The following is a 55990-nucleotide window of genomic DNA, read 5'->3' on the forward strand; positions in this document are numbered from 1 at the left end:
TCGTCGTCCACTGTCCCACGGTAGCAAACTCCACGCAACTGTTCCCGCCGCCCACCTCGCGCCCCCCCACCCCCCCCGACGCCCGCCCCAGGGGGGGGGGGGGGGCCGCGGGCCCCCCCCCCCCCCCCCCTCTCCGCTCGTGCGGCTACTGCCCGGCGGCGGCCACGCCGACGGTCGCGTTCTCGTACGCCGTCGCGCGGTCGAACACCACCTCGCCGTCCACCCACACCTTGCGCGGCCGGAGGTCGTCGTCCCACCACACCAGGTCCGCCACGGCGCCGACCTCGAGCCGGCCCAGCGTCGGCTCGCCGATCGCGTCGGCCGGGACGACGGTCGCCGACGCCAGCGCGTCCGCCGGGTCCACCCCCACCGACACGATGTTGCGCACGGCCAGGTCCAGGGTCAGCGCGCTGCCCGCGATCGTGCCCTCCGGCGAACGCGGCACGCCGTCCTCCGTCAGCAGCACGTCCGCGCCGCCGAGCTGGTAGCGGCCGGGCGGCATGCCGGCGGCGGCCACGGCGTCCGTGACCAGCGCGACCCGGTGCCCGGCGGCGTTGAAGACCAGCCGGCAGACGTCCGGGCCGACGTGCGCCAGGTCCGCGATCAGCCCCAACGTGAACCGGTCGTCCACCAGCGCCACGCCCGGCACGCCCGGTTCGCGGTGGCCGAGCGGGCGCTGGGCGTTGAACAGGTGCGTGACCATGCGGGCGCCCGCCTCGGCGGCGGCCCTGGTCTGCTCGCCCGTCGCGTCGCTGTGCCCGACCGCGACCAGCACGCCCGCCGCCGCCAGCCTGCGCACGGCCTCCAGGCCGCCCGGCTGCTCCGGGGCGAGCGTCACCATGCGCAGCGCGTGCCGCAGCACCGCGTCGCCCAGCAGCAGGTCGATCTCGGCCGGGCCCGGCGGCACCATCAGCGCCGGGTCGTGCACGCCCGCGCGTTTCGGCGACAGGAACGGCCCTTCCAGGTGCACGCCGAGCGGCTTGGCGCCCGCGTGCGGCGGCAGGGTGGCCGACGCCGCCAGCACGGCGTGCGCCTGGCGGATGGCTACCGGCACCGGCGCGGTGATCAGGGTCGGCAGGAAACGGGTCACCCCCGTTCGCGGGAGCGCTCTCGCCACCTCCGACATGCCTTCGGGGTCCACCTCGGCGAAGTCGACCCCGACCGCCCCGTTGACCTGCACGTCCACCAGGCCCGGGGTGAGCAGGCCGTCGGTCAGCACCTCGGCGCCGTCGGGTGGTGAACCCGCGACGACCTCGACGATCCGGCCTGCCCTGAACCTCAGGCTGACGGGACCGGTGATGGTCCGACCGAGCAGTGCTCGCGGAGCTGCGACAACCGTGTCCAAGGTCCCTCCTCAAATGGTCCAGACCATTATGGCCGGAAGTGGCGGACGCCGTCACGTGTGGTTATAAGATAACCGAATAGAGTAGAGATGGGTGAATGTTTCGCCGCGCGGCGGGTTGGCCGCGCGGCGCTTCGGCGTGGCCCATACTTGGCGCCAGACATCCGAGGTCTAGCTGACGAGTCGAGGGCCGCCGTGGCAGTGACCGACGACGCCATCCTGCGCGTCAAGGAGATGATCGTCTCGGGCGAGCTGAGGCCGGGCGACCGACTGCCGCGCGAGGCGGACCTCGCCGAGCGGCTCGGGCTGTCGCGGAACTCCCTGCGTGAGGCGGTCAAGGCGTTGTCGCTGGTCAGGGTGCTGGACGTGCGGCAGGGTGACGGCACGTACGTGTCCAGCCTGCGTGCCGACGACCTGCTCGGCGCGTTGTCGTTCGTGCTCGACCTGCACCGCGGCGAGGACTCCGTGCTGGAGGTCCTGCAGGTGCGCCGCATCCTCGAACCGGCCGCCGCGGCGATGGCGGCGCAGCGGGTCGGGCCGGACGAGGTCGCCGCGCTGCGGGCGTTGTGCGACGCCGCCGAGTCCGCGCGGTCGGTGGAGGAGCTGGTCGAGCACGACCTGGAGTTCCACCGCGCCGTCGCGCAGGGCTCGGGCAACGCCTACCTGGCCCAGCTGCTGGACACCCTCGCCGGCCCGACCGTCCGCGTGCGCATCTGGCGCGGCATCACGCAGGGCGGCGCGGTGGACCGGACCGTCGCCGAGCACCGCGCCATCGTCGACGCCCTGGCCGCGCACCAGCCCGAACTGGCCCGTTCGTGGTCGACGGTGCACGTGGCGGGCGTTGAGCAGTGGCTGTCCGACCTGGCGTGACGCCCGCCGACCGTGTTCCGGGCGGTCAACTCGGCCGTTCCAAACGGAGGACACAGGCGACGCGAACGCAGGACACGCGGGTCAGGTGCGGTTGAAGTGGAACGGGCAGGTGGAGCCGCCCCGGGCGATCGTGGTCGGTCGGCGGAAGGCCACGCGGTGGCGGGCGGGGTCGATGGCGTCGATCCACGCGGCGTCGACGTCGCAGAACACCTCGCCCGGTTCGGGGCACGCCGGCGCCCGCGAGGACGCGCACGTAGAAGCAGCGGTGGACGTCGACGTGCGGTGTCCGTACCCGCGCACGCGCGGGACGGTCGGCACGCTCCAACCACCAACCTGGCGCTGACCAGGGTTTGCTCTTACGCGCCACAACGCACACCCGGGCCACCGTGCCGGAGAGGATCAGTGCGCCAGCAGGCCCTCGGCGCGCAGGTCGTCCCACACCGCGTCGGGCACCGGCGACGGGAAGACGGCGGCCCGCATCTCCGCCGCCGTCCGCACGCCCAGCAGCACCGACACCACCGCCGGGTGCCGGAACGGGAACGACACCGCCGCCTGCGGCAACGTCACGCCGTGCCGCGCGCAGACGGCGGCGATCCGCCGGGCGCGCTCCACCAACGACTCCGGCGCGGCCCGGTAGTCGTAGGTCGAGCCGACGTCGGGCCGGGCCAGCAGCCCGGAGTTGAACACCCCCGCCGCCACCACCGACACGCCACGCGAGGCGCACAGGTCCAGCAACTCCGCCCCGCCCTGCTCCAGCACGGTGTACCGCCCGGCCAGCAGCACCACGTCCAGGTCGGTCTCCCGGACGAACCGCGCGGGCATCTCCCACTGGTTCATCCCGACGCCGACGGCCCCGACGACGCCCTCCGACCGCAGCGCCAGCAACGCGGGCACGGCCTCCGACACCGCCTGCTCCCCGTGCGAGTCCGGGTCGTGCACGTACACCACGTCCACCCGGTCCAGCCCCAGCCGGTCCAAAGAGGACTCCAACGACCGCCGCACGCCGTCCGCGCTGAAGTCCCACCGCCGCCACGCCGTCGCGGGCACGGCGAACCCGTTCGCCATGTCGTCGCCGTCGCCGAACCCCGGCTCCAACACCCGGCCCACCTTCGTGGAGACGACGAACGACTCCCGCGGCCGGCCCGCCAGGAACGCGCCGATCCGCCGCTCCGACAAGCCCAGCCCGTAGTGCGGCGCGGTGTCGAAGTACCGGACACCGGCGTCCCAGGCGGCCTCCAACGCGCCGAACGCGTCCACATCGGACACTTCCGCGTACAGGTTGCCGATCGGACCGCCGCCGAACCCCAACCGCGACAGGGGGATCACTCCTGCACCTTCCCCGTGGCGAAGCGGGTCACCACCACAGGTGGCGTGTTCCCGGCGCCGACGCTGCGAGTGTTGCGACAGGAGGACATGCCGGCGCCGCCGGAGGACCCGAGGCACGTCGCCTTGGCCGAACGGTCCAAAGCGGACGTGACCGCAACGGTGTCCTGCGGCGCCATCACGATCGCCTTCGCGCCCTGGATGCCGAGACGCTTCATGGTCCCCTCAGTCCGTTCAGGGTTTCGGGCGCAACCGCAGACCGTGCATGCCGCCGTCGACCGCGAGGACGGTGCCGGCGGTGGAACCGGAGAGCGGACCGGCCAGGTAGGCGATGGCGCCCGCGACCTCGTCCGCCGAGACCAGCCGCCCGTGCGGCTGCCTGGCCTCCAGCGCGGCCCGCTCGGCGGCCGGGTCCGGCGCCGAGTCGAGCAGGCGGCCCACCCACGGGGTGTCCGCCGTGCCGGGGGCCACCGCGTTCACGCGGATGCCCTCGCGCACGTAGTCCGCGGCCATGGCCAGCGTCAACGCGTGTACCGCGCCCTTGCTCGCCGAGTACAGCGCGCGCTGCGGCAGACCGGCCCAGGCCGCGATGGAGCCGGTGTTCACGATCGCCGCGGACGGCGACTTCCGCAGGTGCGGCAGCGCGGCGCGGGCGACCCGGGCCATGCCGACCACGTTCACGTCCAGCACCCGGTGCCACTCGTCGTCCGGGTTCGCCGTCACGTCGCCCTGCGCGCCGACGCCCGCGTTGTTCACCACCACGTCGAGCCGGCCGAACCGCTCGACCACCTCGTCGATCGCGGCGCGCACCGACGCGTCGTCGGTGACGTCCACCCTGATCCCGTGCAACGGCGGGTCGACCTCCGGGACGAGGTCCAGCGCCACCGCGGTCGCGCCCCGGTCGGCCAGCAACCGCGCGGTGGCCAGGCCGATGCCCGACGCGCCGCCGGTCACCACCGCCACCAGCCCTGCGAACTCGCTCACCGCTCCTCCTGCAACTCGGTCCACACCGGACCGTCCGGGTACCGGTAGTCGGTCAGGGTCCGCTCCCGCAGCCGGGCCGAGAAGCCGGGCTCGGCGGGCGCGACGTACCGGCCGTCGCGCACCACGGCGGGATCGGTGAAGTGCTCGTGCAGGTGGTCGACCCACTCCAGGACGCGGCCGTCGGCGGTGCCGGAGACCGCCACGAAGTCGACCATCGCCAGGTGCCTGACCAGCTCGCACAGGCCGACGCCGCCCGCGTGCGGGCACACCGGCACGCCGAACTTCGCCGCCAGCAGCAGGATCGCGACGTTCTCGTTCACGCCGCCCACCCGGCACGCGTCGAGCTGCAGCACGGCGATCGCGTCGGCCTGGAGCAGCTGCTTGAACACCACCCGGTTCTGCACGTGCTCGCCGGTGGCGACCCTGATCGGGCTCAACGCCCTCGCGATCGCGCCGTGCGCCAGCACGTCGTCCGGCGAGGTGGGCTCCTCGATCCAGTACGGGTCGAACGGCGCCAGCTCGCGCATCCACGCGATGGCGGTGCCGACGTCCCACCGCTGGTTGGCGTCCACGGCGATGCGCACGTCCGGGCCGACGACCTCGCGGGCCAGCTTCATCCGCCGCACGTCGTCGTCCAGGCTGCCGCCGACCTTCAGCTTGATCATGTCGAAGCCGTCGGCCAACGCCTGCCGCGCCAGGCCCGCCAGCTTGTCGTCGGCGTACCCGAGCCAGCCCGGTGACGTCGTGTAGGCCGGGTAGCCGTCCCGGACCAGCGCTTCCGCCCGTTCGGCACGTCCGGGCTCCGCGCGCCGCAGGATGTCCAGCGCCTCGTCGGGCGTGAGCGCGTCGGACAGGTAGCGGAAGTCGACCAGGCCGACGATCTCCTCCGGCGTCATGCCCGACAGGAACCGCCACAGCGGCAGGCCCGCGCGCCGCGCCGCCAGGTCCCACGCGGCGTTGACCACCGCGCCGAGCGCCATGTGCGCGACGCCCTTCTCCGGGCCGAGCCACCGCAGCTGCGAGTCGCCGACCAGCTCCGCGGACAGCGCGGCCAGGTCGGCGGCGGTCTCCGGCACGGGCCGGCCGACCACGTGGTGCGCCAACGACCGGATCGCGGCGGCCTGCACGTCGTTGCCGCGGCCGATGGTGAACGCCAGCCCGTAGCCCTCCGGGCCGCCCGACGTGCGCAGCACGACGTAGGCGGCGGAGTAGTCCGGGTCGGGGTTCATCGCGTCCGACCCGTCCAGCTCCCGCGAGGTCGGGAACCGGATGTCCAGCACGTCCAGCGCGACGACCCGGTCCGCCCCCGTGGTCACCTCACGCCTGCCCGAGCGTCTGCCGCTGCCTGCCCAGCCCGTCGATCTCCAGCTCCACCACGTCGCCCGCCCGCAGGTACGGCTTGGGCTCAGGTTGGCCGAGCGCCACGCCCGCCGGCGTGCCGGTGTTGATGACGTCACCTGGTCGGAGGACGAGGAACCAGCTCAGGTAGCGGACCAGCTCGGCCACCGGGAAGATCATGTTCTTGGTGGACGAGTCCTGCCGCGGCACGCCGTTGACCCACAGCCGCATGCCGAGCGCCTGCGGGTCGCCGACCTCGGCCGCGGGCACGAGGAAGGGGCCGAGCGGGTTGAACGTCTCGCAGTTCTTGCCCTTGTCCCACTGCCCGCCGCGCTCGAGCTGGAACTCGCGCTCGCTGACGTCGTGGGACACCGCGTACCCGGCGACGCAGGTCAAGGCCTCTTCGGCGGACTCCAGGTACCGGGCCTCGCGGCCGATGACCACGGCCAGCTCGACCTCCCAGTCCGTCTTCGTCGACCGGCGCGGCACCAGCACCTCGTCGTTCGGGCCGACGATCGTGTCCGGTGTCTTGAGGAACACCACCGGCTCGGTCGGGAGCTGGGCGCCGGTCTCCTCCGCGTGGTCGCGGTAGTTGAGGCCGATGCAGACGATCTTGCCGACGCCCGCGACCGGCGACCCGATCCGCACGCCGTCCGCCACGATCGGGTGGAGTTCGCCGGCGGCGAGCGCGGCCCGCGCGCGGGCGATGCCGTCGTCGGCCAGGAAGGCGCCGGTCACGTCGTCGGTCACCGGGGTCAGGTCGTACGTGACGCCGTCGTCGGCACGGACGGCGGGTCGTTCGGAGCCCAGCGGTCCCAGGCGCAGCAACTGCACGGCAGGTCCTCCTCGAAAAGCCGGTCGACAGATCGGATGTATAGCGCTCTCCGACAGCTCCGTCTAGAGGACGTCCAGTTAGTGGTCCGATGAATCCCGGTTACGAAGGGTCGCGATGAAACTCCACCGCGCGGTGTGGGCGTCCACCGCCACCGCCGCACTGCTCGGCACGCTCCTCGTCGGCAGCGCCTCGGGAGCCGACCCCGCGGCCAGACCGCTGCCGCCGAACCGCGCCGACCACGCGAGCGGCGGGTCGTCCGAGCGGGTCGGCACGGCGCTCGCCCGCGCCACCGGGCCGGTCACCGCGTTCGTCGAGCTGACCACGACCCCGGCCACCAGGGCGTACGGCGACGAGAAGGCGCGCGGCGGGCCCGACCCCGCGGCGGCCGCACGAGCCGCCCGGCAGCACGCCGACGCGCAGGCCGACCGGGTGCTGACCGCGCTGCGGGGCCAGGACGCCACCACCCGGGAGATCGCCAAGACGCACAACGCGGTGCCGGGCGTGGTGGTCGCCGCCGACGCCGCGAGCCTGCGCGGGCTGACCGCGTTGCCCGAGGTCGAGTCCGTGCGGCTGACCGTGCCGAAGTCGGTCCGCAACGCGGGCGCGGTCGAGCTGACGCGCGCCGCGCGGGTGTGGCGGGACACCGGCCGGTACGGCGAGGGCCTGCGCATCGGCGTCATCGACACCGGCGTCGACTACACGCACGCCGACTTCGGCGGCCCCGGCACCACCGCCGCCCACGAGGCCGTCGACCCCACCGGGCCGTGGACGCCGACCGCCAAGGTCGTCGGGGGCCACGACTTCGCGGGCGACGCCTACGACTCGGCCAAGCCGGAGCAGGCGGTGCCGGCGCCCGACCCGAACCCCGTGGACTGCCAGGGCCACGGCACGCACGTCGCGGGCACCGCCGCCGGGTACGGCGAGAACGCCGACGGCACGCCGTTCACCGGCGACTACTCGGCGTTGACGCCCGAGGCGGTGGCAGGCATGCGGATCGGACCCGGGACCGCGCCGAAGGCCTCGCTGTACGCGTTGAAGGTGTTCGGCTGCACGGGCGCGACCGAGCTGGTCGGGCAGGCCCTCGACTGGTCGCTCGACCCGAACGGCGACGGCGACTTCGGCGACCGCCTCGACGTGGTCAACCTGTCGCTGGGCGGCGACTTCGCGGGCCAGGACGACCCGGACAGCCTGTTCGTGCGCAAGGTCGTGGAGCACGGCGTGGTGGTGGTCGCGGCGGCCGGCAACGGCGGCGACTTCTACGACGTCGGCGGCTCGCCCGCGAACACGCCCGAGGCGTTGGCGGTGGCCAACACGCGGGACGCGTTCGCGCTGCTCGACGGGGTCGAGGTGGGCGGCGCGAGCCAGGCGGGGCAGTACAGCAAGAGCTACGCCGGGTACGCCGCGCTGGACGTGACGCTGCCCGTCGTGCCGGTGTCCGACCCGGAGAACCTCGACGGCTGCGCGTCGATCGCCGAGGACCTGACCGGCAGGTTCGTGTGGCTGGAGTGGGACGAGGACGACGCGACGCGCGAGTGCGGCTCGGCCGCGCGGACCGACAACGCCGAGGCGGCGGGCGCGCGGGGCGTGCTGCTGCCCGCCACCAGCGAGCACTTCAAGGCCGCCATCGCGGGCAACGCGGGCATCCCGGCGTTCCAGTTCACGCGTGCGGCGACCGACGCCGTGCGGCCCGCGTTGGACGACGGGACGCTCCGGGTGCGGATGCTCGGCTCGCTGCGCAACGCCGTGCCGACGATGACGCCGACCCTGGCGGACACGATCACGCCGTCGTCCTCGCGCGGGTCGCGCGGGGCCGCGGCGGCCAAGCCGGACGTGGCCGCGCCCGGTGACACGATCGTGTCCGCGTCGGCAGGCACGGGGGCCGAGGCGGTGAGCATGGGCGGCACGTCCATGGCCGCGCCGCACGTGGCCGGCATCGCCGCACTGGTGCGCGAGGCGCGTCCGGAGTGGACGGTCGAGGAGGTCAAGGCCGCGATCATGAACACCGCGACCGGCGACGTGACCGACGGCGACGACCACACCACCGGCACGCCCGAGGCGCCGATGCGGGTCGGCGCGGGCCGGGTGGACGCGCTGGACGCGGTCGGCGTCGACCTGCTGGCCATGGTCGCGGACGACCCCGGCACCGTCGGCGTGTCGTTCGGGCCGGTCGAGGCGGCGGAGCCGCTGTCGGTGGGCAAGACGGTGGAGGTGGTGAACAAGTCGGCGTCGGTGCGCACGGCCCGGGTGACCTACCAGCCCGCGACCACCGTGCCCGGCGCGGCGTTCGAGGTCTGGCCGCCGGTGCTCGTCGTGCCGCCGGGCGGGACCGCGTCGGTCGACGTGACGCTGACCGTCACGCCCGGGGAGCTGCGGAAGGCGGCCGACCCGACGATCGAGAAGGTGCACGCGGACGTGGCGCGGCAGTTCCTGGCGGAGGCGTCCGGTCGGCTGCTCGTGCGGTCCGGCGACCGCACGCTCCGGGTGCCGGTGTACGCCGCGCCGAAACCGGTCGCGGACGTGGCGGCGGTCGACCGCGGTGACGGCGCGGTGGAGCTGGGCGGACGTGCGCTGGACCAGGGCGAGGGCGACGAGGCCTACCGGTCGTTGGTGAGCGCGTTCGCGCTGCACGGCTCCAGCCCCGAGCTGCCCGACTGCGCGGACGGGGTGCAGGCCGGGTGCGCGGTCAACGGGTCGGCCCGGGGCGGTGACCTGCGGTACGTCGGGGCGGGCGTCGGTGCCGGGATGCTCGCGTTCGGGGTCGTGACCTGGCGGAACTGGGTCACGCTCGGCATCGCCACCAGCCCGGGGATCCGGATCGACACCAACGGCGACGGCGCGCACGACTACACCGTGAGCGCGGTGAAGCCGAGCGTCGCCGAGGTCGTGACGGCGGACGTGTGGCTGGCGCGGACCGTGCGCGAGGCGGACGGCGCGGTGGTCGACGAGCAGCCGCTCAACGGCCAGTACGGCGACGTGGACACCAACCTCATGGACAGCGACGTGGTGGTGCTGCCGGTGGCGTTGACCGCGTTGGGCATCGACCCGGCGGCCGGCAGCGCACCGTTGACCTACACGGTCGTGACGTCCGGGCACTACCCGGCGCCGGGCAACGCGGACCTGCTCGTGGACCGGATCGACACGCCGATGGCGTTCGACCCGCTGCGGCCGGGGCTCGGCGTCGAGGGCGGGGTGTCGTTCGTGGCGGAGCCGGGCGCGGTGCTGCGGGTGCGGCGGGGCGAGTCGGCCGGGGGACTGCTGTTGCTGCACCACCACAACGCGTCCGGCCACCGCGCGCAGGTGCTCGCGGTCCGCTGACGCCCGTTCGGCCTGCTACGCAGAGCCAGGTCCGGCACAACCCGGTTGGGTGTGCCGGACCTCGTTCGTGCTGGGCATACTCGGGCGAATGGGTTTCGTAGTAGGTCTGGACGCGGGCGGCACGAGCACTCGGGCGTTGGTGCTCGACCTGGACGGCACCCGGTTGGGCGCCGGGATGGCCGGCGGCGCGAACCCCAACTCCCATCCGCCGGAGACGGCCGCCACGCACGTCCGGCAGGCGTTGACGGCGGCGTTGGAGGGGTTGGACCCGGCGAAGGTCGAGTCGGGCGTGCTCGGCATGGCCGGGTCGAGCAAGCTGCTCAGCGATCCGGCGGTGGCGGCGCTGTTCGAGGCGGCGTGGGCGGGCGCCGGGCTGCGGTGCCCGATGCGGGTGATCACGGACTGCGAGGCGGCGTTCGCGACGGGGTCGGCGTCGCCCGACGGGACCGTGCTGGTGGCGGGGACGGGGTCGATCGCGGCCCGGATCGAGCACCACGAGCTGGTGTCGACGGCCGGCGGGTACGGGTGGCTGCTGGGTGACGAGGGTTCGGCGTTCTGGCTGGGGCGTGAGGCGGTGCGGGCGACCCTGGTGGCGTTGGAGCGGGACGAGCCGGACGACCTGACCACCGCCGTGCTGGCCCGTGCCGACGTCCCCGACGTGCCGCGACGTGACCAGTGGCGGCGGTTGATCACGGTGGCGAACAACGCCGCGCCGATCGCCCTGGCGACCTACGCGCCCCTCGTGACGGCGCACGCCACGGCCCCGTCCGCCGACCGGATCATCACCGCCGCCGTGCGGACCCTGGCCGACCTGGCCGAGGCCGCCCGCCCCGCCGACGACCGCTCGCCGATCGTCCTGATGGGCAGCCTGGTCCACGCCCAGCCGCTGGGGTCGCGCCTCAAGCTCGAACTGACCACCCGCACCTCGGCGCCCGTCACCGCCGCCACCGAGGGCGCCGCCGGCGCGGCCTGGCTGGCCGCCGTGAAGGTCCTGGGCGACTCCGCCCCCCGCCCCGCCTGACCCGGTCAGGGGGACGGGGTGCGGGGGTGGCGCAGGCCCGGGTGGTCGGCGGGGAGGGTTCGGCGCAGGACCCACCAGCTCACGGCGATGCACGCCACCTGCAGCGGCCAGGTCAGGGCGGCGCGCATGATGCCCAGCAGGACCACCTCGCCGGCCAGCCACAGGGCGCCGAACACGAGCACGCGGAGGATGTACTGGCCCACCCACGGCCAGGACGCGTAGCGGTACGCGCGGAGCAGGTCGGGGTCCTGCCGCCAGCGGAACTTCTGGCCCGTGATCAGGCCGACCACCACGCCGAGGAGCGGCCAGCGCAGGACGATCGACGCCGACCAGACCAGGGCCGACGCCGCGTTGAGGAAGATCTGCACGAGGAAGAAGTCCTCGGCCCGGCCCGTTTGCAGGGCGACGTAGGCGGCCAGGACCACCAGCGCCACGGAGACCAGCAGCGCGCGCGGGCGACCGCCCCGGACGACCCGGACCAAGCCGACGACCACGCCGCACGCGACCGCCGCCAGGGCGCCGACGGCGATCGAGCTCCCGCCCAGCAGCCACCCCACGACGAACGCCAGCGGCGGCAGCGAGGCGTCCAGCGCCCCGCCCCGCCCGCCGAGCAGTGCGGCCAGCGACTCCTGACGCGTGTCGGTCATGACTCCAGGGTGCCTTAGGCCTACCTAACCCAGGTAACGGACCCGTCTCGGAACATTGACCCCCGTGAGCCCCGTCACTAGCGTCTCCACGAAATCGTCTGGAAAGTTACCAGACAGGACCGTCACGGACAGGAGACCCGATGCGAGCCGGGAGCCCGAGGCTGCTGCGCGAGATCAACGACCGCGCCGCCATCGAGGCGCTGCTCCGCAACGGCCCGCTGACCAGGGCGGAGCTGGAAGGGATCATCGGCCTGTCCAAGCCGGCCACCGCGCAGCTGCTCACCCGCCTCGAAGACGAGGGCACGGTCCTGCGCAACGGCCTGCGCGGCGGCGGACGCGGCCCGCGGGCGCAGCTCTGGACGGTCAACGGCGCGCTGGCCCACGTCGCCGCCGTCGACCTCACCCCGGACTCGGTCGACATCGCCATCGCCGACATCTCCGGCGCCACGCTCACCGAGCACCGCGCGCCCATGCCGAAGACCGACGTGCTGGAGGCGTTCCACAGCGCGGTCACGAAGGCCGCGACCCAGGCGGGCCTCACCACCGACGCCCTGCACCACGTGGTCGTGGGCAGCCCCGGCGCGGTCGACCCGGCCACCGGTCGCCTCAACTACGCGCCGCACATGCCGGGCTGGGGGAACAAGAACATCCCCGAGGAGCTCGAAGCCCTCCTCGACACCTCCGTCACGGTCGAGAACGACGTCAACCTCGTCGCGCTGGAGGAGATGATCGCCGGCCGCGCGGTCGGCGTGCGGAACTTCGTCCTGCTCTGGCCCGCGGACGCGGTGGGCGCGGCCGTCGTCGTCAACGGCGTGCTGCTGCGCGGCGCGACCGGCGGCGCGGGCGAGATCGACGCGATGCGGGTACCGGACCACGCGCACGCCGACACGGGCACCGAGCGCACCGGCAGCCGTTACGGCGACCTGCTCGACAGCCCCGGCATCGCCCGCCTGGCCCGCGCGCACGGCGTGTCCGCGCGCACCGGTCAGGCCGCCGTGGAGAAGGCGTTGAGCGAGGGACCGGCCGGCCGGGAGTTCCTGGTCGACCTGGCCCGCCGCGTCGCGACCGGCGTGGCGAACGTGATCGCCGTGCTCGACCCCGAACTGGTGCTGCTCTCCGGCGAGATCGCGCAGGCGGGCGGCACGACGCTCGCCGACCTCGTCGCCGCCGAGCTGCGCCGCCTGGTGGTGCCACGCACCCCCGTCAAGCTCGCCCTGGTGACCGGGAAACCGGTGCGCTCCGGCGCACTGCACTCCGCGCTGTCGGTCGTCAGGGAACAGGTGTTCGGTCTGCCCGCCGCCACGACCGAACCCTTCCGCGGTCCGAACCAGCAGGACGCGACCGCACCGAGCACGTCGACATGAAGGAGAGCACATGCGCAAGCTCCACCGCGCAGCGTTGTTGTGCGTGGCCGCGGCGGTGTCCCTGACCGCTTGTGCGGCGGGCTCCGGCGAGCAGGCCGAGGGGTCGGGACCGGCGGCGGCGCCCGGCAAGGACGACCGGTTCTCCCTCACGGTCTGGAGCAACTACTCCGGCCGCGAGCAGGCCGAGGTCACCAAGGCCCTGGAGAGCTTCAAGGAGAAGTTCCCGAACGCCGAGATCAAGCACGAGGGCAGCCAGGACGACGACAAGATCACCGCGGGCATCCGCGGCGGCAACCCGCCGGACGTGGCCCTGTCGTTCACCACCGACAACATCGGCCAGTTCTGCTCCAGCGGCTCGTTCCAGGACCTCGAGCCCTACCTCGGGCGTGACGACGTGGACCTCGGCCAAATCACGGACGCCGTGCGCTCCTACACCGAGTACAAGGGCACCCGCTGCGCCATGCCCCTGCTCAGCGACGTCTACGGGCTGTACTACAACAAGGACATGCTCGCCGAGGCGGGCATCACCGAGCCGCCCAGGACGACCGCGGAGCTGCTGGACTTCGCCAAGCGCACCACCAAGAGGGCGGCGGATGGCTCGATCGAGGTCGCGGGCTTCCTGCCGAGCATGCCGTTCTACGCCAACAACCCGCAGATCTGGGCGCCGCACTTCGGCGCGAAGTGGGAGGCGCCGGACGGGAAGTCGGGGCTCGCGAGCCCGGAGTGGGCGCAGATGCTCACGTTCCAGAAGGAGCTCGTGGACTTCTACGGCTACGACGCCCTGGAGAGGTTCCGCGCGGGGCTCGGCCAGCAGTACTCCGCCGACCACGCGTTCCACCAGCGCAAGATCGCGATGATGATCGACGGCGAGTACCGCACCGCGTTCCTGCAGGACCAGGCGCCCGACGTGCGGTTCGGCACCGCGCCGTTCCCGACGGGCAAGCCCGAGCTGTACGGCACGGGGTTCACCGCCGGCACGATCATGGGCATCCCGAAGGGCGCGAAGAACCCCGGCGCGGCGTGGGAGCTGATCAAGCACCTGTCGTTCGACACGGAGACGATCGTCGAGCTGGCCAACGGGATCAAGAACATCCCGAGCACGAAGGCCGCGCTGGCCGACCCGCGCCTGGAGGTGGACGAGAACTTCAAGACGTTCATCGACCTGGCGACCTCCGACAAGCTCCAGGGCAACCCGGTGACGCCCATCGGTGACGCGCACATCAAGGCGATCAGCGACTTCGCCACGTCCTGGCAGGCGGGCGGGGTGCCCGACCTGATGGCCGGGCTGGCGGAAGTCGACCAGCAGATCGACGACCGGATCGCGAAGAGCGGCAAGTAGGGATGACGGCCACGCTGGAGCGCGTGGACGAGGCGCGGACCGCCCCCGCCGCGGGGCGGTCCCGGGCCCGCGCCCGTCACCGCCTGACCGTGCTGGCGTTCCTGGCGCCCGCGATCCTCGGGTTCGCCCTGTTCTTCGGCTACCCGCTGGTCGCCACGATCGCGTTCTCGTTCACCGAGTACGACCTGATCAACCCGCCGGAGTGGATCGGCTGGGAGAACTACGCCTACATGTTCTCCGACAAGCTGTTCCGCACCGCCGTGCACAACACGTTGTGGTTCGTGGTGGTGCTGACCGTCGCACGCGTGGTGTTCGCGCTGGGCGTGGCGTCGGTGATCGCACGGCTGAAGACGGGCGTGGGGCTGGTGCGCACCCTGTGCTACCTGCCGTCGTTGGCGCCGCCGGTCGCGGCGACGTTGGTCTTCTTCCTGGTCATGCGGCCGAACGAAGGGCCCCTGGACTCCTTCCTGGGCTGGTTCGGGATCGAAGGGCCGCTGTGGTTCGCCGATCCGGCGTGGGCCAAGCCGGGGATCGCGGCGGTCGTGCTGTGGGTGTCCGGGGACCTGATGATCATCATCCTGGCCGCGATCCTGGACGTGCCCCAGGAGCAGCACGAGGCCGCCGAGCTGGACGGCGCGGGGCCGGTGCGCCGGTGGTGGCACGTCACGCTGCCGTCGATCTCGCCGGTGCTGGCGTTCGGGGTGGTGAACTCGATCATCCTGGCGTTGCAGCTGTTCACGCAGGCCGTGGTGGCGGGTTCGGCGGCGAGCGGGTCGGCGGACGTGACGGGGTCGACGAAGGTGCTCGGGTTCCCGGAGAACTCGACGTTGACGTTCCCGGTGTGGCTGTACACGCAGGGCTTCAGGTACTTCGACATGGGGTACGCGGCGGCGATGGCCACGGTGTTGTTCGTGGTCTCGTTCGCGGCGACGGCGTTGTTGGTGCAGCGGATGCGCAAGGCGTCCTACCAGGAGGAGTCGTGACGGCGGCCGTCGGCGCGCGCGGGCCGGTCGCGTGGCGCAAGGTGCTGGACTGGGTGGCGGTGCACAGCCTCGGCCTCGCCCTGGGGTTGATGTTCACGCTGCCGATCGTCTTCGTCTTCCTGACGGCGGTCATGTCGGACAGCCAGGCGTTCACCGAGGACCTGTGGCCCCGCGAGTGGCACTGGGGCAACTTCCTGGAGGTGTTCGAGCAGGCGCCGTTGCTGACCTACCTGGGCAACAGCCTGCTGTACTCGATGCTGGCCACGGTCGGGATGCTGGCCAGCTCGATCCCGGCCGCGTACGCGCTGGCCAAGCTGCGGTGGCGTGGCCGGAACGTGGTCTTCCTGCTGGTGGTCGGCGCGATGATGCTGCCGCCGCAGGTCGTGGCCGTGCCGCTGTACGACACGTGGTCGGGCCTCGGGTTGACGGGGACGCTGTGGCCGCTGATCGTGCCCTACTTCCTGTTCGACGCCTTCAGCATCTTCCTGCTGCGCCAGTTCATCCTGACGATCCCGCAGTCCTACGTGGACGCGGCGCGGGTGGACGGCTGCACGGAGTTCCAGGCGCTGGTGCGGGTCGTCGTGCCGATGGCGCGGCCGGGCATCGCGGCGACCGCGCTGTTCTGCTTCCTCTACACCTGGAACGACTACTTCGGACCGCTGCTCTACACGAGCGAGAAGCCGGACCAGTGGACGCTGTCGTTGGCGCTGTCGACCTTCAAGGGCATGCACCACGTGCAGTGGAACCTGGCGATGGCCGTCACGTTGCTGATCATGGTCCCAGCGGTGGTGCTGTTCGTGTTCGCGCAGCGCTCCTTCGTCAAGGGCATCACATTCACGGGGGTCAAGGGGTGAAGCTCACCGTTGTCGGTGGCGGGTCGACCTACACGCCGGAACTGGTCGACGGGATAGCGGGGCGGCGGACCAGCCTCGAAGTGGACGAGATCGTGCTCGTGGACCCGGACCTGGCGCGGCTGGAGGTGGTCGGGGCGTTCTCGCGGCGGTTGCTGGAGCACGCGGGCCACCCGGCGCGGGTGACGACGACCGACGACCTGGAGCGTGGTGCTGACGGGGCGTCGGCGGTGTTGTTGCAGCTCAGGGTGGGCGGACAGGCGGCACGTGCGTCCGACGAGACGTTCCCGCTGGTGTGCGACTGCGTCGGTCAGGAGACGACCGGCGCGGGCGGGCTGGCCAAGGCGCTGCGGACCGTGCCGGTGGTGCTGGACATCGCGCGGCGGGTGCGGGAGGTGGCGGGTGACGCGTGGATCGTGAACTTCACCAACCCGGTGGGGATCGTGACGCGGGCGTTGCTGGCCGAGGGGCACCGGGCGGTCGGGCTGTGCAACGTGGCGATCACGTTCCAGCGGTGGACGGCGGCGTTGCTGGGGGTCGAGCCGGACTCGGTGCGGCTGGAGCACGTCGGGCTCAACCACCTGAGCTGGGAGACGGGGGTGTTCGTCGACGGCGTCGACCGGCTGCCGGAGCTGCTGGCGGGGCACGCCGACGCGGTGGGCGAGCACATCGGGCTGCCCGGGTCGTTCCTGCGGCGGTTGGGGATGGTGCCGTCGTACTACCTGAAGTACTTCTACGACCACGACGAGGTGGTGCGCAGGCAGAAGACCGAGCCGCCGCGCGCCGAGGTGGTGGCGGGCGTGGAGAAGGAGCTGCTGGACTTGTACGGGGACGTGGCGGTGGTGACCAAGCCGGCGCAGCTCTCGCAGCGCGGGGGCGCGTACTACTCGGAGGCGGCGGTGCAGCTGGTGCACGCGTTGACCGGCGGCACGGGCGCGGAGCAGCACGTGGTGAACGTCCGCAACGGCGGCACGCTGCCGTTCCTGCCGGCGGACGCGGTGGTCGAGGTGCCCGCGGTCGTCGACGGCGGCGGTGCGACGCCGCTGCCCGTGCCGCCCGTGCCGCCGTCGGTGGCCGGGTTGATCGCGCACGTGACGAGCTACGAGCACCTGGCGTTGGAGGCGGCGGTGCGCGGTGGGCGCGACCGGGTGGCGGACGCGTTGCTCGCGCACCCGCTGGTCGGGCAGTACGCGTTGGCCGAACGGCTGGCCGACGAGCTCGTGGCGCGCAACGCGGACTTCCTGCCGTGGGCGAGGGGATCGGCGTGACCGACCGGGTGCTCGCCCTCGACGGCGGGAACAGCAAGACGGCCGTGGCGCTGGTCGACGTGGACGGGCGGGTGCTCGCCGACGTGCGCGGGCCCGGCGCGTCGCCGCAGAACGTGGGGTTGGCGCGGAGCCTGGAGGTGTTCGACGGGCTGGTGCGCGAGGCGGCGCGGCGGGCGGGGTTGCCGGGCGGTGGGCCGGTGGCCGCCCACACGGCCGCCTACCTGGCCGGCGCCGACCTGCCCAAGGAGGAGGACGACCTGCGCGCGGCGGTCGAGGCGCAGGGGTGGTCCGCGACGTCGGTGGTCGGGAACGACACGTTCGCGCTGCTCAGGGCGGGTACGACCGACGGGATCGGCGTGGCCGTGGTGTGCGGGGCTGGCATCAACTGCGTGGCGGTCGCGCCGGACGGGCTGACGCACCGGTTCCCCGCGTTGGGGAGGATCTCCGGCGACTGGGGTGGCGGTGGTCACCTCGGGTCGGAGGTGTTGTGGCTGGCGGTGCGGGCGGAGGACGGGCGTGGTGAGCCGACGGCGTTGCTGGACGCGCTGATCGCGCACTACGGGACGGCGACGTTGGCCGAGGCGGTGCAGCGGCTGCACTTCGCGGAGGTCGAGTTCGACCCGCACGCCCTGTGCCCGTTGTTGTTCGAGGTGGCGGCGGGTGGTGACGCGGTGGCGCGGACGGTGGTCGACCGGCTGGTGGAGGAGGTCGTGCTGCTGGCGCGGGTGTCGTTGTCGCGGTTGGAGCTGCTGGCGGAGCCGGTGGACGTGGTGCTCGGTGGTGGGGTGTTGACCGGGACGGGCGGTGTGGTGGTCGACGCGGTGGCGGCGCGGTTGGGCGCGGTCGCGCCGGCGGCCCGGGTGAAGGTGGTGGACGTGCCGCCGGTGGTGGGGGCGGCGTTGCTGGGGTTGGACGCGGTGGGCGCGTCGGCCGGGGCGGAGGCGCGGTTGCGCGCGGCGTACGAGTCGGAGGTGCGGGTCGGGTAGGCGGTGAGGTTGGTGTGGGCGGGGTGGGTAGGTGGTGTGAGGGGGGTGGTAGGCGGCGGGGTCAGTGATTTGCGCCGCACTCCGGTGGGAGAACCTGATGAATCACCCATTGCCGACACTGGTTCACACCAGCGAGTGACACCTTGGTAACGGCGTTGCCAACCGGCGCTGGCGTGGGGCCGACTTCGCGTTGCATGCTGTTCTGCGCGGTCATTGGGGGTGCCGCGCGGAGTGGAGGGACGCATGGAGGGACTCGACAGTTTCGTCGCGGTGGGGGACAGCTTCACCGAGGGGATGGACGACCCGGCGCCGAACGGGACGTACGCGGGGTGGGCCGACCGGCTGGCCGCGATGATCTCCGCCAAGCAGCAGGGTTTCCGGTACGCCAACCTCGCGATCCGGGGCAAGATGCTCCAGGAGATCGTGGACGAGCAGATCCCGCTGGCGGCGGCGTTGAAGCCGAAGCTGGTGACGCTGTGCGGTGGCGGCAACGACATCCTGGTGCCCGGGAGCGACGCGGACGCGTTGGCCGAGGTGTACGAGATCGCGGTGGCCGACCTGCGGGCGGCCGGCGCGGAGGTCGTCATCTTCACCGGGTTCGACCCGAAGCACACGCCGTTCCTGCGGTCGTTGCGCGGGAAGATCGCGATCTACAACAGCCACCTGTGGTCGGTGGCCGAGCGCTACCACTGCAAGGTGGTCGACCTGTGGTCGATGACCGTGCTGCACGACCGGCGCGCGTGGAGCAACGACCGGCTGCACCTGTCGCCCGAGGGTCACCGGCGGGTGGCGTTGCGGGTGGCCGAGGTGCTGGGCGTCGAGACGGACGATGCGTGGAACACGCCCTGGCCGCCGTTGATCGACGAGGACTGGATGACGCAGCGGCGGCACGACCTGAAGTGGGCGCGGGAGCACGTGGTGCCGTGGATCGGGCGGCAGTTGCGGGGTGAGTCGATGGGTGACGGGTTGGCGCCGAAGCGGCCGGAGCTGCTGCCGGTTTGCGACTGAAGTCCGATTTGCCTTTGGTGTCCGGTTCGCATGATGTCCGGTTTGCGACTTTCGTGCGGTTCGTAGGTGCGGTCTGGTTTGAGGTGGCAGGGCTCGTCGGTTGGTGGTGCGGGGTCGTTTGGTCTGGCCTGGTTCAGTCCGGCTCGATTTGACATGGGGCCCTTACGGGCACCCCAGGCAGGCCAAAGCCGGGCAGGCCTGGCGGGAAAAGCGTCCGCCAAGCCTGCCCGGCTTCGACCAGCCTATGGCACCCGAACCCATGTCAAATCGGGCCTAGGTGCGGATGTGCGGGTCCGTTGTGGGCGGGCGGGGTGTGGTGGACCCGGTGGGTGGTTGCGGGTCCGTTGTGCGGCGTTGGGGCGAGGGCTGCGTGTGCGGCCGTCGGGGTTGGCGGTTTCGAATCCGTTGTGGTGCGGCTCGGCAGTGCCCGCGAGGTCGCGTCGATCGTTCGCGGCTCATTTTCCGGCGATCACGCTTTTCGATCGTCGGAAAATGAGGCGCGAGCGGTCGACTTCCCGGCGACCTCGCCCGCCGTCTGCGGAGCAGCGGCAATTCAACAGAGCCGACTGGCCGGCGCTCTCCCCCGAACGCCGGCCAGTCGGGGTTGGGTGGCTTCCCCCCTGGTTCCCCCTACCAAGAGCCACCCGGGCGCTGACCGCGACTCGATTGATCAGCGCGCCTATAAGTTCCCACGACTTCGCCAGGTCGAGCTAAACAGCGGCTAAACCTCGGAGGTCAAGGCTTCAAGAGCCGTTCGGACCAACATCGCGCGCGGTGAGCCCAGGCGTACGAACAACCGAAGCGATTCCGCCAGCTCCGCTTGTGCCGCAACCCGTTCCCCCCGTCTGGCGAGCACCGATCCGAGCACTTGCCGGCCGAACGCCTCCTCGAACTGCATCGAGCCGCCGCGCGTCAGTTCCACCCCTTGCCGAGCGTGTTCCTCGGCCTCCGGTAACAGGCCCAGTTCGGCGTAGAGCTCGGCCAGGTTGTTCATCGCGACCGCGTACGCCCGCTCGTCGCCGTTGCGGTGGTAGATCTCCATTGCCAGGAATTGGTGTTGGGCCGCCGTTTCGCGTTGGCCGAGTCGTTGCTCCACTTGGGCCAGGTTGTTGAGCACGGTGGCTTCGCCGAGCGCGTCGCCGTCCCGGCGGGCCAGGTCGACGGCTTCGCGGTAGTGCCCCAGGGCTTCTTCCACCCGGTCCTCGGCGACCAGGGCCAGCGCCAGCTGGCCGAGGGTCATGACCAGGTAGCGGGGCTCGGCCAGGTCCACGGCTATCCGGTGGGCCAGCCGGGCCTGGTCGAGGGTGCCGCGCAGGGTTCCGGCGCGGTTGTCGACGTCGTGCATGGCGCTGAGCACGAGCATCTCGCCGCGGCGGTCGCCGATGACCCTCGCCGAGGCGAGGCCGAACTCGGCGATGGCCTGCCACTCGCGGCTGACGAGCCTGGTCACGCAGTAGGTGTGGACGAGGCGGACGAGTTGCCAGACCTCCACGTGCAGGCCGGCCTCCGAGCCCGCGTGCACGAGCGCGATGAGGTTGGACCACTCCTTGTCGAACCAGGACAGGGCCTGCGAGGAGGTGGCCGGTCTCGGCACGGCGGAGTCGCCGGTGAAGTCGAGGCCGTCCGACGGCGGTCTGATCAGGCGTCTCGCGTGGTCGCAGGCGCACAGGTAGTGGTCCATCAGGCGACGCAGGCCGCGTTCCCGGTGTTCGACGACGCCGCGGGCGTAGAGGCGGACCAGGTCGTGCAGGACGAAGCCGCCGCGCCACTGCTCCACGAGGAGGTGCGCGTCGGCGAGGTCGGCCAGGCGGGCGGCGGCGGTGCCCAGGTCGATGTCGCAGACGGCGGAGATGGCGTGCGGGCTCACCCAGCGGCCTGGCACGAGGCCCGCGGCGCGGAAGGTCTCCGCCAGTTCCGGCGGGAGGTTGCGGTACGACACCGCCAGGGCGCGTTCCACACCGACGCCGGTGTCGGCCAGGTCCAGGGTGCGCAGCCGCGCTTCGTCGTCGGAGAGCTGCGCCACCAGGTCCTCGACCGTCCACTCCGGACTGAAGACGAGCTTCGCGGCGGCGATCCGGAGGGCGAGGGGCAGGTTGCCGCACAGTTCCACCAGCATGCGGGTGGCCGCGGGCTCCTGGTCGGACAGGGGCTTGCCGACGACCTCGTCGACCAGGCGGATGGACTCCTCCTCGGACAACGTGTCCAGCGTGAGCATCCGGGCGCCGTTGCTCACCACCAGGGACTCCAGGCGCCGGCGGCTGGTCACCAGGACGACCGACCCGGCGCCGGGCGGCAGGAGCAGGCGGACGTGCTCGGGGTCCCACGCGTCGTCCAGCACGACCAGGACGCGCCGCTTGGCCAGCACCGAGCGGTACAGGCCGACGCGGTCGTCCAGGTCCCGGGGGACGCCGTCGGCGGGCACGCCCAGCGCGAGCAGGAAGCGGGCCAGGACCTCGGCCGGCTCGACCGGGTCGCGGCCGGGGGCGAAGCCGTTCAGGGAGGCGAACAGGAGGCCGTCGGGGAACTGCTCGGCCCGGCGGTGGCCCCAGGTGACGGCGAGCTCGCTCTTGCCGATGCCGGCCGCCCCGTTGACCACGGCGATGGTCGTGGCGGCCAGGTCGCGCGAGTCGCACAGGCGGTCCAGCCAGGCCAGTTCCTCGTCGCGACCGATGAAACCGCTGGCCGCGGCGGGCAACTGGGCCGGCACGACGACGCCGGGACGCGGTGGCACGAGGGCGGGCTCCGCCAGGCCGGGCGAGCTGAGCGCCGGGTCGTCGCGGAGCACCTGCTCGTGCAGCACGCGCAGGCCGGGGCCGGGGTCTATGCCGAGCTCGTCCACGACGCGCCGGTGGAAGCGCTGGTAGGCCTCCAGCGCGTCGGCGCGCTGACCCGACCGGTACAGGGCGCGCATCATGTGGCCGACCAGCCGCTCCCGGAACGGGTACTCGTTCACCAGCTGCCGCAGCTCGCCGACGAGTTCGAGGTGGCGGCCCAGTTCCAGCTCGGCCTCGATGCGCTCTTCCACTGCGGCAAGCCGAAGCTCCTCCAGGTCGGAGGTGACCGGGTCGCCCGGCACGTCCGCCAGCACCTGGCCGCGCCACAGGCCGAGCGACTCGCGCAGCAGCTGCGCCCGGATCGGCGCGGGCTTGCCGCGCGCGCTCGACACGAGCTGCCTGGCCCGGTGGAAGTCCAGCCGCCACGGGTCGACCGAGAGCTGGTAGCCGGGCGGCGTGGTGAGGATCCGCGCCGAGCCCGCCGGGTCGGCCTCCTCCAGCATCCTGCGCAGCCGCGACACGTAGCCGTGCACGATCGTCCTGGCCGTCGCGGGCGGCTCGTCGGCCCAGAGGCTGTCCACGATCTCGTCGATCGGGACGACCCGGTTGGCGTCGAGCACCAGCATCGCGAGCAGGCCGCGCATCCCCTTGCGGCCGATGACGAGCTGTCGGCCGTCCGCGAGCACCTGCAACGGTCCGAGGACGCCGAACTCCAGCCCGCTCTTGCTCCGGTCAGCCATGCCCCTCCCCCGCCTCGTGCGCTACGGCTCGGTCACTGGATCAGGTGCGCCGGAGGTGCCGTTGGATACCTGTCAGTAGATGTTGCTTGCTCAACTAGTCGTGCTCCCATGACCGGACGGGCGGTCGGCGGCTAGGGTTTTGGCCCCGGACGTCCCGGCCGAGTTCTGGGCGAGTGCAGGAGGGCAAGTGCCGCGCGAGCCGTTGGACGTGGTCGACCGTGGCGCGGCGTGCCTGGTGGGCGGCGCGCTGGGCGACGCCCTCGGCGCGCCCATCCAGTACCTGGGGTGGGCGGACATCCAACGGGACCACGGCCCGGAAGGCGTGCTCGCGCCGCCGCGCCCCGCGCTGGTCACCGACGACACCCAGCTCACCCTGTTCACCGCCGACGGCTACCTGCGGGCGTGGGTGCGCGGTCGGACCACCGGCGAGTGGGACCCGATCGAGGTCGTCTGGCAGAGCTACCGCCGCTGGTTGATCACCCAGCAGGTGGCCGCGCCCGAGCCCGGCGCGGTCGGCCTCGTCGGCGACGAACGGCTGTACTCGAGCCGTTCGCCGGGCCTGACGTGCCTGCGCGCCCTGGCCGCCGACACGCCGCCGACGCCCGAGGAACCGCAGAACGAGTCCTCCGGCTGCAACGGCGTCACCCGCACCGCGCCGGCGGGGTTCGCGCCGAGCGCCGAGATCGCCTACGACCTGGGCTGCCGGTTCGCCGCGCTGACGCACGGCGGCACCGGCGGCTGGGTGTCCGGCGGGGCGTTCTCGCTGCTCATCCACCTGCTGGCGGTGCGCGGGAGGCCGATGCGGGAGGCCGTGGACCAGGTCATCGGCCGGGTGCTGCGGGACGACCCGTACACGGCGAACACCCTCAACCGGGCCGTCGTCTTCGCCGACGAGCACCGGGCGCAGGGCTTCGAGTCGGTCCGGGTCGACCGCCTGGGCAGCGGCTGGACGGGCCCGGAGGCGCTGGCGATCGCCGTGCACACGGTCCTGGTGTACCCGAAGCGGTCGCAGTTCGTGGACGCCCTGCGCGCGGCGGCCAACCACTCGGGCGGCAGCGACGCCACGGCGGCGCTCACGGGCAACATCCTCGGCGCGCTGCACGGCACGTCGGCGTTGCCGCGCGACTGGCTCGCGGGCCTGGAACTGGTGGACCTGCTGACCCAACTGGGCTCCGACCTGGGCCGCTCGGTCACCGGCCAGGACTTCGACCACGCCCGGTACGCCTGAGGGAAGACGGGTGAAGCCGGCCTCGGCACGCACGTTCCCGAAAGCGTGCGACCGAGGCCGGCTCTCCACGCGGTCTGCGCAGGGACACGCCCCGAGCGCGGAACCCGGCTGACCTGGCCGTGGAGCGGGAAAACCCGTGGCGGAACCGTAGCAGAGAGCGTGTGAGCCATCACAGCCGGCCCACCTCCTTACCGTTGTGAACCACCCCACTGGCCCCTCGGACCTGTCGCGAACCTGTCGAGTCGCTGTCGATGCGAGCACGCCCCGGCCGCCGCGGGACCGGTGCCGCACCATGGGCACGTGGACAAGGGCGCTTCGGTTCGACTGCTCGTGGTGGACGACGAGCCGCACATCGCCGACCTCGTGGCGACGGTGGCGCGCTACGAGGGGTGGCAGGCGGTGACCGCCGGCAGCGGTGAGGCCGCGTTGCGGACCGCCGCCGACTTCCACCCCGACATCGTGGTGCTCGACCTGATGCTGCCCGACCTCGACGGCTTCACCGTGCTGGACCGCCTCCGCTCGGCCGGCGCGATGGTGCCGGTGGTGTTCCTGACCGCCCGCGACGGCACCGCCGACCGGGTCGCGGGCCTGACCCGCGGCGGGGACGACTACCTGGTCAAGCCGTTCTCCGTCGAGGAGCTGATGGCACGGCTGCGGGCCGTGCTGCGGCGCTCGACCGGGCCGACCTGGAAGCGGTCCGTGCTCAAGGTGTCCGACCTGGCCCTGGACGAGGACACTCGCGAGGTGCGCCGGGGCGGGAAGCTGGTCACGCTCACGCCCACCGAGTACGAGCTGCTGCGCTACCTGATGCGCCGCTCCCCCGCCGTGCTGACCAAGGCGCAGATCCTCGACCACGTGTGGGAGTACGACTTCGGCGGCCGGTCCAACGTGGTCGAGCTGGTCGTCTCGCACCTGCGGCGCAAGCTGGACGACGGCGGCGAGCCGCTGATCCACACCGTGCGCGGCGTGGGTTACGCGCTGCGGCGAGCCGCGGAGTGACGCGTCGGCGCCTGCGCCTGGGCACGCGCCTGGCGCTGGGCCTCGGCGCGCTGGCGCTGGCGGTGTTCGCGGTCGTCGGCACGGTGATGGCGCGGAGCATGCAGGAGTACCTGGAACGCCGGCTCGACGCGCAGATGGAGACGACCCAGGTCTCGCTGAAGAAGGACTTCGCCAAGAACGGCACGCTCAAGGGGGCGGCCTACGGCTGGTACTCGGTCGTCTACGAGGTGCGCGACGGCACGGCCACGCCGAAGAACCGCGACGACCTGCCCGCCGACAACGCCGAGTTCACCGAGGTCGCGTTGCAGGTCGACGGGCGCGAACCGGTGTACCGGACGGAGTACCTGCGCGGCGACGGCACGTACCGGCTGCGCGGGTGCGCGGTGTCCGACGGCGTGGTGCTGGTCAGCGCGGCGCCGATGGACGACATCACCACGACCGTGCGGCAGCTGGTGATCGTGGAGGTGGCCACGTTCCTGCTCGCGCTGGTCGCGTTCGTGGTGATCGGGCGGGCGGTGCTGCGGCGCGGGTTGCAGCCGTTGAGCGACATGGCCCGGACCGCGCACGACATCACGTCGCACGACCTGACCGACTCGGCCCGGCTGCCGGTGCGCGCGGAGGGCGGCGACGGCGGCGCGGAGGTCGAGGAGCTGCGCACGGCGTTCAACACGATGCTGGAGCACATCGACACGTCGCTGGCCGCGCGCACCGCCGCGGAGCAGCGGCTGCGGCGGTTCATCGCGGACGCGTCGCACGAGCTGCGCACGCCGTTGACGTCGATCCGGGGTTACGCCGACCTGTTCCGGTACGCGGCGGCGAACGCGCCGGAGGAGCGCGAGGCGCACCTGGAGAAGCTGCGGTCGGAGGCGGCGCGGATGAGCGTGCTGCTGGACGACCTGCTGCTGCTCGCCCGGCTGGACTCGGCGGAGGTGGAGACGCCGTTGCGGGTGGCCGACGGCGACCTGGCGGCGCTGGCGCGGGAGGCGGCGGACGCGTTCCGCGCGGCCCGGCCGACCCACCCGCTGACGCTGACGGCGCCGGACGAGCCGGTGCCCTCGGCGTTCGACCCGCTGCGGTTGCGGCAGGTGGTGGACAACCTGCTCACCAACGCCGCCGTGCACACCCCGGCCGGCACGGCGGTCTCGCTCTCCGTCGAGGTGCGGGGCGAATCGGCCGTGCTCCGGGTCGGCGACACCGGCCCCGGCATCCCGCCCGCCGACCAGTCCCGCATCTTCGACCGGTTCTACCGGGTGGACGACTCGCGCACGCGTGATCGCGGCGGCAGCGGCCTGGGGCTGGCGGTGGTGCACTCCCTGGTCGCCGCGCACGGCGGCACGGTGGAGCTGACCAGCCGACCGGGCGCCACCGCCTTCACCGTGACCCTGCCCCGCTAACCGGCGTTGGACGACTCCGCCCACAGGTCGATGCCCGAGTCGACCGCGTGCACGTCGATCCGCTCGATCTCGTCGTCGGTGAGCGGCGGGCCGTCCAGCGCCGCCACGTTCGACTCCAGCTGACCGACGCTGCTCGCCCCGACCAGCACCGACGTGACCCGCTCGTCGCGCAGCGCCCAGGTGAGCGCGAGCTGGGCCAACGTCTGGCCGCGCGACGCCGCGACCTCGTTCAGCGCCCGCACGTGCGCCAGGGTGGCCTCGCTCAACCACTCCGCGCTCAACGACTTGCCCTGCGTGGCCCGCGAGCCCTCCGGCACGCCGTCCAGGTACTTGTCGGTCAACATCCCCTGCGCCAGCGGCGAGAACGCGATGCAGCCGACGCCCAGCTCGCCCAGCGCGTCCAGCAGGTCGTTCTCGATCCACCGGTTGAGCATCGAGTACGAGGGCTGGTGGATCAGCAGCGGCACGCCCGCGGCGCGCAGCAGTTCGGCCGCCTCACGGGTCTTCGTCGCCGAGTAGGACGAGATGCCGACGTAGAGAGCCTTGCCCTGCTGCACCGCGCTGACCAGCGCGCCGACCGTCTCCTCCAGTGGCGTGTCCGGGTCGAACCGGTGCGAGTAGAAGATGTCCACGTAGTCGAGGCCGAGCCGGGACAGCGACTGGTCCAACGACGACAGCAGGTACTTGCGCGAGCCCCACTCGCCGTAGGGGCCGGGCCACATGTCGTAGCCCGCCTTGGTGGAGATCACCAGCTCGTCGCGGTGGGGCCGCAGGTCGTCGGCGAGCATCCGGCCGAAGTTGACCTCGGCCGAGCCGTACGGCGGGCCGTAGTTGTTGGCCAGGTCGAAGTGCGTCACGCCGAGGTCGAACGCCCGCCGCACGATCGCCCGGCCCGTCTCGTAGGGCCGGTCGTCGCCGAAGTTGTGCCAGAGGCCGAGCGACACGGCGGGCAGTTTGAGCCCGCTGCGCCCGCACCGCCGGTAGGTCATCCGGTCGTACCGCGAGGCGGCTGGAAGGTGGGCCACCTCCCCACCTTGGCACGCCCGGCTTCCGTTTGCCGGTCGGAAAACCGGACGAAGTTGCTCTGCTCGGCCCGTATTCCGCCGATCGCCCGATCATCCGCCTCATGTGCCCGGACATCGGCGTCCGGGCTCCCGGGCCCCGCGCCCGGACGCGCGAGCGGAAAGAGATCCCATGCGTCGCTCACTCAGACGCGGCACGCTGTCAGCCGTCGCCGCCCTGATCGCCTCGGCGGTCCAGTTCACCTCACCGGCCGCGGCCGCACCCGCCGCGGCCGCACCGTGCGGCCCCCTCGACGTCGCGTTCGTCCTCGACGACACCGGCAGCATGGGCGGGGCCATCGCCAACCTGAAGACCGGCATCAACGCCATCGTGAACGACGTCGTCGCGGCGTCCGGCGGCGACTACCGGCTCGGCCTGGTCACGTTCAAGGACAACATCACCGTCCACAACACCCTCGCGCCCGGCAACGCGGCGGCGGTGACCAACTACGTCACCAACACGCTCGCCGCCGGCGCGGGCGCCAGCGAGCCCGAGGCGTCCGACGAGGCCTTGAACACGGTCGTGAACAACCTGCCCGCGGCCGGCCGTCCGCAGAACGTCGACTTCGGCGGCACGTGGCGGTCGAACGCGATGAAGTTCGTCGTGCTGGTGACCGACGCCCGCCCCGGCGGGTTCGACAACGTGCACGCGGCCGTGGACGTCGCCAACGCCGCGCAGCGGGCGAACGACGCGCTCGGCAAGGGCATCAAGATCTCGCCGGTGTACGTGCCGACGTCGGCCACCTACACCCCCGTGATCACGCCGATCATGCAGAACTACGCCTCCACGACCGGTGGCGTGTTCACGCAGGCGACGTCCACGGGCGTGGGCACGGCGGACGCGATCCGCAAGCTCCTGTCGGACTGCCGGCAGACCGACGTGGTGATCCGCGACCAGGTGACCGACACCGGCGCCGAGCCGAACCCGAACGGCACGGTGTGGAACAGCCCGGACATCAAGGTCTGCCCGACCACCGCGGACTGCGCGGGCATCCAGCCGGTCGTCGGCGCGACGAACTTCGTCCACGTGCGGCTGAACAACAACTCCGGCCTCGGCACGAGCACCGGCACGCTCAAGGTCTACCGCACGCCCGCCGGCGGCGGCACGACGTGGAACAACGTCACCAACGGCGACTGGATCGCCATCGGCCAGCAGTCGCTGTCCGTGCCCGCGGGCGGGACCGTGGCGAAGATCCCGTGGACGAACGTCCCGGGGCCGGGCCACTTCTGCCTCCTCGCGCGCTGGGTGTCGGCGACGGACCCGATGACGTTCGCCGAGGGCCCGAACACCGCGCTGAACACCAAGAACAACAACAACATCGCGTGGAAGAACTTCCAGACCGTGCGGGGCAAGGTGTTCCAGCCGGTGAGGTCCTGGTTCACCCTGGGCAACGCGACCGAGCGGGAGGTCAAGACCGACCTCGTGCTGACCGGCGAGAAGCCGGTGGCGGGCGCCGTGGTGATCGACCTCGGCCCGCGCCTGTTCGAGCGCTGGCGCGCCGGCGGCGGCCAGGCCGAGGGCGTGAAGCAGGTCGGCGAGACCGCGTTCCAGCTCGACCCGAAGCGGGCGGCGCTGCTCGGCGTGCCGCTGCAGCCCGGTGAGCGGTTCACCGCGGAACTGACCTTCACCCCCGAGGCCCCTGGCGAGTACCTGACGAACCTCGTCCAGTTCGTCGAGGGCGAGGACCACGGCGGCGTGGCCTACCAGGTCATCACCGACCGCGAGTAACCCGCGCACGCGGTCGCGGCCCGTGCCTGCCGGGCGCGGGCCGCGACCGCGTTCCAGCGGTGCGGTCCAGCCGCGGGCCGGAGCACGACCCGGACCCGCTATGATCATGAAACTGCCCCCCTGACCAGGGCTTTCCCGGTCAGGGGGGCAGTCGGTGCTGAGCCGGTGGCGGGACTTGAACCCGCAACCTTTCGCTTACAAGGCGAGTGCTCTGCCAGTTGAGCTACACCGGCGCGGCCCGGAGGCCTGGAACATCGTAAGCGCCCGCAGGGGGTGCCACCTGCGGCGAACGGTCTGCTCACGGTGGCCCCGCGTTGGTCCGTCCGGAGGTCGCGGGTACCGTCCGGGTGGCCCTGGCGACCCGCAAAACCGCTGGCCAGCGGTATCAACAGTATTGAACGCACAGTGATCGACTCACCTGGTCCAGGTACCCCTTCCAGGGGTGGCGCATGACACAGCCTCGAATGTGACACGGTCGGGCGTGGCGATCGGACGAGCGAGGAGGTGACGCCGGGTGCGGCTGTGGCGCCGGCGGTTCCAGCACGCGGAGCAGGCACGACCGGTCGAGGGTCCGTCCCCTCCGGACGATTCGACCGTCCACCTGGTACTCGACCTGGCGCTGCGCGTCGGCGAGGCGCAGATGGCCGGCGGGGCGGGCGTGGCCGACGTGACGGCCACCATCCTGGCGGTCACCACCGCGTACGGCCTGCCGAACACCGAGGTCGACGTGATCTACACCTCGATCACCGTCTCGTGCCACCGGGGCACGGAAGCCGCGCCCGTGACGACCATGCGCGTGGTGCGCGGCCGCAGCGTCGACTACACCCGGCTCGCCGCCGTCGAGGACCTGATCCGGCGGATCACCTCCGACGGCATCACGGCGCCGGACGCGTCCGCCGAGATCGAGCGGATCAGCCGGGCCGATCACCCGTACCCCCGTTGGGTGGCCACGGTGGCGTGGGCGGGCATGGCGGCGGCGGTGGCGTTCCTGGTCGGGGGCGGGCCGTTGCTGGCGGCGACGGCGGCCGTCGTCACCGCGCTGATCGACCGGGTCGGCCGGGTCCTCAACCGGCGCGGGCTGCCGTTCTTCTTCCAGCAGGTGGTCGGCGGCGCCCTGGCCACCTCGGTGGCGGTGGCGATGTACGCGACGGACCTGCTGCCCACGGCGCGGCCGTCATTGTTGATCGCCACCGGGATCGTGGTGCTGCTGTCCGGGTTGTCGCTGGTCGGCACGGTGCAGGACGCCATCACCGGCTACCACGTCACCGCCGCCGGCCGCACGGTGGAGATCACGCTGCTCACCGCGGGCCTCGTCGCGGGCATCACGCTGACCCTGCGCGCCGGCGTGCAGCTCGGCGTCCAGACGAGCATCGCCGACCCGCTGCCGCCGCTGATCTCCGAGGTGCCGACGCAGTTCGCGGCGGGCGCGGCCACCTCCGCGTTCTTCGCCCTGGCCAGCTACGCGCCGGTCCGGGCGCTGCCGATGGCCGCCGTCGCGGGCGCGGTGGGCACGGCCGGTTACGGGCTGCTCGTCCTCACCGGCACGAACGCCATCACGTCCGCGGTCGTCGCGGCCACCGCGGTCGGCTTCATCGGCAAGATCATCTACCGCCGGCTGGGCACGCCGCCGCTGCTCGTCGCGGTGGCGGGCGTGGTGCCGCTGCTGCCCGGCTGGACCACCTACCGGGGCCTCTACCAGCTCACCGCCGAGGGTGACGCGGCCGGCCTGTCGACGCTCGTGCTGGCCGCCGGCACCGCCCTCGCGCTCGCGAGCGGCGTCGTCCTGGGTGAACATCTGGGGCGACCCGTGCGCACCGGCCTCGGCCGGTTGGCCGCCCGTTCCCGTCGCTGAGCGGCTGAACACGGCGTTTCCACGTGAGATCGCCCACCTGACGGGCTTTCGTCAAGTCAACACAGTGTGACGGGGGTGACGACAGGGCATCCAACCTGCGCGTTCCCACTAACCTCGACGGTGGGCGAGACGAATCCCTTAGGAGGCGCTACCCGGTGAGCAGCATTGGCGAGAACGGCGCGGATTTCCTGGTCGTGGCCAACCGCCTACCGGTTGACCTGGAGCGCCTGCCCGATGGCACGCAACGCTGGAAGCACAGCCCCGGTGGCCTGGTCACCGCCCTGGAGCCGTTCCTGCGCACGCACAGCGGGGCCTGGGTCGGCTGGCCCGGCATCGCCGACGCCGAGGTGGACGCGTTCGAGGAGGACGGCCTCCAACTGCACCCCGTGGCGTTGAGCGCGACCGAGGTCGCCGACTACTACGAGGGCTTCTCCAACGGCACGCTGTGGCCGCTCTACCACGACGTGGTCGCGCCGCCCGCCTTCCACCGGCGCTGGTGGAACGCCTACGTGCGGGTCAACCAGCGGTTCGCCGACGTGACCGCGAAGGTCGCCGCCCAGGGCGCGACGGTCTGGGTGCAGGACTACCAGCTGCAGCTGGTGCCCGCCATGCTGCGCGAGCTGCGCCCGGACCTGCGGATCGGCTTCTTCCTGCACATCCCGTTCCCGCCGGTGGAGCTGTTCATGCAGCTGCCGTGGCGCACGGAGATCATCCGCGGCCTGCTGGGCGCGGACCTGGTCGGCTTCCACCGGCCCGGCGGCGCGCAGAACTTCCTCTGGCTGGCCCGCCGCCTGGTCGGCCTGGAGCCGAGCCGCGGCGCGGTCGGCGTGCGCACCAGGCCCGGTGTCGTGCAGGTCGGGGACCGCACCGTGCGGGTCGGGGCATTTCCGATCTCCATCGACTCGGCGGGACTCGACGCGCTCGCGCGCGACAAAGAAGTCCAAAAACATGCGAAACAAATTCGCGAAGACCTCGGGAATCCGAAGAAGATCCTGCTCGGTGTGGACCGCCTCGACTACACCAAGGGCATCGACGTGCGGCTGCGCGCGTTGCACGAACTCCTCGCCGACGGCCGCGTCGACCCCGGCGAGGTGACCATGGTGCAGCTCGCCACGCCCAGCCGCGAGCGCGTCGAGCACTACAAGCAGATGCGGGGCGAGATCGAGCAGGCCGTCGGCCGGATCAACGGCGAGTTCTCGACCGTGGGCCACCCCGTGGTCCACTACCTGCACCAATCGGTCAACCGGCGCGAGCTGACGGCGTTCATGACCGCCGCGGACGTCATGGTCGTGACCCCGGTGCGCGACGGGATGAACCTCGTCTGCAAGGAGTACGTCGCCACGCGCTACGACCTCGGCGGCGCGCTGGTGCTCTCCGAATTCGCGGGCGCGGCGGCCGAACTCACGAGCGCGTTCCTCGTCAACCCCCACGACCTGGACGGTGTGAAGAACGCGTTGGAAGCCGCCCTCACGCTGGATCCGGCCGAAGGCCGCCGTAGGATGCGCGCGCTGCGCCGCCAAGTCCTCACGCATGACGTCGACCGCTGGGCTCGATCGTTCCTTGATGCCTTGGGCACGCAGTCCACGATCTGAATCTGAATCAGTTCAGACCGAATATCACCGACCTTGTCCCACCGAGCATTGAGGAGGGGCGTTGACCGCCGAGGCCCTCCCCGCCGAACTTCGTCGTGCGATCGTGCAGTTGGCACGCACACCGCGCCTGCTGGTCGCCTGCGACTACGACGGGACATTGGCTCCGATCGTGGCCAACCCAGAGGACGCCCGCCCGCTGCCCGAGTCGGTGGGCGCGTTGCGCTCCCTGGCCGGTCTGCACGAGACGACGGCCGCGGTGATCTCCGGGCGCGCGCTGCGCGACCTGGCGACGCTGTCGCGCCTGCCGTCCGAGGTGCACCTGGTGGGTTCGCACGGTTCCGAGTTCGACGTCGGTTTCGTGCACGCGCTGGACGCTGACGCGAAACAACTGCACCGTCGCCTGGAAACAGAGTTGGAAGGAGTCGTCGCCGGCCACGAAGGCGTCGGCCTCGAAGTGAAGCCCGCGAGCATCGCGGTGCACGTCCGCCGTGCCGACCCCGCCGTGGGGGAGCGGGTTCTCCACGCCGTGCGCACCGGACCGGCCACTTGGGACGGTGTGCAGGTCACCGAGGGCAAGGCCGTGATCGAGCTGGCCGTGGTGCAGACGGACAAGGGCCACGCCCTGGACGTCCTGCGGCACCGCGCGTCGGCGACAGCGGCCGTGTTCGTCGGTGACGACGTGACCGACGAGAAAGCGTTTGCCCGGCTGAGCGGGCCCGACGTCGGCATCAAGGTCGGCGACGGCGAGTCGCTGGCCGAGTACTACGTCGGCGACAGCGTCGACGTGGCCACGGTGCTGGCGTTCCTGCTGGAGGAACGGCGGGCGTGGCTGCACGGCGACCAGGCCGTGCCGATCGAGCGGCTGACCATGCTCGCCAACGAGCGGTCGGTCGCGCTGCTGACCCCGGACGCGCGGCTGAACTGGCTGTGCCACCCGGAGCCGGACTCGGCGGCGGTGTTCGCCGACCTGCTCGGCGGGCCCGCCGCGGGCCACTTCTCGATCAAACCGGAGCACGGCTCGCTGCCCCTGGGCCAGCGGTACGTGCCGGGCACGATGATCGTGGAGACCCGCTGGTCGCGGCTGCTCGTCACCGACTACCTCGACCACGACCTGGCCTCGCACCGCACCGACCTGGTGCGGCGCGTCTCCGGCTCGACCAACGCGGTGATCACGTTCGCGCCGCGGCCGGAGTTCGGCCAGGTGCCGGTGCGGCTGCTGCGCGAGCGCGACGGCCTGCGGGTCGTCGGCACCTCGGACCCGATGGTGCTGCGCTCGCCCGGCGTGGACTGGCAGATCACCTCCGACGGCATCCAGGAGACCGCGACGGCCGTCGTGCGCCCCCGCGAGGGCGCGCCGATCCTGCTCGAGCTGCGCTGCGGCACGGACGACCTGTCCGAGGCCACGCTCGGCGAGCCGGAGCGGCGGGCACGGGCCGGCGCGTTCTGGTCGGACTGGGCCGCGACGCTCAAGCTGCCCCAGGTCGAGTCGGAGCTGGTGCTGCGGTCGGCGTTGACGTTGAAGGGCCTGGTGCACCACGACACCGGCGCGATCATGGCCGCCGCCACCACCTCGCTGCCCGAGGAGCTGGGCGGCATCCGCAACTGGGACTACCGGTACTGCTGGCTGCGCGACGCGGCGCTGACCGCGCAGGCCCTGGTCTCGGTCGGGTCGCTCGGCGAGGCGGAGGCGTTCCTGGGCTGGGTGCACGGGGTGCTGTCGACCCTGCCCGGCCCGGAGCGGCTGCACCCGCTGTACACGCTGCAGGGCACCATGCTCGGCGCGGAGGCCGTCATCGACACGCTGCCCGGGTACGCCGGGTCGCGGCCGGTGCGCGTCGGCAACCTCGCCAACCAGCAGGTGCAGCTGGACGTGTTCGGCCCCGTGGTGGACCTGGTCGTGCAGCTGGCCGCCGCGCGCGGCTCGTTGACCGACAAGGACTGGCTGATGGTGCAGGCGATGGCCGAGGCGGTCGCCCGCCGCTGGCACGAGCCCGACCACGGCATCTGGGAGGAGCGGCACGCGCCGCGCCACCACGTGTACTCCAAGGTCATGTGCTGGGTGACGCTGGACCGGGCGGTGAAGCTGGCCGAGGCGTACGGGCGCGAGATCGACCCGTCGTGGCCGGTGCTGCGCGACACCATCTCCAACGACGTGCTCAAGCACGGGTGGAGCGAGGAAGCGCAGTCGTTCACCACCGCCTACGACGGCGACGACCTGGACGCGGCGTCGCTGCACGTCGGGCTGTCGGGGTTGATCGACCCGACCGACGACCGGTTCCAGGCCACCGTGACCGCGATCGAGGCCGAGCTCCGGTCCGGTTCCACGGTGTACCGGTACCGGCGTGACGACGGCCTGCCCGGCGACGAGGGCGGCTTCCACCTGTGCGCGGCGTGGATGATCGAGTCCTACCTGCTCACCGGGCGGCGCACGGAGGCCGAGGAGCTGTTCGCACAGATGGTCGACGCGGCCGGCCCCACCGGCCTGCTGCCCGAGGAGTACGACCCGATCGCGGAGCGCTCCCTGGGCAACCACCCGCAGGCGTACAGCCACCTGGGCCTGATCCGCTGCGCCCAGCTGCTGGCGGCCACGAAGTAACAGCTCGCGCGAGAACGGCGCCCCCTGCACGTCGGGGGCGCCGTTCCGCTATTTCAGGAGCTTGAGCAGGTTCAGCGCCTCGTGCAGGTCGTTGGCGACGAGCGCGCGCGTGCCCTGCGGCAGGGGGCCCGCGTCCGGTGGCACGAGGGCCTTGGTGAAGCCGAGCCGGGCGGCCTCGGTGAGGCGGCGGCCGACGCCGTTGACGCGGCGCAGCTCGCCCGACAGGCCGACCTCGCCGACCACGACGAGGTCGTGCGGCAGGGGCAGGTCGGTGGCCGCCGAGGCGACCGCCAGGGCCACCGCGAGGTCCACGGCGGGCTCGACGAGCCGCATGCCGCCGACGGTGGCCGTGAAGACGTCCTTGTTGCCCAGCCCGACCCTGCCGCGCTTCTCCAGCACCGCGAGGACCATGGCGAGGCGGGCCGAGTCGAGACCGCTGACCGCGCGCCGCGGGGCGGGCAGGGCGGTCGGCGTGACCAGCGCCTGCACCTCGCCCAGCATCGGTCGCTTGCCCTCCACGACAACCGTGACGGCGGTGCCGGAGACGGCCTGGTCGCGGCGGTGCAGGAACAGGCCGGACGGGTCGGGCACGCCCGCGATGCCGTCGTCGCGCAGCTCGAAGCAGCCGACCTCGTCGGCCGGCCCGAACCGGTTCTTCACGCCCCTGAGCAGCCGCAACGTCGAGTGCCGGTCACCCTCGAACTGCAGCACCACGTCCACCAGGTGCTCCAGCACGCGCGGCCCGGCGACCGAGCCGTCCTTGGTCACGTGGCCGACCAGCACGACGGGCAGCCCGCGTTCCTTGGCGACCGCGATCAGGCCGGCCGTGACGGCGCGGACCTGGCTGACCCCGCCGGGCGCCCCGTCCACCGCCGGTGAGGACATGGTCTGCACGGAGTCCACGATGAGCATGCTCGGCTTGACGACGTCCACCTGGCCGAGGACGGCGGAGAGGTCGCTCTCGGCGGCCAGGTAGATCTCGTCGTGCAGGTTGCCGGTCCGGTCCGCCCGCAACCGCACCTGCCCGGCCGACTCCTCGCCGGTGACGTAGAGGCAGCGGCCGACCGACAGCGCCCACTGGTGCGCGACCTCCAGCAGCAGGGTCGACTTCCCGACCCCGGGCTCACCGGCCAACAGCACCACCGCGCCCGGCACGAGCCCGCCGCCGAGCACCCGGTCCAACTCCAGGACACCGGTCGAGACGGCCCGCGCGGACTCGATGTCGACCTGCGCGATGGGCCGCGCCTCACTGCTCGGCGTGCCCGCGAGGAACCGGGGAGCCGCGGAGACCCCCCGCTCCTCCACCGTGCCCCAGGCCTGGCACTCCGGGCACCGCCCGACCCACTTGGCCACCTCGTGCCCGCACTCGGCGCACCGGTACGTCGCCTTGGCCACCCGTGCTGTCTTCGCCACGACCGGGAGGCTATCCGCCCCCTCCGACACCCACCGTCACTGGCAGCTTTCCCTCAAGGAGGGCTTCGTACTGGCGGCTTCCCTCAAGGAGGGCTTCGTGTCATCCCGCCGACCTGGCTTTGCCCTACCGCGCGTGTCAAGGGGGCTGTGCGTCCTCTGCCTGCCCGTCCACTGATGGCTGCCCCCTTGATACGTGTGGTAGCCCGGAGGGAGGTCGGTGGGATGACACGAAACCCGGACCGACAACGGACCCGGCGCTTGACCGCTGAACGAGGGGTCATCCTGCTGATCTGCCCGTCCGGCGAGGACTCTTTTGTTCTTCGAAACAACAACAGGGGTCCCCTGACCGGGGACCCCTGCGCAGCTCGCGGCGTGTCAGCGCGGCTCAGTGCTCCGAGGGAGCGTCCACGCGCGGTTCGGCGGTGGCGCCGATCGGCAGCTCCAAGGTCACCTCACCGGCCTGCTCGAACAGGAACGTGACCCGGATCGTCTCGCCCGGCCGCAGCGGCTTCTTCAGCCCCTTCAGCACGATCTTCACCACACCCGGCTCCGTCGGGTCGGCGGAGGACGGCAGCTTGGTGCCCGTCGTCGGCGGGCTCGACACGGACGTGCCGCTGCCGGACGTCGGCGTGCCCGTCGTGGTCGTCGTCACCGAACCCGTGCCGGACGGCGTGGTGGTCGTGGTGGTCGACGCGTGCGAGTCGGAAGGCTCGTGCGAGTCCGACGGCTCGTGCGAGTCGGACGAAGGCGCGGACGAGGACGCCGCCTTGGTCGTCGTCGTGGCGTGGCCGCCCGCGTCGTCCTGGTCGGCCTCGGCGAGGATGGCCGACCCCGGCTCCAGCCGCGCGTCGCCGGTGATCTCGGCCGGCGCGGAGAACTCGCTGGTCACGCCCAGCAGCTTGTCCACACCGGTGCCGTTGTTGACGATCACGACGGTGATCGGCGCGTCGTCGCCTTCCTCGTACGCCCCGTGCGCCGCCGGGAACAGGAACTGCGCGTCACGGACGGCGATGTCTCCCACCTGCCCGTTGGCCCCGTTGACGACGGCCACCTGGGTGTCCGTCTGCGTGACCTGACCTGCGCTGCAACCTGCGGCGACCAAGCCGAGGCCGGTCGCCAGGGCGGCCACGACGGCCAGGCGGCGCGGCGCTGGTGACTTCTGGAGTGCGCGACCCACGGCTGCTCGGATCCCTTCCCGGTGTGCTGACGAGGCGGGTCGTACCCGGTAGTAGCGGGCCCGACCACCAGTCCAGGAGCCTAACCGGGTGCCCCCGGACCTGCGGCATGTGGTGCCCCACAGCGGGCCGCGGCCCCCGCCCGCACGTCCACAGTGGAGCAAGATCGACCACGGGCGTTGCATGCGACCGGGTGATTTGTCAACCCCCCACGCGGCCCTGACCAGCGCTAACTGATCTCAACAGGCCGATGAGGGGATTGCTCGGCGTGTTAGGATGGGGTTAGCGAAAGGGGCAGAGGACACATGGTTTTCAAGGTCGGAGAGACCGTCGTCTACCCGCACCACGGTGCCGCTCTCATCGAAGCAATCGAGACCCGTGTGATCAAGGGCGAGGAGAAGAAGTACCTCGTCCTCAAGGTTGCCCAGGGCGACCTCACGGTTCGCGTCCCCGCCGACAACGCCGAGATCGTGGGCGTTCGTGACGTCGTCGGCCAGGAGGGTCTTGACAAGGTCTTCGAGGTCTTGCGTGCTCCCCACACGGAGGAGCCGACCAACTGGTCCCGGCGGTACAAGGCCAACCTCGAGAAGCTCGCGTCCGGTGACGTGAACAAGGTGGCCGAAGTGGTGCGCGACCTCTGGCGGCGCGAGAAGGATCGCGGACTGTCCGCTGGTGAGAAGCGGATGCTGGCGAAGGCTCGACAGATACTGGTTAGCGAACTGGCGCTGGCCGAGGGCACCGACGAGGACAAGGCTGAGGTCCTCCTCGACGAGGTCCTGGCTACCGCGTCCTGATCGTTCCACCCACCATCTCGGAAACCGCGAACATGGGTGTGGTCGCGCTCGTGCCCGCGGCGGGCCGGGGTGAGCGGCTGGGCTATGGCATGCCCAAGGCGCTCGTGCCGGTCGACGGCGTTCCGCTGCTCGTGCGTGCGGTGCGCGGCCTGTTCGACTCCGGTCGCGTGCGGCACGTCGTGATCGCCGCACCGCCGTCCGATGTGGACGTTGTGAGTACCGTCACCGCCCCGTTGGCCCCAGCCGACGGGGCGGTGCACGTCGTGGCCGGTGGCGCCGAGAGGTCGGACTCGGTGCGCCTGGCCCTAACTTACGCCCTGCGTGAGATCCCCGACACTTCTATCGTGCTCGTTCACGACGCGGCCCGCGCCTTCACGCCGCCCGCCGTCGTCAGCGCCGTGGTGGACGCCGTCGCCGCAGGTCACCCGGCCGTCATCCCCGTGCTGCCGGTCGTGGACACGGTCAAGCAGGTCGACGCCGACGGCGTGGTGCTCGCCACACCGGACCGCGCCGCGCTGCGCGTCGTGCAGACCCCGCAGGGCTTCGACGCGGCCGTGCTGCTGCGCGCGCATGAGGCAGGCTCGGACGCCACGGACGACGCGGGCCTGGTCGAACGGCTCGGCGTGCCGGTCGTCACCGTGCCGGGCCACCCCGACGCCATGAAGATCACCACCAAGTTCGACCTGGCCGTGGCCGAGGCGCTGCTGGTCGGCACCCGAGGAGCACCGTGATCCCCAGAGTGGGCATCGGCACGGACGTCCACCAAGTGGAACGCGGCCGGGAGTGCTGGCTGGCCGGCCTGCGCTGGGACGACGCGGACGGCTGCGCCGGCCACTCGGACGGCGACGTGGCCGCGCACGCGCTGTGCGACGCGCTGCTGTCCGCCGCCGGCCTCGGCGACCTCGGCGCGGTGTTCGGCACGAGCGACCCGCGCTGGTCCGGGCGGCACGGCGTGGAGTTCCTGGCCGAGGCACGTCGCCTGGTCGAGGAGGCGGGCTTCCGCGTCGGCAACGCCGCCGTGCAGGTCATCGGCAACGCGCCCAAGATCGGCAAGCGCCGTGACGAGGCACAGAAGGTGCTGTCGGAAGCGGTCGGCGGCCCGGTGTCGGTCAGCGGCACGACCACCGACGGCCTCGGCCTGACCGGGCGCGGCGAGGGCATCGCCGCCGTGGCCACCGCGCTGCTCGTCCCACTAGCCTGACCCGCGTGCCGATCACCCTCAGCGCGGCGACGCGTGCCCTGGTCGACGAGCGGAACTACGCCGTCCTCGCCACGATCAACCCGGACGGCAGCCCGCAGACATCGGTGGTGTGGGTCACCCGGGACGGCGACGACCTGCTGTTCTCGACGTTGCGCGACCGGGTGAAGGAGCGCAACCTCCGCCGTGACGCGCGGGCCAGCGTGAGCGTGTGGAGCCACGCCGACCCGGAGGTTTACGCGGAGGTGCGCGGCACCGTGACGATCGTCGAGGACGCCGGCCGCACCCTGGCCAACGACCTGTCGCACAAGTACCTGGGCCAGGACTACCCCGCCGACGCGCCCGGCAAGGTCCGCGTGGTGCTCCGCCTGACCCCGACGAAGGTCACCGGCAACGCCGCCTGAGCCGGCAGTGAGGCTGGTCTCGCTTCGTCGCGCTCCCGAGACCTCCGATGTCCCGACCACGTAGCGTGTTTTCCGTGACGATCCGCGCCGTGCTCTTCGACTTCTCCGGCACCCTGTTCCGCTTGGAGCACGACTCGCTGGCCGCCCACGCCGAGCTGATGCGGGCGCTCACCGCGCCCGTCGGCCTGGCGGAAGGGCTGGACATCGACCCCGCGCAGTGGGAACGGCGTGACCTCGACCCCGACTCGCACCGCGAGATGCACCTCGCCGTGCTGGCGAAGGCGGGTGCGAAGGACCCGGCCCAGTTCTACGCCGACCTGTGCAGCCCGCCGTTCTGGCAGCCGTACCCGGACACCGCGCAGGCGCTGGGCACCGAGCTGCCGACCGCGGTCGTCAGCAACATCGCGTGGGACATCGCCGCGGTCTTCGCCCGGCACGGCGTCGAGAACCGGGTGGACGAGTTCGTGCTCTCCTACCAGGAGGGCTTCGTCAAGCCGGACCCCAAGCTGTTCCGCATCGCCTGCGACCGCCTGGGCGTGCACCCCACCGAGGCGCTCATGATCGGCGACAGCCCCGAGGCCGACGGCGGCGCGGCGGCGATCGGGTGCCAGGTCGAGATCGTCGACCCGCTCCCGACCGGCAGCCGTCCGGACGCCCTGCTGCAGGTCCTCCGCAAGCACCTTTGACCGGGCGATCCAACCCCGACTGGTCACCGCCCGTACCATCTTCACGTGAGCCTCCACCTCTTCGACACCGCGACCCGGTCCATGCGGGAGTTCGTCCCGCAGGTCAGCGGAACGGCGTCGATCTACGTGTGCGGGGCCACGGTGCAGGGCGTTCCGCACATCGGGCACGTGCGCAGCGGCCTCAACTTCGACGTGCTGCGGCGCTGGCTGGCCCGTGACGGCTCGACCGTGCGGCTGGTGCGCAACGTCACCGACATCGACGACAAGATCCTCGCCAAGGCCACCGAGCACGGCGCCGAGTGGTGGGAGTGGGCCTACCAGCACGAACGGGCCTTCGACGACGCCTACGACGCGCTGGGCTGCCTGCCCGCGTCCTACTCCCCTCGCGCGACGGGCCACGTCACGCAGATGGTCGAGCTGATGGAGCGGCTGATCGAGAAGGGCCACGCGTACGCCTCCGACGGCGACGTGTACTTCTCCGTGACGTCGTTCCCCGAGTACGGGGCGCTGTCGGGGCAGAAGCTCGACGAGGTGCACCAGGGCGAGTCCGCCGCGACGGGCAAGCGCGACGCGCGCGACTTCACGCTGTGGAAGGCGGCGAAGCCGGGCGAGCCGTCGTGGCCGACGCCGTGGGGCCCTGGCCGGCCGGGTTGGCACCTGGAGTGCTCGGCGATGGCGACCGCGTACCTCGGCGGGACGTTCGACATCCACGGCGGCGGCATCGACCTGATCTTTCCGCACCACGAGAACGAGCAGGCGCAGTCGCGCGCGGCCGGCGACGGCTTCTCCCGGTACTGGATGCACAACGCCTGGGTGACGCTCAGCGGCGAGAAGATGTCGAAGTCGCTGGGCAACACGGTGTCGATCCCGGCGATGCTGGAGCGCGTCCGCGCCCCCGAACTCCGCTACTACCTGGTCGGCCCGCACTACCGGTCGACGATCGAGTACTCGCCCGAGGCGTTGGACGAGTCGGTGTCGGCCTACCGCCGCGTCGAGTCGTTCCTGCGGCGCGTGGTCGAGCGCACGGGCGCCGTGGGCGCGGACGGCGAGCTGTCGCCCGCGTTCGTGGCGTCGATGGACGACGACATGGGCACGCCGGGCGCGTTGGCCGCCATCCACAAGCGGGTGCGCGAGGGCAACACGGCCCTGGAGTCCGGTGACGACCTGGGCGCGCGTGCCGCCGCCGAGTCGGTGCGGGCGATGACCGGCGTGCTCGGGTTGGACCCGTTGTCGCCGCTGTGGCACGACGCCGCGGCCGGCGGCACGGGCGGGCGCGCGTTGGGCGTGCTGGTGGAACGGCTGCTCGAAGAGCGGTCGCAGGCCCGCAAGGACAGGGACTTCGCGCGCGCGGACGCGCTGCGCGATCACCTGCTGCTGGCCGGTATCGCCGTCGAGGACACCCCCGACGGTCCGTTGTGGACGTTGAAGGACGACTGAGCTCGTGGCTGGTAACTCCAAGCGCCGGGGCGCCATGCGCAACCCCGGCTCCAAGAAGGGCGCGGTCGTCGGTTCCGGCGGACAGAAGTCGAAGGGCCTGCAGGGCAAGGGCCCCACGCCGAAGGCGACCGAACGACCGAACCACCCCGCCTACAAGCGGGCGACCGCGGCGGCGAAGGCCGAGCAGGTGCGCTCGCAGCGGCGCAAGGCCGCCGAGAACGGCCCCGAGACCGTGGCCGGTCGCAACCCGGTGGTCGAGTGCCTGCGCGCCGACATCCCGGCGACGGCGCTGTACGTGGCGCTGGGCATCGACGCGGACGACCGGGTCGCCGAGGCCGTGCAGCTGGCGGCCACGCGCGGCATCTCCGTGCTGGAGGTGCAGCGCGGAGAGCTGGACCGGATCACCGGCGGCGCGATGCACCAGGGCCTCGGCCTCCAGGTGCCGCCCTACGAGTACGCCGAGCCCCGTGAGCTGCTCAAGATCGCGAACGAGTCCGGCGTGCCGCCGTTGCTGGTGGCGCTGGACGGCGTGACCGACCCCCGCAACCTGGGCGCGGTCGTGCGCTCGGCAGCGGCCTTCGGCGCCCACGGCGTCGTCCTGCCGCAACGCCGTTCGGCGGGCATCACCGCCGTCGCGTGGCGGACCAGCGCGGGCACCGCGGCCAAGATGCCGATCGCCGTCGCGACGAACCTGACCCGCCAGCTCAAGGAGTGGGCGGACGCCGGGCTGATGGTCATCGGCCTCGACGCGGACGGCGACGTCGACGTGGACGGCCTCGACCTGGCCACCGGCCCACTGGTCGTCGTCGTCGGCTCCGAGGGCCGCGGCCTCTCCCGCCTCGTCAAGGAGACGTGCGACCAAACGGTCTCCATCCCCATGTCCGCCGGCGTGGAATCGCTGAACGCCTCCGTCGCCGCCGGCGTCGTCCTGGCCGAAGTCGCCCGCCGCCGCCGCCTCGACACCCGCGCCTAGCACCCACACCCCCTCACCTGCACCCACGCCCTTCCCAACAGAAGGGCTTCGTGTCATCCCGCCCTTGTGGAGGTCGGCGGGATGACACGAAACCCGACCAACAACGAGCCCGGCGCATACCCACCCGGACGTCATCCTGCTGATCTGCCTGTCCGGCGAGGACTCTCTTCTCTTTGCTCTTCTTGAACCTCGACCCACGGGCGCGGTGTGAGGTGCACCGTTTGTTGGGTGATCCGGACCGCCGGGGCGTGACCGGCGGATAGGGTCTGCGGCGATGTCCTTCGCCAGCCCGCTGTTCCTGTGGTTCTTCCTCCCGGTCGTGCTCGCGACCGTCCTCGTCACGCCCAGGAACTGGCGCAACGGCGTGGTCGCCGTGGCGAGCCTGCTGTTCTACGTCTCCGGCGCGGGCGGCACGACGCTGCTGCTGCTCGCCTGCATGGTGGTCAACTACCTGGCCGGGCGGCGGCTGGAGCCGGGCGCGCCGGGCGATCGCCGCCTGGTCCTGGTCGGCTCGATCGCGCTCAACCTCGGCGTGCTGCTGATCTGGAAGTACGCCGGGTTCGCCACCGGGCAGCTGCACGACATCGCCGCCGTCGTGGGCGCCGACCTGCCGGTGGTCGAGCTCGCGCTCCCGATCGGCATCTCCTTCTACACGTTCCACCACATCTCGTACGTGGTCGACGTGTACCGCGGCGAACGGCCGGCCCTGCGCGAGCCGGTCGCCTTCGTCACCTACATCGCGATGTTCCCGCAACTGGTCGCCGGTCCGATCGTGCGGTTCCGCGAGATCGCCGACCAGCTGCCGCAGCCCCGCCTGCACCGCTGGGACGACGTCGCCGCCGGCTTCCCCCGGTTCGCCCTCGGCCTGTGCAAGAAGGTGATCATCGCCGACTCGCTCGCGCCGATGGTCGACGCCTGCTTCGCCACCCCGGCCGACGAGATGACCACGTCCATCGCCTGGCTCGGCGCGATCGGCTACACGCTCCAGCTGTACTTCGACTTCTCCGGCTACTCCGACATGGCCATCGGCCTCGGCCGGATGCTGGGCTTCCGGCTGCCGGAGAACTTCGCCCGCCCGTACTCGTCGGTCACGATCACCGACTTCTGGCGCCGCTGGCACATGTCGCTGTCGCGCTGGTTCCGCGACTACGTCTACATCCCGCTCGGCGGCAACCGCGGCGGCGTGGTGCAGACCTACCGGAACCTGTCGATCGTTTTCGTGCTGACCGGTTTCTGGCACGGCGCCAACTGGACGTTCCTGGTGTGGGGTTTGTTCCACGGCGGGCTGCTCGTGCTGGAGCGCCGATTCGGCTGGGATTCGGCGCCGGCCGCCACCCGCACCCGAATTGCCCGCCGGGTCCTGACCATGCTGCTGGTGGTAATCGGCTGGGTGTTCTTCCGATCCGCCGATCTCGGTACGGCGTTCACAATCATCGGCCACATGTTGTTGCCGGATTTCGGCGGGTTGACCGACGCCGTCGCGGCCGCGGCGACCAATCAGCGCATTGTGCTGCTGGTGCTCGCGCTGGCGATTGTCGCAATGCCCGATCACCCGGTGAGCGGGCCTTACCTGGAGTCTTCCCGGGACAAGATCGCCACCGCGGCCAGGGTCTCGCTGATGACGGTCGGCGTCGGCTACGCGGCGATCCTCGTCGCCAGCGGCACGTTCAGCCCGTTCCTCTACTACCAGTTCTGAAGATCGCCCCACCACCGGTTGCGAAGATCGACAAGCGGGCGATGTTCAACAATTGACTCACCAACCGGCCCGACGCCGTCGGCGACCGCAGGAACGCGCTGGCCCGGTCGGACCAGCCCTCCGCGCCCAATGGAGGTCGCGGTCGACATAGGGTAGGCGAGGGTTGCTCACGCCGTGTCACCTACCGTCAACTGTCAAGAATAAGTGGGCGATTTTTCGCCGTTGTAACTACTTTATGTAACCGACCTGCTCCGTTCGGGTACACAGTGTGGTAGGACAGAGATTGCACATCCGGCAGCTTCTACCGTGCTAACCGAGGGAATTGTTACTTCGGGTGGGGGTAACGTGACTCACTCATCGGGGCCGACCAACCTGGGGGAGTTGTGACTTCCGGGGGGACCATCCGCGCGCTCGTGGGCAACCGCGAGTTCCGCGGCATGTGGATCGGCTCGACGGTGTCCACCGTGGGCGATCAACTCGCGGCGGTCGCGCTCTCCCTGTTGGTGTTCGAGCGCACCCAGTCCGCCGCGTGGACCGCCCTCACGTGGTCGTTGACGCTGTTCCCGCCGCTGGTCTCCGGACCGCTGCTCGGCTGGGTCGCGGACCGGTTCCCCCGCCGCACGGTGATGGTGTGGTGCGCGTGGCTGCAAGCCGCCCTGGTCGGCCTGATGGCCATTCCCGGCGCGCCGCTGTGGCTGATGATCGTGCTGCTGGTCCTCGTGCTGATGATCTCTTCGCCGTTCCTGGCGGCGCAGGAGGCGAGCCTGCCCCACGTGCTGCCGGACAAGCGCTACGACGACGGCGTGGCGCTGTTCGGCACGTCGGTGGACGTCGCCCAGATGGTCGGCCTGGCCGCCGCGGGCTTCCTCGTCACGAACGCCGGCGCGGGCGTCGCGCTCGCGATCGACGCGGCCTCGTTCGTGTGGGTGGCGATCCTGGTGCAGCTGTCGGTCAAGCACCGGCCGGCCGCCGACCCGCGCGGCGCGAAACGGGATCCCGAAGGCCCGAAGGGAGCGTTCACGCTCCTGGTCACGGAACCGCGGCTGCGCAGCCTGATGGGCATGCGCCTGCTCGCCGGCCTCGCCATGGTCCCGGAGGGACTCGCCGTGCCCCTGGCGGCGAGTCTGGACGCGGTGTGGGCCGTGGGCCTGATCCTGGCCATCGAGCCCGCCGCCAACGTCCTCGGCGTGGCCGTGCTGTTCCGGTTGGTGCGCGATCCGGCGAAGCGCGAGCGGCTGATCGGCCCGCTCGCCATACTGTCCTTGGCCCCTCTGGTCATGTTCGCGTTGCACCCGAACCTGACCTGGACCATCGCACTACTGGTGATCGCCGGTATGGCCGGCGCGTACCACACGCCCGCTCGCTCGGCGTGGATGCGCATCCTGCCCGACGCCTACCGCGGTCGCGCGTACGGCATCGGCCGTGCCGCTCTGCGCTCGTCGCAGGGCGGCGGGATGGCGTTGGCCGGTGTCGTGGCGCACTCGATCGGCTCGGTGACCGCGACGATCGCGGGTGCAGGCGGCATCGGGCTGTTGCTCGCCACGCAGGCGACCGTAGCCTGGCGACGGGCCCGCACCCGGAACGATCCGAAAGCGGTGGCGATCTGAAACGGACTCATCACATATCGCGATTGTCAAACATGAAGGACCCCTCGGCTGCGGCCCGCTAGCCCGCGGGCACGTACGGTGAACATTCGGTCCGGGATGGAGGGAGCGGCTCACATGTCGCGGTTGCGCATGGCGAACACCTCCTCAGTGCGCATCTCGGGCACGGACGTGCCGCTGCGAACGGCGTTCGCCACGCGGCGCCGGGCAGAGGGTAGGGGGTCGTGGTGAAGAACAGTTTGACTGACCAGAAGCCCTCTGGGGCAGTCGGCCGGCCCTCGATTCGCAACTGGGATCTGTGGAGCTTGCGACCGGCCGCGCTGGCGTACTTCTTCTTCATCGAATCGGCGGTAGCGGCTGCCGCCATTTGGCTGCTCACCGGCCTCGACTCGGTCTCGAACGCCGACTGGCTCAGATTCTGCGCGGTGATGTTCGCCATCACCGTGCACCTGATGATCGTTCGGCGGGCCGAAGAGTCGCGGCGCAACGAGTCGGCCGGTCCGCACATCGACCTGACGTCGGTCTGGACGTTCGCCGCCGCCATCGCGCTGCCCGGCGCGCTGGCCGTGCTGGCCACGGTCTGGATGCGGATCCTGATCCAGCCGATCGCGCGACGCCAGCCGTACCGGTTCGTGTTCAGCTCCGCGAGCATCCTCGGCGGCACCATGCTGGCCTGGGCCGTGGTGCACCTGTCCGGGACGTCGCTGCTCGCCACCGGGAGCATCCCGACCGACCTGGGCCTCGTGCTCGTGCTCATCGTGGCCGGGGTGGTCAACTGGGGCGCGCAGGGCATGAACATCGCCGTCGCGTTGAAGATCGTCACCCCGCACACCCGCATCCAGGAGTTCCTGGGCTCGCGCGCGGACAACATGCTGGAGCTGAGCACGCTCGGCGCGGGCGCGATGCTCGGCATGCTGATGACCACCCACTGGGTGGGTCCGCTGCTGCTGGTCTTCCCGGTGATCCTGGTGAACTCGCTGCTCTACCACGCCGCGCAGCGGCGGGCGCACCTCGAGCGGCTGCTGCGCGAGCAGGAGCAGCTGCAGGCGCGGCTGGCCGAGGACGCGCACACCGACTACCGGACCGGGCTGCTCAACACCAACGGCCTCGCCGAGTACGGGAGCAGGCTCACCGACCGGTGCCGCCACGACAACCAGCCGGTGACCGTGCTGGCCATCGACCTGGACCACTTCAAGCGGATCAACGACACCTGGGGCCACCCGGCGGGCAACGCGGTGCTGGCCGAGGTGGGCCGGATCCTGCGGGAGAAGCTGCGGCCGGGTGACGTGGCCGGGCGCGACGGCGGCGAGGAGTTCGTCGTCGTGCTCGCCGACACGGGCCTGGCCCAGGGCACGGCCATCGCCGAACGGGTGCGCGAGGCGATCGGCGAGATGTCCGTGATGACCACCGACAAGCACCGCAACACCGTCACCCTGCGCGGCCGGAACCTGCCGTTGACGGCGGACGGGCCGGACGTGCGGGCCATCTCGGCGTCCATCGGCGTGGCCGTGCTGCCGGACAACGGCGACTGCCTCCAGGACGCCCAGCACTTCGCCGACGCGGCGCTCTACGCGGCCAAGGAGAACGGGCGCAACCAGGTGCGGGTCGCCGGTGGCGAGATCCGGCTGCTGCCCGCGCCGCGGGGCGACCAGCCCGTGGCGGAGGACGCCGGGGACCAGGCGGGGGCCGCCGAGGTCACCCGGACCGCGTAAGTCCCCCACCTCTCGGGCCCGACCGTTCGGCACGCGGGCGTGGCGGGCGTGACGGCGCAGGGCCTGCCCGAGGGCACAGCCGTGCCCGCCACCGCGACCGCGGTGGTCGGCCGACGTGGTCGTCGTGCTTCGCATGGCACCCGTCGTCTCCGCGCGGCCCGCGCCCCGCGATCGGGCCTCCGGTGCCCCCTCCACCCGGGCTTACCCACTCGCGGCGCGTTCCAAACGTGCTACTGGACCCTTTCCCGCTTGCCGCTCATCAGCCGGCAGACCAGGTAGATCAGGAACGAGACCGCGGTGACGAACGCGCTCACCGGCATGCCGGGCGCGAGCGACAGGATCATCCCGCCCAGCACGGACACCTCGGCGAACACCACGGCCAGCACGGTGGCCCGCAGCGGGCTCGCGGTGACCCTGGTCGCCGCCGCCGCGGGCGTGATCATCAGCGACAGCACGAGCAGCGCGCCCACCAGCTGCACGCTCAACGCCGTCGCCACGCCCACCAGCACCGCGAACACCACCGACAGGGCCCGCACGGGCACGCCGCGCGCCACGGCCACGGCGGCGTCCACGCTGGCGAAGTGCAGCGGCCGGTAGATGACCGCCAGCACCGCCAGCACGGCCACCGACGCGCCGATGAGCAGCCACAGGTCGGTCGAGCCGACGCTGACCACCTGACCGGTCAGCAGGCCGAACTTGTTCGCCGCACGCCCGTTGTAGAGGGCCAGGAACAGCACGCCCAGGCCGAGGCCGAACGCCAGGATCGCGCCGATCACCGAGTCGCGGTCCGAGTCGCGCGTGCTGAGCAGCCCCAGCAGCAGCGCGGCGACGACCGACCCGGCCAGCGCGCCGTACCCGACGCCGATGCCGAGCAGCAGGGCCGCCGCGCCGCCGGTGAACGCGAGCTCGCTCGTGCCGTGCACGGCGAACGCCATCTTGCGGGTCACCACGAGCGGGCCGAGCAGCCCCGCCACCAGCCCGAGCACGGCGCCCGCGACGAGCATCGGCTGGACGTACCGCAGCAGGTCCAGCGTCTGCGCGACGTCGAAGAAGTTCTCCATCAGCCCTTCACCCCGCCACGTGGTGCGGCTCGTCCTCGCACACGTGCTGCGCGCCGACCACGTGGATCTGGTCGCGCACGCGGACCACCTCGACGTTCGTGCGGTACAGCTCGGTCAGCGTCCGCGAGGTCATCACCTCGGCGGGCGCGCCGATCCGGAACCGGCCCTCGACCAGGTACAGCACCCGGTCGACCAGCGGCAGGATCGGGTTGATCTCGTGGGTCACGAACAGCACGGCCGTGCCCGCGGACCGGCGCCGGGCGTCGATCAGGTCGCTGACCACGCGCTGGTGCGCGAGGTCGAGCGAGAGCAGCGGCTCGTCGCACAGCAGCACCTCGGGGTCGCCGACCAGGGCCTGCGCCACCCGCAGCCGCTGCTGCTCGCCACCGGAGAGCAGGCCGACGGGCTCGTCGGCGTACCTCGTCGCGCCGACGGACTCCAGCGCCGCGTCCACCCTGGCCCGGCGTTCGCGGCGGGTGCGCCAGCCGATGCCCCAGCCGTGCCCGTCCAGGCCGAACCCGACCAGGTCGCGGCCGCGCAGCGCGAGGCTCGAGTCGATCGCCCGCTGCTGCGGGATGTAACCGATGCGCCGGTTGCCGCCCGCGACGTGGACCGTGCCCGCGGACAGCGGTTGCAGGCCGAGCAGCACCCGGATGAGGCTGGTCTTGCCCGAGCCGTTCGGCCCGAGAACGGCCACGAACTCCCCGGGGGCGACGTCCAGGTCCAACCCGTCCCACAGCACGCGGTCGCCGTAGGACAGCCGCGCGCCGCGCAGCGCGACCGCCGCGCGCGTGGACCTGTCCGCCACCTGAGCCGTCATGCCGCGAGCGCTCCCACCAGCGAGTCGACCTGCTTCGTCATCCAATCAAGGTAACCCGTGACGCCTTCCGGCAGCGTCTCGGTCACCTCGGCGATCGGCACGCCCGCGGTCTTGGCCTGGTCGACGACCTGCCGGGTGCCCGCGTTCTCCGTCTGCGCGTTGTTGACCAGCGCGGCGACCTGCTTCTGCTCGATCAGCCGGGTGACGTCGGCGAGCGCGGCGGCGGGGATGTCGGTCTCGTTCTCCACGGCCTCGCTGAAGGACTCCGGCGTGACGTCCTCGACGCCCGCGGTGTCGAGCAGGTAGTGCGCCACCGGCTCGGTCGCCACCACCTTCTTGCCCGCGCCCTTGCCCTCGACGCGCTGCTCCAGCTCGGTCAGCTTGGCGGTGAAGTCCTTCGCGTTGGCCTCGAAGGTCGACTTCTTGTCCGGCGCGATCGCGCCGAGGTCGACCGCGGCCTGGTCGGCGACCTTGCGGACGGTCTCGAAGTCGTACCAGACGTGCTCGTTGACGGCGTGGTCGTGGTGCTCCTCGCCCTCCGGCTCGCCCGAGGGCTCCGGCTCCTCGTGCCCGGAGGCCTTGCCGGACACCGGGAACGCCTCGATCTTCTTCGCGCCCTCGGTCTCGGGGCCGAGCAGGGTGGCGAAGAAGTCGTCGTAGCCGCCGCCGTTGAAGATGACGAGCTTGGCGTCGCGGACCGCGGCCAGGTCGGACGGCTTGCTCTCGTAGGAGTGCGGGTCGCCGGACGGGTCGTCGATGATGGCGCTGACCTGCACGGCGTCGCCGCCGACGGCCTTGACCACGCTGCCCCACACGTTGGTGGAGGCGACGACCTTGATCGTGCCGTCGTTCGCGGCGGGGGTGTCCTGGGCACCGCAAGCGGTGAGGGCGACGGCGGTCGCGGCGGCCACCGCGCCGAGCAACACGTTGCGGACAGTCATCAGAGCACTCCTCGACAGGCGGACACATAGGCAATGGAAACCGTTGTCGAGTTCAGTTTAGAACGCTCCGCTACCGACACGCCCACCGACCGGGTGTTTTACGCACCCCAGGGGCCACCTCACCGCGGCACGGGAGGTGGCCCCTGGGGCTCGAAGATCGTCAGTCGGTCAGGCGGTGGCCGGACTCCGGGTGGAACAGGTGGACCTCGCCGGCGTCACGCACCGCGACCTTGACGGTCTGGCCCAGGGTGGGCGGCGTGCGGCCGTCGACGCGGACCACGAACCGCTCGGGCACGTCGCCGATGCGGACCGAGCCGTGCATGAGCGCGTCCGCGCCCAGCTCCTCGACCAGCTCGACGGTCATGTCCATGCCCTGCTCCGAGGAGCTGACCAGGGCCAGCGACTCGGGCCGGATGCCGAACGTGACCTCGGACAGGCCCTCGCCCGCCGCCTTGTCCAGCGCGCGGCGCTCCAGCGGCACCACGATGCCGTCGAGCTTCGCGCCCTCCGACGTCAGCGGCACGGTCTTGAGGTTCATCGCGGGCGAGCCCATAAAGCCGGCGACGAACGCGTTGGCCGGCTTGTCGTACAGCGCGCGCGGGGTGTCGCACTGCTGGAGCAGGCCGTCCTTGAGCACGGCGACCCGGTGGCCCATGGTCATGGCCTCGACCTGGTCGTGCGTGACGTAGATCGTGGTGGTGTCCAGGCGGGCCTGGAGGGCGGCGATGTTCGCGCGGGTCTCCACGCGGAGCTTCGCGTCCAGGTTGGACAGCGGCTCGTCCATGAGGAACACGGAGGGCTCGCGGACGATCGCGCGGCCCATCGCGACGCGCTGCCGCTGGCCGCCGGAGAGCGCCTTCGGCTTGCGGTCCAGGTACTTCTCGAGGTCCAGCATCTTGGCCGCCTCGGCGACCTTCTCCCGGATCTCGGTCTTGTTGACGCCGCGCAGCTTGAGCGCGAAGCCCATGTTCTCCGCGACCGTCATGTGCGGGTACAGCGCGTAGGACTGGAACACCATCGCGATGTCACGGCCCTTGGGCGGGACGTTGGTGACGTCCTTGCCGCCGATGTGGATGGCGCCCTCGTCCACGTCCTCCAGACCCGCGAGCATCCGCAGCGCGGTCGACTTGCCGGAGCCGGACGGACCGACCAGGACCAGGAACTCGCCGTCGGTGACGTCCAACGACAACTCGTCGACCGCGCGGACCGGCGGGTTGCCGGAGAAGATCCGCGAAGCCTTGACGTAGGCGACCTCAGCCATGCCACGCACCTTTCACTACCCGAGCTTTGCCGCAACGCTAGGGATTGCAAGCGCTTACGGGAACGGGTGAATTGGTCTAGTTCCGCATCGGTTCAGCGCCTGGTACTGGTGGAACATGGCCGCTTCCCTGGTGCTCGTCCGTCACGCGACCTCCGTCGCACCCACCCCGGGCGGACCGGACGAGCTGGCCCGGCCGTTGCGCGAGTCGGGGCTGGTCCAGGCGCGTGAGCTGGTGGAAGAGCTGCTGGCGCTGCGTCCGACGGCGGTCCTGTCGAGCCCTTACCCGCGGGCCGTTCAGACCGTGCAGCCGACCGCCGACGCCCTGGGCATGACCGTCGAGACCAGGTGGGACCTGCGGGAGTGGGACTCGGGCATCCCACCGACGCCCGACTACGCGCGGCACTACGCGCACAGCTGGGACCACCCGGACTTCGCGCGGCCGGGCGGCGAGAGCCTGGCCGCGCTCAGCGACCGGGTGCGGCGGGCGTTGGCGGCGGTGGCCGAGGAGCACGACGGTGGCGTGGTGCTCATCGGTACCCACGGCACGTTCGCCGCACGCACCCTACTCGCGGCCGGCCACCCGGTCGGTTGGACGTTCCTGAAGGACATGCCGATGTCCGCTGTCTACCGGGTCCGGTGGGGCGGCGATCACCCGTTCGAGGTGTCCGGACCAGGCCTTTGACCAGCGGTATTGCCGCTGGCGCGGGGTGCGCCGGCTCCCTAACCTCTCCGCCATGAAGGTCATCAGCCAACAGGAATTCAACGACAACCTCTTCGAGGTACTGGAAGCCGTCGCAGCGGGCGAGACCTACCAGATCACTCAGGACGGCGATGAGCCCCTCGAACTGAGCCTGCCGACGCACAGGCGAGGGCTGAACACGGCGGAGGTCATCGAACGACTCAAGCACTTGCCGCGCGTCGACTACGCGGAGATGCGCCGGGAAGCGGACGAGTTCTTCGGGAACCAGGACCAGCTCGGCGACGACGGCCCGTGGGAGCGCAGCCGTGGGTGATCACCATGCCGGCGTCCTGGACACTTCCACGTACATCGACCTCGACCTGCTGGACGAGCAAGCCCTGCCGGAGATCTTCGAGCTGACCACCATCACGTTCGCCGAACTGCAACACGGTCTGGCGGTGGCCGTGGACGCAACGACCCACGACGTGCGGGCCAAGCGGCTGGGTGCCGCGATGGTGAACTACGACCCGCTGCCCTTCGACCGCAGCGCGTCCACCCGGTACGGCAGCCTGATCAAGCTGACGACCGCGGCCAAGCGCAATCCCCGTTCGCGCAGGTTGGACCTGATGATCGCGGCCATCGCGTCGTGCCACGACCTGCCGCTCTACACCCGCAACGCGAAAGACTTCGTGGGCCTGGAGTCGCTCGTCAAGATCATCGAGGTGTGATGGGAGGGCCTCCGCGACGAGGCGGAGGCCCCCGTCGGCATCAGCCCTTCACCGCGCCCGACGACAGGCCCGTCACCAGGAACCGCTGCACCAGGTAGAACACCACGATCGCGGGGATCGCGACCAGGATCGAGGCGGCCGCCAGGTGGCCCCACTCGGTCCGGTTCTGCTGGACGAACACCTGCAGCCCCACGGCCAGCGTCTTCGACTCGTCCGCCGCCGACAGGAACGCCGACGCGAACGCCACCTCGCCCCACGCCGTCAGGAACGCGTAGAACGCCGTCACGGCCAGCCCCGGCCGGGCCAGGGGCAGCACCAGCCGCCAGAACACGCCGAACGGCGACAGGCCGTCCACCCGCCCCGCCTCGTCGATGTCGGTCGGGATGGTGTCGAAGTAGCCCTTCAGCATGTACGTGCAGAACGGCACGGCGGTCGTGCAGTAGACGAGCACCAGGCCGAGCGACGTGCCCTGCAGCCCGAGCGCCAGCAGGATGTTGTACAGCGGCACGATCAGCACCGCGAACGGGAACATCTGCACGACCAGGAACGACAGCATCAGCGACCGCTTGCCCGGGAACCGGAACCGCGACGCCGCGTAGCCCGTCGTCGCCGACAGGAACACCGCCAGCACCGTGGTCATCAGCGCGATCAGCACCGAGTTGCCGAACCACGCGAGGAAGTCGCCCTTCTCCCCCGCCAGGATGCGCCCGTAGTTGTCCAGGCTGGAGTCGTTGACCAGCTTCGGCGTGGTCTCCACGGCCTTGGCGTCCGGCTTGAACGACGTCACCAGCACCCAGAACACCGGGAACACCGCGATGAGCGACGCCACCACCAGCGCGGCGTGCAGCCCGACGCTGGCCAGGGGCGACCGCTGCGAGCGCTTGGGCGCCCGGGCCCGCGGGACCGCCTTCAACGAAGCGGCTTCGACCGTCATCACCACACCTCGCCTTGCTTGCGCAGCGCACGCCGGTACACGCCCGCGAACACGAGCAGCACGGACAGGATCAGCACGCCGTAGGTCGACGCCACCGCGAAGTCGCGGGACGCGCCGGAGAAGAACCGCTCGAACGCGTAGGTCACCAGGATCCGGGTGTTCGGGTTCGGCCCGGTGATCAGGTAGATGATCGCGAACATGTTGAACGTCCAGATGATGCCCAGCAGCACCACCGTGCTGGACACCGACCGCAGGCCGGGCAGCGTCACGTTGCGGAACCGCTGCCACGCCGTCGCCCCGTCCACCTCGGCTGCCTCGTAGAGGTCGCCGGGGATCGACTGGAGCCCGCCCAGCAGCGCCACCATCATGAACGGCACGCCGAGCCACACGTTGACGATGATCACCGCGACCAGCGCCCAGTCGGACTGGCCGAGCCACACCGGCGGGTCGTCCAGGCCGAGGAAGCGCAGGAACTGGTTGATGATCCCGTACTGCGCGTTGAACATGTACTTCCACGCGAACGCGCTGATGAACGCCGGCACGGCCCACGGCAGGATCAGCAGCACCCGGTACGCCGCCCGGCCGCGCACCTCCCGGTTGAGCAGCAGCGCGAGGCCGAGGCCGATCGTGTAGTGGAAGAACACGCAGCCGAACGTCCACACCAGCGTGCGCACCAGCGTCGACCAGAACGCGCCGTAGCTGGCGTCGCCGGACAGGACGTTCAGGTAGTTGTCGAGGCCAACGGAGACGTAGGTCGCCGGCCGGTCGAGGATCGGGTTGGCGATGTTGCCCTCGTTGATGTCGGTGAAGGTGAAGAACACGCCCTGGGCGAGCGGGAACAGCACCAACACCGCGATGACCACCACGACCGGCAGCACCATCGCGTACGCGTACCAGTGCCGGTCCAGGAACCTGCGCACCGAAGTCTCCCTTCGCTGCCCCGGGGGGGGGGGGGGGGGGGGGGGGGGGGGGGGGGGGGGGGGGGGGGGGGGGGGGGGGGGGGGGGGGGGGGGGGGGGGGGGGGGGGGGGGGGGG

The 55990-nt window shown here is 71.7% G+C and carries 48 protein-coding genes and 1 tRNA gene; 30 read left to right on the forward strand and 19 right to left on the reverse strand.

From position 1 onward, the window contains the following. Positions 1–145: 145 nt before the first annotated feature. Positions 146–1345, reverse strand: a complete 1200-nt coding sequence (gene nagA / locus ACZ7GX_RS17505) for an N-acetylglucosamine-6-phosphate deacetylase (RefSeq protein ID WP_498777774.1) — start codon at positions 1343–1345, stop codon at positions 146–148. Positions 1346–1537: 192 nt separating this feature from the next. Here nagA and ACZ7GX_RS17510 point away from each other — a divergent pair, with 192 nt between their 5' ends. Next, positions 1538–2212 carry a FadR/GntR family transcriptional regulator gene (locus ACZ7GX_RS17510; protein WP_498777776.1) on the forward strand — a complete coding sequence of 225 codons (675 nt, stop codon included), beginning with the start codon at positions 1538–1540 and terminating at the stop codon, positions 2210–2212. An 81-nt stretch (positions 2213–2293) separates the two neighbouring features. On the opposite strand, the gene ACZ7GX_RS17515 is transcribed toward ACZ7GX_RS17510, so the two are convergent. The 6 genes from ACZ7GX_RS17515 to ACZ7GX_RS17540 all read right to left on the reverse strand — a co-directional run bounded on the left by ACZ7GX_RS17515 (position 2294) and on the right by ACZ7GX_RS17540 (position 6691). After that, complete coding sequence (locus tag ACZ7GX_RS17515; protein ID WP_498777778.1) at positions 2294–2512, reverse strand: L-2-amino-thiazoline-4-carboxylic acid hydrolase; 219 nt, start codon at positions 2510–2512, stop codon at positions 2294–2296. A gap of 99 nt (positions 2513–2611) precedes the next feature. Continuing rightward, a complete protein-coding gene (locus tag ACZ7GX_RS17520) occupies positions 2612–3538 on the reverse strand; it encodes an aldo/keto reductase (protein WP_498777780.1) in 927 nt (308 codons plus the stop codon). Further along, the gene (locus ACZ7GX_RS17525) at positions 3535–3753 is read right to left on the reverse strand and encodes a hypothetical protein (protein ID WP_498777782.1); all 219 of its coding nucleotides are present in this window, start codon (positions 3751–3753) and stop codon (positions 3535–3537) included. Before ACZ7GX_RS17525 ends, ACZ7GX_RS17520 begins: the two co-directional genes overlap by 4 nt. A 16-nt stretch (positions 3754–3769) precedes the next feature. Continuing rightward, complete coding sequence (locus ACZ7GX_RS17530) at positions 3770–4519, reverse strand: SDR family NAD(P)-dependent oxidoreductase (RefSeq protein WP_498777784.1); 750 nt, start codon at positions 4517–4519, stop codon at positions 3770–3772. Continuing rightward, a complete protein-coding gene (locus tag ACZ7GX_RS17535; protein WP_498777786.1) occupies positions 4516–5835 on the reverse strand; it encodes an enolase C-terminal domain-like protein in 1320 nt (439 codons plus the stop codon). The genes ACZ7GX_RS17530 and ACZ7GX_RS17535 overlap by 4 nt, the downstream gene beginning before the upstream one ends. A gap of 1 nt (position 5836) precedes the next feature. Continuing rightward, complete coding sequence (locus ACZ7GX_RS17540; RefSeq protein ID WP_498777788.1) at positions 5837–6691, reverse strand: fumarylacetoacetate hydrolase family protein; 855 nt, start codon at positions 6689–6691, stop codon at positions 5837–5839. 115 nt (positions 6692–6806) lie between these two features. Between ACZ7GX_RS17540 and ACZ7GX_RS17545 the strand changes: the two genes are divergently transcribed. After that, positions 6807–10007: a S8 family serine peptidase gene (locus ACZ7GX_RS17545; protein ID WP_498777792.1), complete on the forward strand. Its 3201-nt coding sequence runs from the start codon at positions 6807–6809 to the stop codon at positions 10005–10007. Between the two features lie 88 nt (positions 10008–10095). After that, positions 10096–11028 carry an N-acetylglucosamine kinase gene (locus ACZ7GX_RS17550; protein WP_498777794.1) on the forward strand — a complete coding sequence of 311 codons (933 nt, stop codon included), beginning with the start codon at positions 10096–10098 and terminating at the stop codon, positions 11026–11028. Between the two features lie 5 nt (positions 11029–11033). Here the strand turns inward: ACZ7GX_RS17550 and ACZ7GX_RS17555 are convergent, their stop codons facing one another. Then, the gene (locus ACZ7GX_RS17555; protein WP_498777796.1) at positions 11034–11675 is read right to left on the reverse strand and encodes a DUF3159 domain-containing protein; all 642 of its coding nucleotides are present in this window, start codon (positions 11673–11675) and stop codon (positions 11034–11036) included. Positions 11676–11815: 140 nt separating this feature from the next. Here ACZ7GX_RS17555 and ACZ7GX_RS17560 point away from each other — a divergent pair, with 140 nt between their 5' ends. The 7 genes from ACZ7GX_RS17560 (at position 11816) to ACZ7GX_RS17590 (ending at position 19474) form a co-directional block, all read left to right on the forward strand. Continuing rightward, entirely contained in the window at positions 11816–13039 is a 1224-nt protein-coding gene (locus ACZ7GX_RS17560; protein WP_498777798.1) for an ROK family transcriptional regulator, read from the forward strand. A 10-nt stretch (positions 13040–13049) separates the two neighbouring features. Then, a complete protein-coding gene (locus ACZ7GX_RS17565) occupies positions 13050–14378 on the forward strand; it encodes an ABC transporter substrate-binding protein (RefSeq protein ID WP_498777800.1) in 1329 nt (442 codons plus the stop codon). A 2-nt stretch (positions 14379–14380) separates the two neighbouring features. Further along, on the forward strand, positions 14381–15361 hold the full coding sequence (locus ACZ7GX_RS17570) for a carbohydrate ABC transporter permease (protein ID WP_498777803.1): 981 nt from the start codon (positions 14381–14383) through the stop codon (positions 15359–15361). Next, the gene (locus ACZ7GX_RS17575; protein WP_498777805.1) at positions 15358–16215 is read left to right on the forward strand and encodes a carbohydrate ABC transporter permease; all 858 of its coding nucleotides are present in this window, start codon (positions 15358–15360) and stop codon (positions 16213–16215) included. Before ACZ7GX_RS17570 ends, ACZ7GX_RS17575 begins: the two co-directional genes overlap by 4 nt. Further along, positions 16212–17480 carry a 6-phospho-beta-glucosidase gene (locus ACZ7GX_RS17580; RefSeq protein WP_498777807.1) on the forward strand — a complete coding sequence of 423 codons (1269 nt, stop codon included), beginning with the start codon at positions 16212–16214 and terminating at the stop codon, positions 17478–17480. Before ACZ7GX_RS17575 ends, ACZ7GX_RS17580 begins: the two co-directional genes overlap by 4 nt. Next, positions 17459–18466, forward strand: coding sequence for an N-acetylglucosamine kinase (locus ACZ7GX_RS17585; protein ID WP_498777809.1), 1008 nt, complete (start codon positions 17459–17461; stop codon positions 18464–18466). Before ACZ7GX_RS17580 ends, ACZ7GX_RS17585 begins: the two co-directional genes overlap by 22 nt. Before the next feature lie 243 nt (positions 18467–18709). After that, positions 18710–19474 (forward strand): SGNH/GDSL hydrolase family protein, encoded by a 765-nt coding sequence (locus ACZ7GX_RS17590; protein WP_498777811.1) that lies wholly within the window; start codon positions 18710–18712, stop codon positions 19472–19474. Between the two features lie 721 nt (positions 19475–20195). Here the strand turns inward: ACZ7GX_RS17590 and ACZ7GX_RS17595 are convergent. Further along, a complete protein-coding gene (locus ACZ7GX_RS17595) occupies positions 20196–22988 on the reverse strand; it encodes an AfsR/SARP family transcriptional regulator (protein WP_498777813.1) in 2793 nt (930 codons plus the stop codon). 187 nt (positions 22989–23175) lie between these two features. Here ACZ7GX_RS17595 and ACZ7GX_RS17600 point away from each other — a divergent pair, with 187 nt between their 5' ends. The 3 genes from ACZ7GX_RS17600 (at position 23176) to ACZ7GX_RS17610 (ending at position 26609) form a co-directional block, all read left to right on the forward strand. Next, positions 23176–24216: an ADP-ribosylglycohydrolase family protein gene (locus ACZ7GX_RS17600; RefSeq protein WP_498777815.1), complete on the forward strand. Its 1041-nt coding sequence runs from the start codon at positions 23176–23178 to the stop codon at positions 24214–24216. 300 nt (positions 24217–24516) lie between these two features. Then, positions 24517–25215, forward strand: coding sequence for a response regulator transcription factor (locus ACZ7GX_RS17605; RefSeq protein ID WP_498777817.1), 699 nt, complete (start codon positions 24517–24519; stop codon positions 25213–25215). Beyond that, positions 25212–26609, forward strand: a complete 1398-nt coding sequence (locus ACZ7GX_RS17610; protein WP_498777819.1) for a sensor histidine kinase — start codon at positions 25212–25214, stop codon at positions 26607–26609. Before ACZ7GX_RS17605 ends, ACZ7GX_RS17610 begins: the two co-directional genes overlap by 4 nt. On the opposite strand, the gene mgrA is transcribed toward ACZ7GX_RS17610, so the two are convergent. Beyond that, positions 26606–27634, reverse strand: a complete 1029-nt coding sequence (gene mgrA, locus ACZ7GX_RS17615; protein WP_498777821.1) for an L-glyceraldehyde 3-phosphate reductase — start codon at positions 27632–27634, stop codon at positions 26606–26608. The genes ACZ7GX_RS17610 and mgrA overlap by 4 nt on opposite strands. Positions 27635–27803: 169 nt before the next feature. Here mgrA and ACZ7GX_RS17620 point away from each other — a divergent pair, with 169 nt between their 5' ends. Beyond that, a complete protein-coding gene (locus ACZ7GX_RS17620; RefSeq protein ID WP_498777823.1) occupies positions 27804–29399 on the forward strand; it encodes a vWA domain-containing protein in 1596 nt (531 codons plus the stop codon). Positions 29400–29559: 160 nt separating this feature from the next. Here ACZ7GX_RS17620 and ACZ7GX_RS17625 read toward each other — a convergent pair. Then, a tRNA-Thr gene (locus tag ACZ7GX_RS17625) sits at positions 29560–29632 on the reverse strand. A gap of 281 nt (positions 29633–29913) precedes the next feature. On the opposite strand from ACZ7GX_RS17625, the gene ACZ7GX_RS17630 reads away from it, so the two are divergent. From ACZ7GX_RS17630 to otsB, 3 genes are all read left to right on the forward strand, one after another. Continuing rightward, positions 29914–31251, forward strand: coding sequence for a threonine/serine exporter family protein (locus tag ACZ7GX_RS17630; protein ID WP_498777825.1), 1338 nt, complete (start codon positions 29914–29916; stop codon positions 31249–31251). Between the two features lie 155 nt (positions 31252–31406). Beyond that, positions 31407–32843 (forward strand): alpha,alpha-trehalose-phosphate synthase (UDP-forming), encoded by a 1437-nt coding sequence (locus tag ACZ7GX_RS17635; protein ID WP_230573188.1) that lies wholly within the window; start codon positions 31407–31409, stop codon positions 32841–32843. A 61-nt stretch (positions 32844–32904) separates the two neighbouring features. After that, a complete protein-coding gene (gene otsB / locus ACZ7GX_RS17640) occupies positions 32905–35439 on the forward strand; it encodes a trehalose-phosphatase (RefSeq protein ID WP_498777828.1) in 2535 nt (844 codons plus the stop codon). Between the two features lie 48 nt (positions 35440–35487). Here the strand turns inward: otsB and radA are convergent, their stop codons facing one another. Next, positions 35488–36852 carry a DNA repair protein RadA gene (radA, locus tag ACZ7GX_RS17645; protein ID WP_498777830.1) on the reverse strand — a complete coding sequence of 455 codons (1365 nt, stop codon included), beginning with the start codon at positions 36850–36852 and terminating at the stop codon, positions 35488–35490. Between the two features lie 385 nt (positions 36853–37237). Next, positions 37238–38029: a copper chaperone PCu(A)C domain-containing protein gene (locus tag ACZ7GX_RS17650; RefSeq protein WP_498777832.1), complete on the reverse strand. Its 792-nt coding sequence runs from the start codon at positions 38027–38029 to the stop codon at positions 37238–37240. Between the two features lie 303 nt (positions 38030–38332). Between ACZ7GX_RS17650 and ACZ7GX_RS17655 the strand changes: the two genes are divergently transcribed. The 10 genes from ACZ7GX_RS17655 to ACZ7GX_RS17700 all read left to right on the forward strand — a co-directional run bounded on the left by ACZ7GX_RS17655 (position 38333) and on the right by ACZ7GX_RS17700 (position 48531). Next, on the forward strand, positions 38333–38821 hold the full coding sequence (locus ACZ7GX_RS17655) for a CarD family transcriptional regulator (RefSeq protein ID WP_012782996.1): 489 nt from the start codon (positions 38333–38335) through the stop codon (positions 38819–38821). 32 nt (positions 38822–38853) lie between these two features. Beyond that, positions 38854–39552 carry a 2-C-methyl-D-erythritol 4-phosphate cytidylyltransferase gene (gene ispD / locus ACZ7GX_RS17660; protein ID WP_498777834.1) on the forward strand — a complete coding sequence of 233 codons (699 nt, stop codon included), beginning with the start codon at positions 38854–38856 and terminating at the stop codon, positions 39550–39552. Continuing rightward, the gene (gene ispF, locus ACZ7GX_RS17665; RefSeq protein ID WP_498777836.1) at positions 39549–40022 is read left to right on the forward strand and encodes a 2-C-methyl-D-erythritol 2,4-cyclodiphosphate synthase; all 474 of its coding nucleotides are present in this window, start codon (positions 39549–39551) and stop codon (positions 40020–40022) included. The genes ispD and ispF overlap by 4 nt, the downstream gene beginning before the upstream one ends. A 5-nt stretch (positions 40023–40027) precedes the next feature. Next, positions 40028–40423 (forward strand): PPOX class F420-dependent oxidoreductase, encoded by a 396-nt coding sequence (locus ACZ7GX_RS17670; protein WP_498777838.1) that lies wholly within the window; start codon positions 40028–40030, stop codon positions 40421–40423. A 74-nt stretch (positions 40424–40497) separates the two neighbouring features. Further along, entirely contained in the window at positions 40498–41109 is a 612-nt protein-coding gene (locus ACZ7GX_RS17675; RefSeq protein ID WP_498777840.1) for an HAD family hydrolase, read from the forward strand. 45 nt (positions 41110–41154) lie between these two features. Then, complete coding sequence (gene cysS, locus ACZ7GX_RS17680; RefSeq protein WP_498777843.1) at positions 41155–42546, forward strand: cysteine--tRNA ligase; 1392 nt, start codon at positions 41155–41157, stop codon at positions 42544–42546. A gap of 4 nt (positions 42547–42550) precedes the next feature. After that, positions 42551–43519, forward strand: coding sequence for a 23S rRNA (guanosine(2251)-2'-O)-methyltransferase RlmB (gene rlmB / locus ACZ7GX_RS17685; RefSeq protein ID WP_498777845.1), 969 nt, complete (start codon positions 42551–42553; stop codon positions 43517–43519). 274 nt (positions 43520–43793) lie between these two features. After that, positions 43794–45215 carry an MBOAT family O-acyltransferase gene (locus tag ACZ7GX_RS17690; protein WP_498777847.1) on the forward strand — a complete coding sequence of 474 codons (1422 nt, stop codon included), beginning with the start codon at positions 43794–43796 and terminating at the stop codon, positions 45213–45215. A 383-nt stretch (positions 45216–45598) separates the two neighbouring features. Then, positions 45599–46822: an MFS transporter gene (locus ACZ7GX_RS17695; protein WP_498777849.1), complete on the forward strand. Its 1224-nt coding sequence runs from the start codon at positions 45599–45601 to the stop codon at positions 46820–46822. A 302-nt stretch (positions 46823–47124) separates the two neighbouring features. After that, positions 47125–48531, forward strand: coding sequence for a GGDEF domain-containing protein (locus ACZ7GX_RS17700; protein WP_498777851.1), 1407 nt, complete (start codon positions 47125–47127; stop codon positions 48529–48531). A gap of 230 nt (positions 48532–48761) precedes the next feature. Here the strand turns inward: ACZ7GX_RS17700 and ACZ7GX_RS17705 are convergent, their stop codons facing one another. The 4 genes from ACZ7GX_RS17705 to ACZ7GX_RS17720 all read right to left on the reverse strand — a co-directional run bounded on the left by ACZ7GX_RS17705 (position 48762) and on the right by ACZ7GX_RS17720 (position 52614). Then, positions 48762–49592 (reverse strand): metal ABC transporter permease, encoded by an 831-nt coding sequence (locus ACZ7GX_RS17705; protein ID WP_498777853.1) that lies wholly within the window; start codon positions 49590–49592, stop codon positions 48762–48764. Positions 49593–49599: 7 nt separating this feature from the next. Then, positions 49600–50412, reverse strand: coding sequence for a metal ABC transporter ATP-binding protein (locus ACZ7GX_RS17710; protein WP_498777855.1), 813 nt, complete (start codon positions 50410–50412; stop codon positions 49600–49602). Next, on the reverse strand, positions 50409–51353 hold the full coding sequence (locus ACZ7GX_RS17715) for a metal ABC transporter solute-binding protein, Zn/Mn family (RefSeq protein WP_498777857.1): 945 nt from the start codon (positions 51351–51353) through the stop codon (positions 50409–50411). The genes ACZ7GX_RS17710 and ACZ7GX_RS17715 overlap by 4 nt, the downstream gene beginning before the upstream one ends. 160 nt (positions 51354–51513) lie before the next feature. Further along, complete coding sequence (locus ACZ7GX_RS17720; RefSeq protein WP_230569934.1) at positions 51514–52614, reverse strand: ABC transporter ATP-binding protein; 1101 nt, start codon at positions 52612–52614, stop codon at positions 51514–51516. Positions 52615–52729: 115 nt separating this feature from the next. Here ACZ7GX_RS17720 and ACZ7GX_RS17725 point away from each other — a divergent pair, with 115 nt between their 5' ends. Genes ACZ7GX_RS17725 through ACZ7GX_RS17735 form a run of 3 tightly spaced genes read left to right on the forward strand, consistent with a single transcriptional unit; the run spans position 52730 to position 54021 of the window. Continuing rightward, positions 52730–53296, forward strand: coding sequence for a histidine phosphatase family protein (locus tag ACZ7GX_RS17725; protein ID WP_498777860.1), 567 nt, complete (start codon positions 52730–52732; stop codon positions 53294–53296). Positions 53297–53348: 52 nt separating this feature from the next. Further along, entirely contained in the window at positions 53349–53627 is a 279-nt protein-coding gene (locus tag ACZ7GX_RS17730; RefSeq protein ID WP_498777862.1) for a type II toxin-antitoxin system Phd/YefM family antitoxin, read from the forward strand. Further along, entirely contained in the window at positions 53620–54021 is a 402-nt protein-coding gene (locus tag ACZ7GX_RS17735) for a PIN domain-containing protein (RefSeq protein ID WP_498777864.1), read from the forward strand. Before ACZ7GX_RS17730 ends, ACZ7GX_RS17735 begins: the two co-directional genes overlap by 8 nt. A gap of 40 nt (positions 54022–54061) precedes the next feature. Here the strand turns inward: ACZ7GX_RS17735 and ACZ7GX_RS17740 are convergent, their stop codons facing one another. Further along, a complete protein-coding gene (locus ACZ7GX_RS17740; protein WP_498777866.1) occupies positions 54062–54955 on the reverse strand; it encodes a sugar ABC transporter permease in 894 nt (297 codons plus the stop codon). Next, entirely contained in the window at positions 54955–55875 is a 921-nt protein-coding gene (locus tag ACZ7GX_RS17745) for a carbohydrate ABC transporter permease (RefSeq protein WP_498777868.1), read from the reverse strand. Before ACZ7GX_RS17745 ends, ACZ7GX_RS17740 begins: the two co-directional genes overlap by 1 nt. Positions 55876–55990: the final 115 nt, after the last annotated feature.

It is taken from the genome of Actinosynnema sp. NPDC037264, assembly GCF_055603705.1.

Coding starts and splice junctions, on each gene's coding strand:
- ACZ7GX_RS17525 (WP_498777782.1), bottom strand. CDS start 3,753: ATGAAGCGTCTCGGCATCCAGGGCGCGAAGGCGATCGTGATGGCGCCG.
- ACZ7GX_RS17545 (WP_498777792.1), top strand. CDS start 6,807: ATGAAACTCCACCGCGCGGTGTGGGCGTCCACCGCCACCGCCGCACTG.
- ACZ7GX_RS17550 (WP_498777794.1), top strand. CDS start 10,096: ATGGGTTTCGTAGTAGGTCTGGACGCGGGCGGCACGAGCACTCGGGCG.
- ACZ7GX_RS17555 (WP_498777796.1), bottom strand. CDS start 11,675: ATGACCGACACGCGTCAGGAGTCGCTGGCCGCACTGCTCGGCGGGCGG.
- ACZ7GX_RS17560 (WP_498777798.1), top strand. CDS start 11,816: ATGCGAGCCGGGAGCCCGAGGCTGCTGCGCGAGATCAACGACCGCGCC.
- ACZ7GX_RS17565 (WP_498777800.1), top strand. CDS start 13,050: ATGCGCAAGCTCCACCGCGCAGCGTTGTTGTGCGTGGCCGCGGCGGTG.
- ACZ7GX_RS17570 (WP_498777803.1), top strand. CDS start 14,381: ATGACGGCCACGCTGGAGCGCGTGGACGAGGCGCGGACCGCCCCCGCC.
- ACZ7GX_RS17590 (WP_498777811.1), top strand. CDS start 18,710: ATGGAGGGACTCGACAGTTTCGTCGCGGTGGGGGACAGCTTCACCGAG.
- ACZ7GX_RS17595 (WP_498777813.1), bottom strand. CDS start 22,988: ATGGCTGACCGGAGCAAGAGCGGGCTGGAGTTCGGCGTCCTCGGACCG.
- ACZ7GX_RS17620 (WP_498777823.1), top strand. CDS start 27,804: ATGCGTCGCTCACTCAGACGCGGCACGCTGTCAGCCGTCGCCGCCCTG.
- ACZ7GX_RS17655 (WP_012782996.1), top strand. CDS start 38,333: ATGGTTTTCAAGGTCGGAGAGACCGTCGTCTACCCGCACCACGGTGCC.
- ispD (WP_498777834.1), top strand. CDS start 38,854: ATGGGTGTGGTCGCGCTCGTGCCCGCGGCGGGCCGGGGTGAGCGGCTG.
- ACZ7GX_RS17690 (WP_498777847.1), top strand. CDS start 43,794: ATGTCCTTCGCCAGCCCGCTGTTCCTGTGGTTCTTCCTCCCGGTCGTG.
- ACZ7GX_RS17705 (WP_498777853.1), bottom strand. CDS start 49,592: ATGGAGAACTTCTTCGACGTCGCGCAGACGCTGGACCTGCTGCGGTAC.
- ACZ7GX_RS17710 (WP_498777855.1), bottom strand. CDS start 50,412: ATGACGGCTCAGGTGGCGGACAGGTCCACGCGCGCGGCGGTCGCGCTG.
- ACZ7GX_RS17715 (WP_498777857.1), bottom strand. CDS start 51,353: ATGACTGTCCGCAACGTGTTGCTCGGCGCGGTGGCCGCCGCGACCGCC.
- ACZ7GX_RS17720 (WP_230569934.1), bottom strand. CDS start 52,614: ATGGCTGAGGTCGCCTACGTCAAGGCTTCGCGGATCTTCTCCGGCAAC.
- ACZ7GX_RS17725 (WP_498777860.1), top strand. CDS start 52,730: ATGGCCGCTTCCCTGGTGCTCGTCCGTCACGCGACCTCCGTCGCACCC.
- ACZ7GX_RS17730 (WP_498777862.1), top strand. CDS start 53,349: ATGAAGGTCATCAGCCAACAGGAATTCAACGACAACCTCTTCGAGGTA.
- ACZ7GX_RS17740 (WP_498777866.1), bottom strand. CDS start 54,955: ATGACGGTCGAAGCCGCTTCGTTGAAGGCGGTCCCGCGGGCCCGGGCG.